This is a genomic window from Bacillus sp. FSL L8-0193 (assembly GCF_037976065.1).
Classification (GTDB): Bacteria; Bacillota; Bacilli; order Bacillales; family Bacillaceae; genus Bacillus; species Bacillus paralicheniformis.
On record NZ_CP150261.1, the window covers coordinates 3,752,724 to 3,810,394 of the forward strand.

The 57,671-nt window shown below is 42.4% G+C and carries 46 protein-coding genes (2 of these 46 cut by a window edge); 20 read left to right on the forward strand and 26 right to left on the reverse strand.

The genetic code is table 11. The annotated features are described in order from the left end of the window. Positions 1 to 50, reverse strand: partial view of a hypothetical protein gene (locus MHH76_RS18940; RefSeq protein WP_075213841.1) — the beginning only. Its footprint begins 244 nt before the window's first position; the window shows 50 of its 294 coding nt (coding positions 1-50); the start codon lies at positions 48 to 50; its stop codon lies off the left edge, out of view. 161 nt (positions 51 to 211) lie between these two features. On the opposite strand from MHH76_RS18940, the gene galU reads away from it, so the two are divergent. Then, entirely contained in the window at positions 212 to 1,090 is an 879-nt protein-coding gene (galU, locus tag MHH76_RS18945; protein WP_023857186.1) for a UTP--glucose-1-phosphate uridylyltransferase GalU, read from the forward strand. Positions 1,091 to 1,159: 69 nt separating this feature from the next. Here the strand turns inward: galU and MHH76_RS18950 are convergent, their stop codons facing one another. Together MHH76_RS18950 and MHH76_RS18955 are read right to left on the reverse strand one after the other, a co-directional pair. Then, a complete protein-coding gene (locus tag MHH76_RS18950; RefSeq protein WP_023857185.1) occupies positions 1,160 to 2,296 on the reverse strand; it encodes a CDP-glycerol--glycerophosphate glycerophosphotransferase in 1,137 nt (378 codons plus the stop codon). Between the two features lie 19 nt (positions 2,297 to 2,315). After that, positions 2,316 to 3,095, reverse strand: coding sequence for a WecB/TagA/CpsF family glycosyltransferase (locus tag MHH76_RS18955; protein ID WP_025810693.1), 780 nt, complete (start codon positions 3,093 to 3,095; stop codon positions 2,316 to 2,318). Between the two features lie 399 nt (positions 3,096 to 3,494). On the opposite strand from MHH76_RS18955, the gene tagD reads away from it, so the two are divergent. The 6 genes from tagD (at position 3,495) to tagH (ending at position 15,076) form a co-directional block, all read left to right on the forward strand. Then, positions 3,495 to 3,884, forward strand: a complete 390-nt coding sequence (gene tagD / locus MHH76_RS18960) for a glycerol-3-phosphate cytidylyltransferase (protein WP_023857183.1) — start codon at positions 3,495 to 3,497, stop codon at positions 3,882 to 3,884. A 133-nt stretch (positions 3,885 to 4,017) separates the two neighbouring features. Further along, positions 4,018 to 6,060 (forward strand): alpha-glucosyltransferase N-terminal domain-containing protein, encoded by a 2,043-nt coding sequence (locus tag MHH76_RS18965; RefSeq protein ID WP_023857182.1) that lies wholly within the window; start codon positions 4,018 to 4,020, stop codon positions 6,058 to 6,060. Positions 6,061 to 6,171: 111 nt separating this feature from the next. Next, complete coding sequence (locus tag MHH76_RS18970) at positions 6,172 to 8,292, forward strand: CDP-glycerol--glycerophosphate glycerophosphotransferase (RefSeq protein ID WP_023857181.1); 2,121 nt, start codon at positions 6,172 to 6,174, stop codon at positions 8,290 to 8,292. A gap of 465 nt (positions 8,293 to 8,757) precedes the next feature. Then, positions 8,758 to 12,384 carry a CDP-glycerol glycerophosphotransferase family protein gene (locus MHH76_RS18975; RefSeq protein WP_023857180.1) on the forward strand — a complete coding sequence of 1,209 codons (3,627 nt, stop codon included), beginning with the start codon at positions 8,758 to 8,760 and terminating at the stop codon, positions 12,382 to 12,384. Positions 12,385 to 12,641: 257 nt separating this feature from the next. Next, positions 12,642 to 13,457, forward strand: coding sequence for an ABC transporter permease (locus MHH76_RS18980; RefSeq protein WP_023857179.1), 816 nt, complete (start codon positions 12,642 to 12,644; stop codon positions 13,455 to 13,457). 20 nt (positions 13,458 to 13,477) lie between these two features. Next, positions 13,478 to 15,076, forward strand: a complete 1,599-nt coding sequence (gene tagH / locus MHH76_RS18985; protein WP_023857178.1) for a teichoic acids export ABC transporter ATP-binding subunit TagH — start codon at positions 13,478 to 13,480, stop codon at positions 15,074 to 15,076. 89 nt (positions 15,077 to 15,165) lie between these two features. Here tagH and MHH76_RS18990 read toward each other — a convergent pair whose 3' ends face one another. After that, positions 15,166 to 17,799 carry an N-acetylglucosaminidase gene (locus MHH76_RS18990; RefSeq protein WP_339223660.1) on the reverse strand — a complete coding sequence of 878 codons (2,634 nt, stop codon included), beginning with the start codon at positions 17,797 to 17,799 and terminating at the stop codon, positions 15,166 to 15,168. Between the two features lie 269 nt (positions 17,800 to 18,068). On the opposite strand from MHH76_RS18990, the gene MHH76_RS18995 reads away from it, so the two are divergent. Beyond that, positions 18,069 to 18,893 (forward strand): hypothetical protein, encoded by an 825-nt coding sequence (locus MHH76_RS18995; RefSeq protein WP_023857176.1) that lies wholly within the window; start codon positions 18,069 to 18,071, stop codon positions 18,891 to 18,893. Between the two features lie 29 nt (positions 18,894 to 18,922). Here MHH76_RS18995 and MHH76_RS19000 read toward each other — a convergent pair whose 3' ends face one another. The 14 genes from MHH76_RS19000 to MHH76_RS19065 all read right to left on the reverse strand — a co-directional run bounded on the left by MHH76_RS19000 (position 18,923) and on the right by MHH76_RS19065 (position 38,110). Next, positions 18,923 to 21,622: a glycosyltransferase gene (locus tag MHH76_RS19000; RefSeq protein ID WP_023857175.1), complete on the reverse strand. Its 2,700-nt coding sequence runs from the start codon at positions 21,620 to 21,622 to the stop codon at positions 18,923 to 18,925. Beyond that, a complete protein-coding gene (locus tag MHH76_RS19005; protein WP_023857174.1) occupies positions 21,622 to 22,392 on the reverse strand; it encodes a hypothetical protein in 771 nt (256 codons plus the stop codon). Before MHH76_RS19005 ends, MHH76_RS19000 begins: the two co-directional genes overlap by 1 nt. Before the next feature lie 95 nt (positions 22,393 to 22,487). Beyond that, entirely contained in the window at positions 22,488 to 23,597 is a 1,110-nt protein-coding gene (gene wecB / locus MHH76_RS19010; RefSeq protein WP_023857173.1) for a UDP-N-acetylglucosamine 2-epimerase (non-hydrolyzing), read from the reverse strand. 65 nt (positions 23,598 to 23,662) lie between these two features. Then, entirely contained in the window at positions 23,663 to 24,940 is a 1,278-nt protein-coding gene (locus tag MHH76_RS19015) for a nucleotide sugar dehydrogenase (protein WP_023857172.1), read from the reverse strand. 54 nt (positions 24,941 to 24,994) lie between these two features. Next, positions 24,995 to 26,302 (reverse strand): glycosyltransferase, encoded by a 1,308-nt coding sequence (locus MHH76_RS19020; protein WP_023857171.1) that lies wholly within the window; start codon positions 26,300 to 26,302, stop codon positions 24,995 to 24,997. A 2-nt stretch (positions 26,303 to 26,304) separates the two neighbouring features. Continuing rightward, positions 26,305 to 27,510 (reverse strand): glycosyltransferase family 4 protein, encoded by a 1,206-nt coding sequence (locus tag MHH76_RS19025; protein ID WP_025810688.1) that lies wholly within the window; start codon positions 27,508 to 27,510, stop codon positions 26,305 to 26,307. A 255-nt stretch (positions 27,511 to 27,765) separates the two neighbouring features. Continuing rightward, on the reverse strand, positions 27,766 to 30,396 hold the full coding sequence (locus MHH76_RS19030) for an N-acetylglucosaminidase (protein WP_268441440.1): 2,631 nt from the start codon (positions 30,394 to 30,396) through the stop codon (positions 27,766 to 27,768). Between the two features lie 130 nt (positions 30,397 to 30,526). Beyond that, entirely contained in the window at positions 30,527 to 31,477 is a 951-nt protein-coding gene (manA, locus tag MHH76_RS19035; protein WP_043054494.1) for a mannose-6-phosphate isomerase, class I, read from the reverse strand. A 375-nt stretch (positions 31,478 to 31,852) separates the two neighbouring features. Then, entirely contained in the window at positions 31,853 to 32,299 is a 447-nt protein-coding gene (gene nrdG, locus MHH76_RS19040; RefSeq protein WP_020453157.1) for an anaerobic ribonucleoside-triphosphate reductase activating protein, read from the reverse strand. Then, positions 32,296 to 34,164, reverse strand: coding sequence for an anaerobic ribonucleoside triphosphate reductase (locus MHH76_RS19045; RefSeq protein ID WP_020453158.1), 1,869 nt, complete (start codon positions 34,162 to 34,164; stop codon positions 32,296 to 32,298). The genes nrdG and MHH76_RS19045 overlap by 4 nt, the downstream gene beginning before the upstream one ends. Positions 34,165 to 34,336: 172 nt before the next feature. Next, positions 34,337 to 35,320 (reverse strand): 2-keto-3-deoxygluconate transporter, encoded by a 984-nt coding sequence (gene kdgT / locus MHH76_RS19050; protein WP_041817338.1) that lies wholly within the window; start codon positions 35,318 to 35,320, stop codon positions 34,337 to 34,339. An 85-nt stretch (positions 35,321 to 35,405) separates the two neighbouring features. Beyond that, positions 35,406 to 36,020 (reverse strand): bifunctional 4-hydroxy-2-oxoglutarate aldolase/2-dehydro-3-deoxy-phosphogluconate aldolase, encoded by a 615-nt coding sequence (locus MHH76_RS19055; protein WP_020453160.1) that lies wholly within the window; start codon positions 36,018 to 36,020, stop codon positions 35,406 to 35,408. A 5-nt stretch (positions 36,021 to 36,025) separates the two neighbouring features. Further along, entirely contained in the window at positions 36,026 to 36,991 is a 966-nt protein-coding gene (locus MHH76_RS19060) for a sugar kinase (protein WP_020453161.1), read from the reverse strand. Between the two features lie 102 nt (positions 36,992 to 37,093). Then, entirely contained in the window at positions 37,094 to 38,110 is a 1,017-nt protein-coding gene (locus MHH76_RS19065; protein WP_020453162.1) for a LacI family DNA-binding transcriptional regulator, read from the reverse strand. 255 nt (positions 38,111 to 38,365) lie between these two features. Here MHH76_RS19065 and kduI point away from each other — a divergent pair, with 255 nt between their 5' ends. Continuing rightward, positions 38,366 to 39,193 carry a 5-dehydro-4-deoxy-D-glucuronate isomerase gene (gene kduI / locus MHH76_RS19070; protein WP_020453163.1) on the forward strand — a complete coding sequence of 276 codons (828 nt, stop codon included), beginning with the start codon at positions 38,366 to 38,368 and terminating at the stop codon, positions 39,191 to 39,193. 15 nt (positions 39,194 to 39,208) lie between these two features. Beyond that, a complete protein-coding gene (gene kduD, locus MHH76_RS19075) occupies positions 39,209 to 39,973 on the forward strand; it encodes a 2-dehydro-3-deoxy-D-gluconate 5-dehydrogenase KduD (protein WP_020453164.1) in 765 nt (254 codons plus the stop codon). A 43-nt stretch (positions 39,974 to 40,016) separates the two neighbouring features. Here kduD and MHH76_RS19080 read toward each other — a convergent pair whose 3' ends face one another. Further along, positions 40,017 to 41,150 (reverse strand): zinc-dependent alcohol dehydrogenase, encoded by a 1,134-nt coding sequence (locus MHH76_RS19080; protein ID WP_020453165.1) that lies wholly within the window; start codon positions 41,148 to 41,150, stop codon positions 40,017 to 40,019. 141 nt (positions 41,151 to 41,291) lie between these two features. Here MHH76_RS19080 and MHH76_RS19085 point away from each other — a divergent pair, with 141 nt between their 5' ends. Continuing rightward, the gene (locus tag MHH76_RS19085) at positions 41,292 to 41,429 is read left to right on the forward strand and encodes a hypothetical protein (RefSeq protein ID WP_023857161.1); all 138 of its coding nucleotides are present in this window, start codon (positions 41,292 to 41,294) and stop codon (positions 41,427 to 41,429) included. Between the two features lie 56 nt (positions 41,430 to 41,485). On the opposite strand, the gene MHH76_RS19090 is transcribed toward MHH76_RS19085, so the two are convergent. Beyond that, complete coding sequence (locus tag MHH76_RS19090) at positions 41,486 to 42,859, reverse strand: sugar porter family MFS transporter (RefSeq protein ID WP_020453166.1); 1,374 nt, start codon at positions 42,857 to 42,859, stop codon at positions 41,486 to 41,488. A gap of 297 nt (positions 42,860 to 43,156) precedes the next feature. Here MHH76_RS19090 and MHH76_RS19095 point away from each other — a divergent pair, with 297 nt between their 5' ends. Together MHH76_RS19095 and MHH76_RS19100 are read left to right on the forward strand one after the other, a co-directional pair. Continuing rightward, on the forward strand, positions 43,157 to 44,113 hold the full coding sequence (locus MHH76_RS19095; protein ID WP_020453167.1) for an LCP family protein: 957 nt from the start codon (positions 43,157 to 43,159) through the stop codon (positions 44,111 to 44,113). Between the two features lie 188 nt (positions 44,114 to 44,301). Then, the gene (locus tag MHH76_RS19100; protein WP_020453168.1) at positions 44,302 to 45,162 is read left to right on the forward strand and encodes a Cof-type HAD-IIB family hydrolase; all 861 of its coding nucleotides are present in this window, start codon (positions 44,302 to 44,304) and stop codon (positions 45,160 to 45,162) included. 38 nt (positions 45,163 to 45,200) lie between these two features. Here the strand turns inward: MHH76_RS19100 and MHH76_RS19105 are convergent, their stop codons facing one another. From MHH76_RS19105 to pgsB, 5 genes are all read right to left on the reverse strand, one after another. Beyond that, the gene (locus MHH76_RS19105; RefSeq protein ID WP_020453169.1) at positions 45,201 to 46,445 is read right to left on the reverse strand and encodes a C40 family peptidase; all 1,245 of its coding nucleotides are present in this window, start codon (positions 46,443 to 46,445) and stop codon (positions 45,201 to 45,203) included. A gap of 454 nt (positions 46,446 to 46,899) precedes the next feature. Then, on the reverse strand, positions 46,900 to 47,067 hold the full coding sequence (locus MHH76_RS19110; protein WP_020453170.1) for a hypothetical protein: 168 nt from the start codon (positions 47,065 to 47,067) through the stop codon (positions 46,900 to 46,902). Continuing rightward, positions 47,064 to 48,233: a CapA family protein gene (locus tag MHH76_RS19115; RefSeq protein WP_020453171.1), complete on the reverse strand. Its 1,170-nt coding sequence runs from the start codon at positions 48,231 to 48,233 to the stop codon at positions 47,064 to 47,066. The genes MHH76_RS19110 and MHH76_RS19115 overlap by 4 nt, the downstream gene beginning before the upstream one ends. Before the next feature lie 19 nt (positions 48,234 to 48,252). Next, on the reverse strand, positions 48,253 to 48,702 hold the full coding sequence (pgsC, locus tag MHH76_RS19120) for a poly-gamma-glutamate biosynthesis protein PgsC (protein ID WP_003185831.1): 450 nt from the start codon (positions 48,700 to 48,702) through the stop codon (positions 48,253 to 48,255). Positions 48,703 to 48,717: 15 nt separating this feature from the next. Further along, on the reverse strand, positions 48,718 to 49,899 hold the full coding sequence (pgsB, locus tag MHH76_RS19125; RefSeq protein WP_003185833.1) for a poly-gamma-glutamate synthase PgsB: 1,182 nt from the start codon (positions 49,897 to 49,899) through the stop codon (positions 48,718 to 48,720). 819 nt (positions 49,900 to 50,718) lie between these two features. Here pgsB and MHH76_RS19130 point away from each other — a divergent pair. From MHH76_RS19130 to rbsB, 6 genes are read left to right on the forward strand one after another with little or no spacing between them, the layout of a single operon-like run. Beyond that, positions 50,719 to 51,699, forward strand: coding sequence for a LacI family DNA-binding transcriptional regulator (locus MHH76_RS19130; RefSeq protein ID WP_268441322.1), 981 nt, complete (start codon positions 50,719 to 50,721; stop codon positions 51,697 to 51,699). A 2-nt stretch (positions 51,700 to 51,701) separates the two neighbouring features. Further along, positions 51,702 to 52,583 carry a ribokinase gene (gene rbsK / locus MHH76_RS19135; protein WP_026080750.1) on the forward strand — a complete coding sequence of 294 codons (882 nt, stop codon included), beginning with the start codon at positions 51,702 to 51,704 and terminating at the stop codon, positions 52,581 to 52,583. Further along, positions 52,580 to 52,975, forward strand: coding sequence for a D-ribose pyranase (rbsD, locus tag MHH76_RS19140; RefSeq protein WP_020453173.1), 396 nt, complete (start codon positions 52,580 to 52,582; stop codon positions 52,973 to 52,975). Before rbsK ends, rbsD begins: the two co-directional genes overlap by 4 nt. A 37-nt stretch (positions 52,976 to 53,012) precedes the next feature. Next, positions 53,013 to 54,494, forward strand: a complete 1,482-nt coding sequence (locus MHH76_RS19145) for a sugar ABC transporter ATP-binding protein (RefSeq protein WP_020453174.1) — start codon at positions 53,013 to 53,015, stop codon at positions 54,492 to 54,494. A gap of 1 nt (position 54,495) precedes the next feature. Next, positions 54,496 to 55,458: a ribose ABC transporter permease RbsC gene (gene rbsC, locus MHH76_RS19150; RefSeq protein WP_020453175.1), complete on the forward strand. Its 963-nt coding sequence runs from the start codon at positions 54,496 to 54,498 to the stop codon at positions 55,456 to 55,458. A gap of 14 nt (positions 55,459 to 55,472) precedes the next feature. Next, positions 55,473 to 56,387, forward strand: a complete 915-nt coding sequence (rbsB, locus tag MHH76_RS19155) for a ribose ABC transporter substrate-binding protein RbsB (RefSeq protein ID WP_020453176.1) — start codon at positions 55,473 to 55,475, stop codon at positions 56,385 to 56,387. 8 nt (positions 56,388 to 56,395) lie between these two features. Here the strand turns inward: rbsB and MHH76_RS19160 are convergent, their stop codons facing one another. Next, positions 56,396 to 57,337 carry a LysR family transcriptional regulator gene (locus MHH76_RS19160; RefSeq protein WP_043054608.1) on the reverse strand — a complete coding sequence of 314 codons (942 nt, stop codon included), beginning with the start codon at positions 57,335 to 57,337 and terminating at the stop codon, positions 56,396 to 56,398. Positions 57,338 to 57,447: 110 nt separating this feature from the next. Between MHH76_RS19160 and MHH76_RS19165 the strand changes: the two genes are divergently transcribed. Beyond that, a protein-coding gene (locus MHH76_RS19165; protein ID WP_020453178.1) for a class I SAM-dependent methyltransferase crosses the window boundary here: on the forward strand, positions 57,448 to 57,671 show its 5' portion. It continues 544 nt past the right edge of the window; the window shows 224 of its 768 coding nt (coding positions 1-224); the start codon lies at positions 57,448 to 57,450; its stop codon lies off the right edge, out of view.

A 57,671-nucleotide genomic window follows, 5' to 3' on the forward strand; every position in this document is an offset into this window, starting at 1 on the left:
AAAACAAAATCAGGTCCAGTTTGAAACTCATCAAGCACCTTATCAAGCAATTACCTGTGCCGGGACCTTATAACAACATAAACCATTTAATCAACGTTTTTTTTCTAAACAAACATAATAACTGCTTTGTTCTATGATACGTGTGAAAATGCTCGAATTGTGGTAAAGTTTATTGTATGATCACATCCACTTTAAGGAAGGTGCTTTATTAATGAAAAAAGTAAGAAAAGCCATTATACCTGCGGCAGGTCTTGGAACCCGCTTTTTACCGGCGACAAAAGCAATGCCAAAAGAGATACTCCCCATTGTCGACAAACCGACGATCCAGTACATAGTTGAGGAAGCAATCGACTCCGGTATTGAAGATATCATTATCGTAACCGGTAAAGGAAAGCGCGCCATCGAAGACCATTTTGATCACGCGCCTGAACTGGAACGTAATCTTGAGGAAAAAGGAAAAAAAGAGCTACTTGAAAAGGTTCAAAAAGCCTCCAATATGGCGGACATTCATTACATTAGACAAAAAGAACCAAAAGGACTCGGACATGCCGTATGGTGTGCTCGCAACTTCATCGGCAATGAGCCTTTCGCCGTTTTGCTCGGAGACGACATCGTTCAGGCCGAAACGCCGGGGCTTCGCCAGCTCATGGATGAATATGAGAAAACCCTTTCTTCCATCATCGGTGTTCAGCAGGTACCTGAAGACGAAACACACCGATACGGAATCATCGATCCTCTCACAAAAGAAGGACGCCGGTACCAAGTGAAGAACTTTGTTGAAAAACCAACATCGGGAACTGCCCCTTCCAACTTGGCAATCCTGGGCCGCTATATCTTCACTCCTGAAATCTTCATGTATCTAGAAAAGCAGGAAGTTGGAGCAGGTGGAGAAATCCAATTGACGGACGCGATTCAAAAATTAAATGAAATTCAGCGCGTTTTTGCATATGACTTTGAGGGCAGGCGGTATGACGTCGGTGAAAAGCTTGGTTTTATTCAAACGACCCTTGAATTCGCCATGCAGGATCCTGAACTTAAAACTAAACTTGTTCCTTTTATAGAAAATCTTTTAAATAAAGAAGAAATATAATAAACGCAAAAAAACTGGCACACTCTTATGCCAGTTTTTTAATGCATTCTAAACACTTCGGTTTAATTCTTATCTGCACAATTCATTAATAAAATTCAACAGCTTCCTGCTGGAATCACCACTTGAATACTCATTCCACTCATTTGAAAACCGTTTAACCTCTTCATACGTATGGTGAATGTTCTTTAATTCGTTAAGAAGCATGTCGCGGTTGCGGCAGGCCTTTCCCGGAATTACCGCTTCATAGTCGTCGATCAAACCGCGTTTTTTATCGTACTCTTCAAGATCATAGGTGTAAAACAGCATCGGTTTATCGAGCAGGGCGTACTCGAAAGGGATCGAGGAATAGTCCGATATCAGCACGTCGCTTACATGTAGCAGATCCTTTAACGGAAGGTCTGAAACGTCTTTTATCATACCTTCATATTCTTCAAGTCTGATATTCTCACGGACAGCAGGATGCAGCTTAACCAAAAGCAAAAATTCTCCCTTTAAATCTTCAGAGAGCTGCTCTTTTGAAAAAGGGAGTTTCACTCTTGTCATATTATAGTCTCTATATGTCGGGGCATAAAGGATGGCTTTTTGGTCCAAAGATTCATAAGGACGTGCCTCATCTTTAAAATATTGATCTGTCAAGGGAACTCCCGTCCGCAATATGTGCTCATCCTTAACGCCGAATGAACGCTTGAAAATGTCCGCCATCTTTTCCGATCCGACAGTGATATAGTCAAATGAGGCGTATACTTTTTTAAACCTCTTGATATCTGCGGATGTTCTGCGGTAATTTCCGATATCCTCCAGCCCGAACTTCTTCAGCGCGCCGTTCGCATGCCAAACCTGGATGCACTTTGTCTGCGGCCGTTTACGAAGCACACTTGTCAGCAAAAAATAATTATCCGTAATTACACATTTGCTTTTGAACATGCTATAAACGGCCCGCATCAAATGAAAAGGATTTTTTTCATTGATGAAACATGATGACACAGACGGATATTCATTTGCAAGGGAAACCGCATGCCGTGTATAAAGCATTTCCAGTTCAAACGGACAGGCCGTTTCCTCATATTCATTTAGGAGCGCTCTTGCGTTATCAGGGAAGGAAACGAGAAGAACAACTCTGTTTTGGGGCCTTACCCATGTCAGCATAAAGCTGACCATCGAAAGAACACCCGAATAAAACATGACAAACAAAGAACGTATCTTCATGATTCAACCTAATCTCTTTCTATGCATCGATTTGTTTTGACTGCTCTTTTACCTGTTCAGGATAGTAGCTCTGTTTTTGAACCCTTTCTTCTTTCAGAACCGTAAAAGCATATTTCGGTATATTCAGCATCCGCTTCCATCTTGAGGGATTTGTCACGAGTCGGTACAGCCATTCAAGGTTCAGACGGATCAGCAAGTTCGGCGCACGTTTTACCGTGCCGCTGAAAACATCGAAGCTTCCGCCAAGCCCGATTGCAATGGCCTTTGGAAACAGATGCTTATATTTACAAATAAACCTTTCCTGATGCGGGTAACCAAGGGCTACGAACACCATATCAGGTTTAGCTTTCGCAATGCGTTTAGCTATCGCTTCTTTGTCCTTTGCATAGCCGTCTGAACAACCGGCAATAGTGATGTCCGGGTATTCAGATGAAATACGGTCCACGACGGCTTGATTGACCTCTTTCTTCGCGCCGTACAAAAAGATACTTTTCTTTTTGTCGTTGGCGATCTTCAGCAGGTTGATAAACACATCATAGCCTGCAATTCTTGATTTTAATCGCTTATTCGTCAGCTTTGACATCATCACGACGCCAATTCCGTCGGGCAGAATAAAATCCGCTGCTGACAACACGTCGCAGTAGCTGCTGTCTTTTGCTGCTGCATATCCGATTTCAGGATTGACGGTGGCGATATAAGCTCCAACCCGTCGATTAATGTATGACTTCTCAAGATGATGCAAAAAGCCGGATAAATCGGCGTTTACATATGACAGGTTATAAATACGTTCCGTTTGCAACATCAACTCCTCCTCCCGATTTAAAAGTTCAAATTTATGTTTAAACGAAATGAAAATGTCTTAGGAAAGTGGTTCAGCCCAAAAATCCCATCGGTCTAACGTATATTTTAACATAGATGATTCATAAAAGCTTAACAATAACTTTACAACAGATTAAGATTTTTTACGCTGTCTTCAGAAATCAGATGAAAAGAGATAAATTTTAAAACAAAATTTGGAATTTCATTTGCTTTTTACAATGCTTAACGTTTAATAGGCAATGTGCTATAATAAGTGATCAGTGAAGACATGAGGAAAAATTTTTTAGTGAAGAGTATACGTGTTTTTCGGATAGAGCAATTTTGAAAGTTAATCATAGTGGTTTGTGGAGTTATAGATTAGGAAGGAGAGTAATTTAACATGAAGAAAGTCATCACATACGGAACGTTTGATTTATTGCATTGGGGACATATCAAATTATTGGAGCGCGCCAAACAGTTAGGCGATTATCTTGTCGTAGCGATTTCAACGGACGAATTCAACCTTCAAAAACAGAAAAAAGCTTACCATAGCTATGAGCACCGCAAACTTATCCTGGAAACCATCCGTTACGTCGATGAAGTCATCCCGGAAAAAAGCTGGGATCAGAAAGTCCAGGATGTCATCGACCATGATATTGACGTTTTTGTCATGGGGGATGACTGGGAAGGAAAATTTGATTTCTTAAAAGAACACTGTGAAGTCGTCTACCTGCCAAGAACTGAAGGAATTTCGACAACGAAAATCAAAGAGGAAATCGCCGGCCTATAAATTCTGGCATTTTGCCACTGTAAGTTATATAATTCTTTCGAAAAGTACTTCTTATCTTTTTTTAAGAAGTACTTTTTGTTGAATTAAAATGAGAAGTTCGAATTGCCAGCTTACAGTGAAAGGGAGAAAAAAATTGGGCGAAAAACAAAGTGATCCCTTGAAGAATGAGGGAATAGCTATTCCTAATATGACCTATTATTTTATTTCAGGAAACCTTCCTCACGATTATGGAGGATTGACAAAGTCGCTACTGCTACGTTCCAAGTTGTTCGGAAAATTATCTCAGACGCCTACAACCTTTTTAACATTTGGATTTGACAAAGATTTTTCAACTAAAAAAAAACAGCTTTATGAAAATGAGAAAGTCCACCCGAAATTCACTCGAATTTTAAATATGTATAATGACTTTCTTAGCAAAAATACTAATGGCCGCTTATTTTCTGAAAAAACCAGTTTAAACGAAATAAAAAATCACAATAAAAATCGTTTTTTTGCTAAATTCAGCAAAATTTTCCGAAGACAAAAAAGCAACCTTAACTATAACTTTTACGAAGATGGAAAATCAATTTGTAGTATAGATTACTTGAATAATGAAAAAAAACGATTTAAAAGAGAAGAGTATACGAGACAAGGGTTATTGTGCCGTGTATCTTATTTTAATACAGAGACCGGCCGATTGTACTGCCAGGAATTTATTAATGATAATCATAATGTTTATCTGGATAAACATTATGATTTTATCGAAGGTCAAAACGAGCTTCAACTGAAAAGTATTAACTGGTATTCAGAAAATGGAGTATTGAAGTTTTCCGATGAATCAGAATTGCGGCGGCATTGGATTGAAGTTCTTGAATTAGAGACAGATCACCCAAAGCTTTTCCTGGTTGATAGCAGACGGCAAGATAAACATGTATTTAGAGTCAAGAAAGCAGATTCCTCTTATTACGCTGCAATTATACACAGCAAACATTATGGAGATAATCCACTTCATGTAAAGCCGCGTTACCGAGAATTATTTAGTCATTTATATAATCTTGATGCCGTGTTTTTTATCACTGAAGAGCAGAAAGAAGATTTCCAGAGGATAGTCGGAGAGCATAAAACATTCTTCTATACTCCACATACCATGGACAAATCGCTTGATAAAAAGGTTTTAAAAACCCAAAGTGAAAAGAATAAAGCGGTTATCATTTCAAGATTAGTTGAATCGAAAAATCTGACTCATGCTATTAAAGCTTTTAAGCTTGTTGTAGATGAAATTCCTGAAGCCAGATTGGAAATTTTCGGTTCAGGCGGAGCGGAAAATAAAATAAAAGCGGAAATTGAAAGTTGCAATTTGCAGAAAAACGTCTTTTTGAAAGGTTATACCAATAACCCAGATAACGAGTTTCAAAAGGCGTGGCTTACAATTTCAACATCTCATTTTGAAGGGTTCGGCCTTTCTAATATGGAAGCTCTAGGTAACGGTTGCCCTGTTATTACTTACGACTATGACTACGGTGCAAGAAGCCTTGTTAAGGATAATGAAAACGGCTTCGTCGTCGAGAAATATAATATTGAACAGCTTGCGGAAAAAATAGTTTTGCTTATGAAAAACGAAAAACTTCATGAAAAATTTTCGAAGTGTGCATTTGAGACAGCAGATAAGTATACGACAAAACATTATATGAAGCGTTGGTCTGACGCGCTTCAAAAAATGATTGAGGTCAAAAAAGAAAAACAAGAATTAAAAGGGATTTTTCCAGGCAAACAAGCGTTCTCTGTGAGAGAGCATAAAATAGATGAATCAAATTTGATCATTGAATTCAAGGCTCAGGTTCAGGTTGATGAAGGCTACAATTTAAAGCTTGTCGGGCTTGACAGAAGAAACAATGCGGTTGTTATATGCGCTTCTTCTCCTGAGAAACCCGTTTCAAGGTCAGATGTCTACCGATTTAATATTGATCTTGATCAACATTTTCATGTTAAAACAGTCAGAGCAAATAACACTAAAACAATTGATTTTTATTTGGCTATCAGCAACCGTGAACAAGTTACAATATTAAAACGGCTGTCTGTTGACCAAACAGAGATGCCCTCTCCTTTCTTAGTGGCAAAATATAAAGTTGAACCTTATATTACCGTAAAAGGCAACTATTCATGGACTTTGCAAACAGATTCGGAGATGCCCTCCTAAGGTAATCCCTGACAACTGTTTGCTACGGGATGAATATTCAGTTCATCTTATGTATAATAATCAGAAGATTATCTGTCGATGATTTTGAAAAAAGAGGAGTAGACTTATTTTATGGTTAAGGAAGTTCCAATAGAATTCAAATTAGTAAACCTGAAAATTGAGGGTTGGCAGCTTCTCCTCGATTTCTCTTTAGATTATTCAGTATCCGCCGATAATATCAGTCTGTTGGCAGTGAACCGCAAAACAAAAGCGGAGCTGCCGGCTTTTTGTGAAAGGATAGACAAAGAAAAAGCAATATATCGTGCGGAACTTCGTTTAGATGCTCTTTCTAAACACGTCGAAGACAAAGGATGCATCGACTTCTACGTAGGAATCCGTGAAGCGGAAGCTGACCTTTTAAAGAAAAGAATACAGACGAAGTTTCAGCCAATTGAACTATCTTGGAAATGGGATGAGCAAAAGCAGGTATTTTTTCTTCCTTATACAACCAAGAAAGGAAATCTCTCGTTAAAAGTTCTGCCCAAAAAAACAGTTGCTGAAATAACTGATATCGATTTAAACACTGATGGAGAACTCACCCTTGAAGGATACGCTTTTTTGCTAAATGAGGATGGAAAGGCAACTGCCAAGCAAAGATGCCTTATTCTAAAAGAGGTCGGTGACGCCGAAGAGAAAAAGGTTTTCGAATACCCATTAGAGGATAATGAAACAGCAAACTTTAAGGTGCACATTAATCTCAAAAAGCTTTATGAAGAAAACGCTATGCCTGTCATGTTCCAGTTTCACATCGAATTTATCGGTGAAGACCCTGAAACGGGCGAAAAAGCTATCAAGAGAACAAAACCGCTAATGCTGAAAAACAAAGCGAACCCGCAAAATAGCCAGTTTACAGTCATTGAAACGGAAAAAGGTCCGGCGCGTTTTCATGTCTACCCGCAAAAGAAAAAGAGATGTATGCGCTTAAGAATGAATGATTATACATTTAAAACAAGGGCTGTTTATTTCGTTGTTGGGAAAAAGAACCGGACTGTTTCCTTTTTCCGCAGAAGAAAAAACAAGCTAAAGAAAAAGATAGGCAACGGCTTGAAAAAAGCGTATTATTTCACCTTTGGACTGGCTGGAAAATTGCCAGTGAAAAAGAAGACCGTTATCTTTGAAAGTTTCGCCGGAAAGCAGTACAGCTGTAATCCGCGCGCAATTTACGAATATATGACAGAGAACAAACCGGATTACGAAATGTATTGGAGCGTAAATCGGGATTACACGGATATCTTTGAGGAAAAAGGCATTCCTTACATCAAAAGGTTTACCCTGAAGTGGCTGTTTGCCATGGCAAGAGCCGAATATTGGGTTGTAAACAGCCGAATGCCTTTATGGATTCCAAAGCCGAAGCACACCACATATCTTCAAACATGGCACGGCACACCGCTGAAACGTCTTGCTGTCGATATGGATGAAGTGCATATGCCTGGCACCAACACGGAAAATTACAAAAAGAATTTCACTATGGAAGCAGCAAAATGGGATTATTTGATCTCACCGAACGCATATTCTACAGAAATCTTTGCCCGTGCATTCCAATTCAATAAAACGATGATTGAATCAGGCTATCCGAGAAACGATTTTCTCCACACGGACAACAATGCCGAAACGGTTCGTTCATTAAAAGAGAAAATGAAGCTGCCGGCTGACAAAAAAGTGATCATTTATGCGCCGACATGGCGTGATGATCAGTTTTATAAAAAAGGAAAATACAAATTTGACCTTGATTTGGATTTGGCGAAAATGAGACAGGAAATTGGCGATGACTATGTAATCGTCCTCAGGATGCACTACTTAGTTGCCGAAAACTTCGACCTTGAGCCATACCAAGGTTTTGCATACGATTTCTCATCCTATGAGGACATCCGCGAGCTTTACATGGTGTCTGATTTGCTGATCACGGACTATTCTTCCGTCTTCTTTGATTTTGCGAATTTGAAGCGTCCGATGATTTTCTTTGTTCCCGACATTGAAACGTATCGCGACAAGCTGCGCGGCTTTTACTTTGACTTTGAAAAAGAAGCTCCAGGCCCGCTCGTCAAAACGACGGATGCCGTCCTTGAAAAGATCAAGGAAACGGAAGCACCCGGCTATCACCTGCCTGATGTATTTGAGCCTTTTTATCAGAAGTTTTGCTACTTGGAAGAGGGCAGATCGTCTGAAAAAGTAGTAGAGAAGATTTTTAAGTAGTAAAAAAAGCCACTGTATAATACAGTGGCTTTCAACCTGAATGTTAATAAAAAAATAATGGAACATTCATAAACTGATCAGTTAGCCTTTGAATAACTGTCGGGAAAATAAATAGTCTTAACTTTTAAACAATCTTATGCTATTATAAGTTCTACCATAAAGATCTTCAATAGTCAAAAAATCCGGCTTCAAAATAGCGAAATACTAACTATGTGCTTTACATTGAATTTAAAAGTTGCAGTTTTTTATTAGAAGTGATGTTTGTTACTTCTTTTTTTCTTGCCAATCATCATCATATGCAAATTTCATTCTATACTGAGATGTTTTTATAGATCAATATAAGGGTTGGAGGGCACATAAATGCTTAAGGTGTGAAAAATTACAGCAAATGCTTAATTTAATGACATGAAGATTATATAAAGAATACCTCTGTAATTTTGAAGAAGCAAGGAGATACGAGAACGAATGAATAAAAAAATTTTGAAAAGAAAAGTCAAATTTATTAAAGATCCTCTCGAAAACTATATGAAGAAAACAAATCATAGAAGAAATAATCAGTATGCTAAATTTTACGAAAAGCTGAATGTTATTGATAACACAATATTATACGAAAGCCGTGATGGAAAGAGCATTACTGACAGCCCTTTTGCAATTTTTAAATACTTAACAAAAAATCCGGAATTTAAGCATTACAAGCATATTTGGTCAGTAGAAGACTTTCATGCACTTGAACCTGTTATTTCGAAGTATAAAGATATGCCGAATGTTGAATTTGTTAAAAGAAATTCAACACAATATTTAAAGTACTTAGCCTCAGTAAAATATTTGATTAACAACTCAACTTTTCAGTCATTTTTCACATGTAAAAAAGAACAAGTATATATCAATACATGGCATGGAACACCGCTCAAAAGCATGGGTTTTGATATTCCGGGGAATCCCGCGCATTCGCAAAATGTTGTAAGGAATTTTATCAGTACAGATTATTTATTAAGTCCCAATAAACATACTACAAATATGTTTGTCAACAGTTATAAACTAAAAGGGTTGTACACAGGCGAGATTATTGAAGAAGGCTATCCAAGAATTGATTTGACACTTAATACAGTTCCTGAAAACTTCAAAAAGTTTCTGAAGGAATTGGATTTACAGATTGAGACTGAAAAGAAAACAATTTTATACGCACCTACCTGGAAAGGGACAAGTGTTTCAAAAGTAAAAAATGATGTATTTCAAATCGTAGCAGACATGAATTATCTGGAAGACAAAATTGGTGCTGAATACAATATTCTTATAAAAGTTCATCCTTTCTTATATAGTACGGCTGTCAAATCAGAAGAACTTAAAGGAAAACTTGTTCCAGATTTTGTGGATACAAATCAGCTGTTAAGTACTATTGATATACTGATAACAGATTATTCCAGCATATTTTTTGATTTTCTCGTTACCAACCGACCAATTTTGTTTTACATGTGGGATGCAGATGATTACAACGAACAAAGAGGAAAGTATATAAAAAATGAAGACCTTCCGGGTCCGGTTTTATATAACGTTAGGGAACTAACAGAGGCAATCGAAGATATAAATAAAGTGAGTTCGGAATTTGAAAAAAAATATCAGGAAAGTAAAGCCAAATTTACAAATTATGACGACGGAAATGTTACAAAAAGAGTTGTTGATAAGATTTTCAAAAATAGCGGGCAAGTAAATGTGATAAAAGATCTGAATAAAGGAAAAGAAAAGATTCTCATATACCCCGGCGGAATGAAGAATAACGGTATTACGACTTCTTTCATTAACTTAATGAGTAACATCGATTTTGAAAAATATGATGTGAGCTGTTTTATGGCAACACCCCATCAGAAAGAAGTGCTCAATAATATCGACAAGGTGAATAAAAATGTCAGATTCATATTTAAACCTGGTTTGCCTGTCTATACATTATCAGAGGTATACAAAGACAAACTGATTCATAATAGGGGTGCAAAGGGAAGACTTAAAGAGCTGTATCCAAATGATGCTTATGTAAGAGAGCACCAAAGACTGTTTGGAAAATCTAAATTTGATTATGTCATCGATTTTAGTGGTTACAGTTTATATTGGGCCAAATTCTTAGTTTGCGCAGATGCAAAAAAGAAAATTTGCTATATGCACAATGATCTTCTATCGGATAGTGAGAGATTAGTTAACGGGCGTCGACCGCATAGAATCAATTTAAGAGGGCTATTCTCGATCTATAACAAATTTGACAAATTGGTAAGTGTTTCAAAAGGAACAATGGAACTAAATAAAAAAAATCTGTCCATTTATGCTGATGAGGATCATTTTGATTATATTATGAACTCTATTAATCCCGAAAGAATTCTAGGGATTGAGCATACTGAATCAGATTCTGTGACGTCGGTGAACCCCCATGAGAATGGATCTAAGAATCATGTTGACATCGTGGATAATAAAAGGTTTAAAGCAAGAGCAAAGATTGTAAACGCCGATGGCTTCTTTGTTGTAAATACCTTAATTGATAAGGCAAATACCAGACTCACTCCAGCTAAGGAATTTGAAAATGAGGAAGTCTTGATATTAAGAGAAGCCCATACAAATGACGGAAGAATACTATATAAATTGAGTATCAACGGCAGTACCATCGGGTGGCTGGAAGAAGGTGCTCTTGAAATATTGCCGGACAGTATATTGACTGAAAAAGAAGTGAATAGACTGGCGATTATTCAGCACCCCAAAGGAAACGACATCTGGAATAAGCCATACAAAGTTTTGGATGTTGAAAAAGTAAGTTCGAGCAAAGAATATAAAGGAATTATTGTTGAGGTAGACAAAGAGGTTAGAACACAGCACTCTTTCTATAGCAGAATATACATTAATGATGTTTTGATAGGATGGATTGACAGTTCAGCATTGAAAATTGTAAAAGAGTATGAATTGGATAGTGAATGTGCGGATGAACAGCAGTCCATTATAAATAAGGAAAAGAATAAGATTAAACAAAAAAACTACAAAAAACATTCTGATATCATCCAAGGGCTGGACAACAGAACATTAGAGGAAAAAGCGTTGAACTTGTTAGCAAAGATAACAAGTGGAGAAGACTACATGATTTGGTCTAAGGCGTATCCCAATAATGGCTGCCAAAAAATATCGACTGCTGAAGAGTTCAACGGTTTAATTGCAAAAGTCATCAAGAGTCATAAAACAAAAGAAGGCACGTACTATCTTTTCTCAATAGATGAAAAAGTCATCGGGTGGCTGGACTGTAATGCCTTTAAAACTATAGACGAGACAGTCATTATAGAGGAGAAGCCAGTAGAATATGAGGCACAAATCAATTTAGGTGACACGGAATATATTTTTAACAAGCCATATGATGTAAAAGGTTGCAGTATAATAGATGATTATAAAAAATTCAATCATGAAGAAGTAAAAGTCGTTGAAGAGGCAACAACACAGCACGGTACCTATTGCAAAGTTATTTACCATGATAGAGAGCTAGGGTGGATAGAGCGCAATGCTTTAGAGAAAATTGAACCTCTCGGCTTAAAGGTTGGAAAAACTTTAATTCCTTATCCATCAGAAAGCGACTTTAATTTTGTCAATATGGGGAGACTCTCTCCAGAAAAGGCTCAGGATAACCTTATCAAGGCTTTCCATACACATGTTCAAACTTATCCAAACAGTAAGTTATATATTTTAGGCGAAGGCCCTTTAAAAAAAGATCTTCAACAATTAATAACCGATTTGGATCTGGAAGAGCATGCATATCTAGTTGGCCAGCTAGACAACCCATTCGGCTTTTTGAAGATGTGCGATTGCTTTGTTCTGTCTTCCCATTATGAAGGACAGCCGATGGTATTACTAGAAGCGATGACGCTAGGAATGAAAATTTTGGCGACTGATATTGTTGCAAATAGAACGGTATTAGAAAACGGAAAATACGGAACTTTAGTTGAAGACAGCGTTACCGGACTTGAACAAGGGTTAGTTAAAGTACGAACCGAACCTGTTGATAGCTCGCAGTCTTTTGATTACATTGAATATAATAAAACAGCTATGAATTCCTTCTATAAAGTTTTGAGTTAACGAATGTTGAGGCGAACGCCTCAACATTTTAATTATTATAGTAGATATTGTGAAACAGCAATTGCTAAAAAGAATTAGCAAATTGTATAGAAAGATGATAATGGTTGACAAAAAAATTTTTCGAATCGGTTTAATCTGGATATACTGGAAAATGCGATTTTGAGTCGATGTCAAAAGTGAAAAAAGGCGCGTGATCTGTTACAATAATGAGCGGTGCTATAAAAAAAGACAAAACTTTAACTCTAAGGAAGATTAGAATGAATGCTATGGTAAAAGTTCTTAAAGAAGTATTTTCTTCGCTTCCGCTGATTATGCGGCTGGCGGTTTATGAAACAAAGTCAAAGTATCAAATGAATTATTTAGGGGTTGTTTGGCAGTTTTTAAATCCGTTAATACAGATTTTAGCTTATTGGTTTGTTTTTGGAACTGGAATAAAAGGCACCAGGGCAGATATCGACCACTATCCATTTATTATTTGGATGCTTGCCGGCATCATCCCATGGTTTTTTATCAGCCCGACAATTCTTGATGGATCAAACAGTGTTTTTAGAAGAATCAATCTTGTGTCTAAGATGAATTTCCCAGTCAGCTCACTACCAGCGGTTGTGATTACTTCCAATTTATTCAGCTATTTTGGAATGACGTTAATCTATGTTTTGATTCTTATTGGAACTGGACATTTTCCGACACTTCATTGGTTGCAATATTTTTATTATTTGTTCTGTATGATTGCGTTTATGTTTTCATTCAGTTTGTTCAATTCTACAATCAGTGTGTTAGTAAGAGATTATCAATTTCTGCTTCAAGCTGGTACAAGGCTGCTGTTTTTCTTGATGCCAATCTTTTGGGATGTGGCGCACAGCTTGGCCAACAGGCCGCATATTTTGGCCGTTTTGAAATTAAATCCGCTTTTTTATATTATAGACGGCTTCAGAAACAGCTTTTTAAACGGCAATTGGTTTTTTAGCGATATAAAATACACCTTGTATTTCTGGATATTCACACTGCTGTTATTGTTAGTGGGGTCAATCCTCCATATGAAATTCAGGGACAAGTTTGTTGACTTTCTTTAATAAAGTAAGGAGATAATACGATGAAACTAAAAGTTTCGTTTCGAAATGTTTCAAAACAGTATCAACTGTACGAGAGACAGTCTGAAAAGATAAAAGCATTGTTCTTGCCGAACAAAACTGATAAAGGCTTCTATGCCGTTCGAAACGTCTCCTTTGATGTTTATGAAGGAGAGACTATCGGTTTTGTAGGAATCAATGGTTCCGGAAAATCGACGATGTCGAATCTGCTGGCAAAGGTGATTCCTCCGACAACCGGGGAAATTGAAATGAATGGTCAGCCTTCTCTGATTGCGATTTCCGCGGGATTGAACAACCAGCTGAGCGGGAAGGATAACATCAGGCTTAAATGCTTGATGATGGGGCTGACCAACAAGGAGATTGATGAGCTTTACGATAAAATCGTCGAGTTTGCCGATATTGGGGATTTCATCAATCAGCCAGTCAAAAGCTATTCAAGTGGAATGAAATCGCGCCTTGGTTTTGCGATATCAGCTCATATTGATCCCGATATTTTAATTATTGATGAAGCCTTGTCTGTAGGTGACCAAACCTTCTACAAAAAATGTATTGATCGAATTACTGAGTTTAAAAAGCGTGGGAAAACGATTTTCTTTGTCAGTCATTCCATCACCCAAATAGAAAAGCTCTGCGACCGCGTTGCTTGGATGCATTACGGCGAAATGCGGATGTTTGGTGAAACCGAGCAGGTTGTTGAGGAATATAAAGAGTTTGTTGACTGGTTTAATAAGTTGTCCAAAAAAGAAAAGAAAAAATATCAACAGGAACAAATTGAGCTTCGTAAAAAAGATCAGGCAGAAGAGCGAACAAGCCGTTATTTACAACATAATAAAAACCCGCAAACGATAGCGAATGCGGTGCAAATCACTTTTCTGTCAATTTTGCTGATTGCGTTAGCAGCAACAATGTTTGTGAGTACACCACTGCGAACAATCGCTTCCTTTGGGGCTATTCCGGGAAACGATGTTAAAAAATCGGAGGATCGCCAAACTGTATCAGAAACAGAACATTTAACAAAGGTGAATCAACCGGCATATGTCAAATCAACGCAGCTTTCAACATACAGTGATCAAGCATTAAAACAAAAAACAGCCACTTCTTTGCCATTTGGAACTGAAGTTACGCTTTCATCACAAAATGCCAAAGTGGCGCAAATTCATTTTAGCGGAAAAAGCTATTTTGTGAAAAAAAGCAGTCTTTCCTTAGCTAAAGACCAGAAAAATGTTTCATTGAGTGCCAATGCTTTTTCGCCTTACTTTCCCGAGAAAGCAAAGTCTTCTTACCAATACTTTCTTTCTTTTTTAGGGGAGAGTGAACAAACGCTAGAACAGACTTTGCAGGGAATCAAACAAGTAAAACACGATGACGGGAGTACAGGCCTTCGTCTCGATTATGAAAAAGTCGACTATGTAATTGAAAAACAAAAAGCATCAGCAATCGTTTTCCATGACATTCAAGTCGTCGAACCGGCTACAATATCTCTGCCTGAGGAGAAAGCTGTATTTGACAAAGATCATAAACGATACTTTTTCAAAACAAAAAAGCAGTTGTTTGTAGTGGATAACGAGAAGCATACTTTGATGATAAGAAATGAAAATTAAAGAAAAAAGCCATTGTGTATGATGAAACATCACAATGGCTTTTTCAATTTAAAAAAGATCTGACGCAACAATGCGTCAGATCTTTTAGCCTATTTATATTTTGGAACGTCATAATACAACGTATAATTGTCCAGCAGTGTGTATAAGCTGTACATCCGATTTACTTGTTTATAAGCCCAGCCGATATCTGTTGCATATTGGTGACTGGCCGTTGGGGCCCACCTCATTTTAAACAGTGTATCTTGCTGAAAGCCGCTTCTGTGAATATAGTTTTTGCCGATCAGTTCGGCTCCGCCGATGATGGCCTTTTCAGGAGTATCCCACCCCTGCTCATAGGCAGTTCTTGATCCGCATTCCAACGGACAAGAATCATATGCACCATATCCGTACACATTGTAAACCGTTTTTCCGTTATATTTGACACCTTTGGCTAATTGGGAAGTTCCATTTCCGGTTTCCAAAAGAGCATGAGAGATCAAATACAATTCATTAATGCTGTATTTTTTGGATGCCTCAACAAAAGCTGCTCCTTTTCCTTCAAGAATTCCCTTACCTTTTAATATTTTGCTGTTAATTTCACTGGCTGATAGACCTGCATATTGAGACAGTTTCAAAAACTGGAAGTAATACTTGCTGTCCATTGAAAAGTTATTCGGATTAATATAATACGCGGTCTCAACTTCACTTGCATTTCTCCAGCCCATGTTAATTTTTGCCCAATTCCCTTCAGTGCCGACAATACTGACTCTATCACCTTTATTTAGCATACCTATAATGTTGTTGCTAGCCACTTGCGGAGAAGATCTAACATTTAGGTAGTCTGCCGTTACGGTACTGTTGCCCGTATTGATATAAGAAAGCGATACATAGCCCGGAGAGTCTGTCTGCGGGTTAACACTCATTTGCTTTTTCAACATTTCACCAAGGGTGAGGCCGTAATCTGTATACATGATTTGGGGACCGTCTTTTGTTTTGACAATGTTGACAGTCCACCCATAATTACTTTTTATTTGGTTGGCTGTTGCAGATGCATTGTTGTATCCCTGGATATTATCAATGACAATTTTATAAAGGTATTGTCGCTCGCTTGTATAACTATTCCACCAGCCTTTTTCCTTAAAGAAGGCTTGAGCTTTCAGCAAGTCATCATACAGCAATGTCATTCCGGTTTCAATTCTATAGCTGGAATATCCGGTTTCTCCAGTGTTAACAATTGTAGCCCACCAATTATTAGCCTTGAAGAATTCCAGTCCTTTTTGGGCTTGCTCCTTGCCGAAAACCTGATCAGATACTACCCGATATGATGAATACCCGGTTTCACCGGTCTTCTGGTAGCCCGCATACCATGAGTTCTTTTTGAAAAAGTCCAATCCTTTATTAACCTGACCCGTTCCCAACACCGGATTGGAATATATTTTAAAGCGAGTATATCCTGTTTTCCCGGTATCCTGATAGCCCGCATACCAATTGTTTGATTTAAAGAAATCTAATCCTTTGGCAAGCAGAGTATCACCAAGAATCGGTTCAGAATAGATTTTGAATTTTGTATATGCCTGTTCTCCTGTTTCTTTATAAGACACATACCATGAATTCTTTTGAAAGAACTCCACACCCTTATTTACTGCACCCATTCCGAGCACGGGATCGGAAACGATTTTATAGCGGTCATACGTTTGTTTATCACTTTTCTGTGTTGAAAACCACCAGTTTTTCTTCGTCAAATACTGTTCTGCTTTTTCCCGATCTGAAGAATTGAGATCATGAAATAAAATTCTAAATGATGTTGAATTTGGCAGCTGCTCATATTCAGCAGTTAAGTTGATAGCCTCTTTGATCTCTTGAATATGTTTTTTAACAAGAGACTCACTTCCAAATCCGCCGGTTCTGATGTTGAAGTACTCGACAGGATCTCCCACTGGCTGTACGCGGCCTTTAATACCTGTCTCAGTTTCAAATTTTTCAAGATTGGCTGTTGCAGCAGACTCACTGTTAAATCCGCCACTGGTCAGAATATAATACTTTTCGGGATCACCAACAGGCTTATATGTCCCCTTGATTCCGGTTTTCTGTTCAAAATCACTCAAAATATTCTTCACTTTTAATTCGCCGCTAAATCCGCCGCTTATCAAAGTGTAATACTTTTCAGGATCGCCGATCGGTTTATATGTACCATCGATGCCTGTTTCCTTCTTGAAAGCACTTAAAATATCTTTCACTTTAGATTCCCCGACAAACCCGCCGCTGACTATCTGATAATAATAATCCTTGGTCGTACTTATCGGTTCAACTGATGCGGAAATCCCGGTTTTCTTTGTAAAAGACTGAGCGACTGATTCCGTTTTAGATTTCCCTGAAAAGCCGCCGCTTGATACATAGTAATAATAATCTTTCGATCCGATCCCCACGTAATTGGCATTTATACCAGTGCTATCTTCAAACTCTTGCAGGTTTAATTTGACTCGCGACTCTGTAGGAAATCCACCGGAATATAGATTATAAACATTTTTATAATCATTTGTTTTTTGATACACTGCATTCCAGCCAGTATTTGCTTTCAGTTTTTGCAAATTCTTTTCAGCGTCTTCCTGTCCGAGAAACGCAGCAGACGTCTCTACTTTATATGTAGAAGTATCCGTATATCCTGAAGATTTATTGACGAGGATTGAACTCAACATTCCGATAAAAAGTACAGAAACTGCAAATTTTAAAGATATTTTTCTCATTAGACTCCCCCCTTCTATTGTTCTATTTATCTCTCAGTTTTCTGTATCGGCTTACAAAGAGATATGTTTAACCGACATTTATGAGTATATCAAAATTTCAAGCAAAGACTATTATTTTTTTGGAACAATACAAAAAATGTGAAAAAAACCATGACTCTTGTCATAAAAAACACTTTTCATCATGTCATTTCATATATAAATCAGACTATCTTGACAAAAATAAAGAAATACGGATATCTTTAATTAAAAACTAATCACAAGGGGACTTTATGGACATTAAAAAAACAATTACTTCATTGGAAAATTTATCACAGGAGTCTCTTGCCTTTGGTGAGAAATTCATATTAATAGTAGAACATAAACAAATTAATTTTGAATTTTTTCTGAATATAAAATCGACCTCTGACGCTTTGTTGGTCCTTGGATCCGGAGCGATCGATCCGAAAAAACACTCACTTCCTGTTTTCCACAGACATTCGTGGGCAGATGAAATCGCTTGCTCCAGCATATTTTATAATGACCCGACCCTTTATTTAGGAAATATAAATATCGGATGGGGACAGGGGGATGAAGAACATTTTTATTTAGAAACCATTTCAAACATCGTTATCAAAATCGCTGACATATTGAAAATAAAGCCGGAGAAAACAACTTTCTATGGAAGCTCAGCCGGGGGATACACCTCTCTATTCCTCAGCGGACTGTTCAAAGGCTCGACCGCCCTGGTCAACAATCCACAAACTATCGTGTACAACTATTATCAAAGCCATGTCTTGAAAATGTTTGAGGTATCATATAAAAAAAAGGGATTAGAAGATTTTCCACAACATTTAAGGTACAGGATGAATATTCCGGAATTATATAAAAAAATAAATTATATTCCCAATATCATTTATTACCAAAATCTAGCCTGCGAACATGATATTAACCGTCATTTTAATCCTTTTATTAATGATATTTTTGAACTCACAAAACAAAAACCGTATGTAAAAAAAGTTGAATGTCACTTCTATTATGATGAGGAAAAAGGGCATAATCCTATGAGTAAAGAAGAGACTTTGGCTATTCTAAATGAAAGAACCGGAAAATATTAAGGGGAAGGGGGATGTCCCCCCCTCCTTACCTAAACTTCTGATTTTAATAAATTTAAAATATCTTGATCTTTCCACTTCATTCCTTCATATAACCTCAATATTTGCACTAAAAGATTTCTTGCTTCATCTTTCTCCTCTTCATTTACCATGGTCAATTTAACCATATACCAATTCTTCACATAGTTCTCAAGGCGAATATCCTGATAATCTTCCAACAGTCCTTCTTTTTTCAACCAAGCAATTCGCCCTTTTTCAAGCATCACATATCGCTCAAAAAATCTTTTGTTTATATTGTTGACTGAAGAGTTTTCAACCATTGCATAGTAAATATGAATAGGTAAATCAATGACTTTAAAAGCCCTTGATGAGAGGATCATTTCATGAAAGACGAGAGTATCCTCCCCTATTGCACCTTCAACCATCTTAATGCCGGAATTCATTAGCCATTTTCTGTTAGCAACAAGAGCCTGGATACTCATTGCCTTAAAATAAGTTTTCTTAAGAAATTCCCCATGTGGTCCCTTCCGAGATGCTCTGCCATTATTGAACCCCATCATGGTTTTATAATAGGAAAACAGCTGCTCTTGATCCGATAATCTAACCATATCGCCGATTACCATATCATATGAAGATCCTTTAGCCTCCTCTAAAAGAGCGGCATAACCATCATTAATCGCTTCATTATCCGGGTCAAGATATGTTACCCATTCTGAAGTTGACAGATCCAATCCTTTATTTCTCGGCCTTGACGCACTTCCGCTCCCCCCTTGAGGATAGAAATGCGTTTTTACATTAGGGTATTTTTCCTGCAGCCTTTTAACGATATAAGGTGTATACCCATCTGTAGATCCGTCGTCAACGATTATAATCTCCATATCCTCAAAAATACTGCTTCTGGAAAGACTCTGAAAACATTTATACCTTAAATGCTCGCCATTGTTATATGTCGGTATAATCACCGAGAGTTTATAAGTTTTGATTTCATTCTCCTGTTTATTCTCCAGGGCAGTCAAAATCTCTAAAGGGTCAATACTATATCCTTTCAAAAGCTCGCCAGGCTGTATATCTTTCAACGATTTCCAATCAAATGACTCTCTCCAGAACAATGTCCGGTATCGATCCTTCATTTCATTTACATACTGATGTTCGACCCCAGGCACATATTCTTGCGGCGACCGGTAGTAAGCATCTTTTGTAATATAGTCTGAATCTGTATATTTAAAACCGTTGATCATATCCTCGAGATAATATTCTCCATAACAGTAGTCCTCACCGAAAAATGCAACCATATCATGCTCGGCATAAACTTGTTCAGTCACATCTTTTTCTTCCATAAATGTTTTGTATGGATAAGATTGACGGTTAAATTGTTCTCTCATTTCAGGTGTATCTTTTTTGGTGACTACAAGCACTTTTTTATTGAATTTATGCTTTTTAAGCCCTGTGATTTCCGCAATTTTATTGACTCTGTCAAATGCGGTTTCACCATTCAATACCTTTCTGACACCTTGCATCTGCAGCTCGTATATTTCTTTTGCAGATAATGAGTTTAAGTAATCAGTCAATTCTCCTTTAGAGGGAGCCAAAAATACGTTTGGATATTTGCTATTTATTCCGATGCTGTAGTTGGACAACACCACCGTACCCATTGCCTGTAATTCATACACCCTGTTGGCAAACATTGTGTTGCTGTCTTTTACAGAGTTTAAATTTAATGTAAAATCATACATTTTATGAATTTTTTGCAAAGTTTCATGATCTGTTGACGGCACCACATAAGGAACATATTCCTTTGGATAAAAATGAGCAGGAAGCTGTAATGAAAAATTGCGGTCAATGATGGTTAATTCACGGCCTGCATTTAATACTCCATCAAAGAGAATTCGGCTGTCATGCTGTCTGTTTGGATATTTATGATACCATGAGCCTGCAAATAGTATATCCTGCCTTCTGAACATTCTCGTCCCAATCGGGTTATGATAAATTGGGTTAACGCCAAACTCCAATACGTCAAACGTTTTTGCTGAAGGACAGTCCCTTCGATAATCGTCAAGAACTTCTTGGCACGTCGTAAAAATATGGTCCGCTTGCTGAGCTAAGTCGATATAAAACTCATAATTAACCGGATCTTCTTTTGAATAAAAGACAATAGGAATATCCTTGCTTCTGTAAAATTCAATAATGCTGCTGATACGATCCCTTATTTTCTTTATTTTCGGATTACCAAGGCCTTTCCATGATCCATCAAGCCCTCTCCAAGCAGTAGCAAGAACAAAAACATCAATTTTGTCACCAAAATTTCTATAGTTTTCATAATTAATATAATGAAAACCCGCAGCGTCTTCCAAGCTTTTAAATAAGAATTCATCTGCAATAATTCCAACTTCTAAATCAAGTTTCTTATAATACTTTGAACCATTGCTGTCGGGAAGTTGTTTGATTTGCTCCTGAATTTCCTCATAGTATCCTTTTTTGTGATTTTTCTTTAAAAACTGCAAGTATGCTTCTTTTTCAGCCGGTGTCATAATATTGTTTTGACGAGATGCTGGTGAACTTTTAGCGGTTTGACTATTTCTTAAGTCCGCAAGCTTCTTTTTCCTGTTATTTAAAACCGATAGACTCTTATTTTGATTAAACTCACTTATAGTGGCTTTATCAACGGCAATTTCCTTTGTCAACCTAGCTATTTTTTGTTTAATAGTCGTTAGACGCTGATCAATATTCGACATCAACGATTACCTCTTCTTTTTCTAAATTTCCAATAAAAAAGGGTCAAACGTCCTAATTTTGATGAAGAGAGTGCTTGATAACGCCTCTCCAGATACTTCATTTGCTTGTCCATTTTCTTTTGTTGCTGTAATAATTTTTCTTCTTTCTTATATGCATCAACCAGATCTTTTTTTAGCACAGTCACTTCATTCAGCAACGAAGATATCTGCTTCTCATACGGCTGAACTTCTTTCCTGTCATGAAGATTAAGGGTATCGATCATACTGCAGATTATCTCTGATAAGCTGTTAACAGCTGTGTCATTAGTTCGTTGCAATTTTAACCCGATCCATTTGTTGCCGCTGTAAACTTTAACATTAAATCCGAGTTGAAAAGATGCTATGACTAAATTCAGGAGATTATTGAGATTCAGATCTTTTATAAATGTCCAAAGAACAAAGCTTCCTTTCGATGATAGATATGGAGCTAACCGTTCAATATACCTTTCAGAATCAAATACGGTCTTTAGAAGATCTCCCAAAAGGATGGTGTCAAACGTCTCAATATTCATGTCTGCCTCTTCTTCAAGGTCATGCCTTAAATACACAACTTTTTTTCCGACAGCAGTCAAATATGCGTCACCAAGATTACTTGATTTAACAGCGACTAAAATATGATCCCCCACAGCCGAGGTATATTCCCATTTTATTGGATTATTATCGTCTAAACCCAAAAATTCGTTGTTTTTTTCGTTTACGTTTGGAGCTGTTTCTGAGAAAACAGGTTTCAAATGTATCTTCCTCCTTCTCTGAATATGTGAGGGAATAAAAACTAAGTCTAATCAATGAGGATAGTCTGCCAAATGGCAGACTATCCGTGTGTTGGTCATGAAAAATAGCTGAGAAGAGCTTCCACAATACGTTTGGATGCATGACCATCTCCATATGGATTGGAAGCCCTTGACATTTTTTTGTATTCTTCCTCATCTGTTAGTAACTGTTTCGTCAGCGTGTAAATCACATTTTCTTTTATACCAGCTAGCTTTAATGTCCCTGCTTCGATTCCTTCAGGTCTTTCCGTTGTATCCCGCAAAACAAGAACAGGCTTCCCTAGTGAAGGAGCCTCTTCCTGTACACCCCCTGAATCGGTTAAAATCAAATATGATTTTGACGCGAAATTGTGGAAGTCAATCACTTCTAAAGGCTCAATTAAATGAACACGGTCCAAGCTTCCCAATATTTTTTCAGCTGTTTCCCTTACAACGGGATTTAAGTGGACAGGATAAACAACTTGAACATCATTGTGCTCCTCAACGATTCTTTTGATCGCGCGAAACATGTTTTCCATAGGTTCGCCTATGTTCTCTCTTCGATGAGCAGTCAAAAGAATCATCCGGTCATTCCCTAATTGATCAAGAACTTCATGATGATAATCATCCCGGACAGTCGTTTTTAGAGCATCTATTGCCGTGTTTCCTGTAACATAGATTTGTGCAGGATCTTTGTTTTCCTCTAATAGGTTTTGTTTAGATTTTTCTGTAGGGGCAAAGTGCAAATCAGCAATTACACCCGTAATCTGACGGTTAATTTCCTCTGGAAAGGGAGAATATTTGTTTCTCGTTCTCAATCCTGCTTCTACATGCCCGACAGAAATTTGATTATAAAATGCAGCTAGGCTGCCGACAAAAGTCGTTGTTGTATCACCATGTACAAGCACAATATCGGGTTTTTGTTCTATTAACAATTCATTTAATTTCGACAATGCGCGTGTGGTAATATCAGCAAGTGTCTGCCGGTCTTTCATGATATTCAAATCAAAATCAGGTTGAATGTCAAAAGCACTTAGAACTTGGTCAAGCATCTGCCTATGCTGAGCAGTAACAGTTACCAAAGATTCGATGTGATCAGGATATTTTTTAAGTTCAAGGACAAGCGGAGCCATTTTGATTGCCTCCGGCCGGGTCCCGAATATGGTCATGACTTTTATTTTTTTCAACGCTTTGCCTCCTAGTTGTTGCAATTCACTTTATTTCTATCGATTCGGAACAATGCTTTGATGACCTATACCAGTATCTTCTCTTTATTTGTTGACTCATGAAGGTTCCCAAAATTGATATATTTAAAATCATTTGAACGATTTTTTACGATGTTTTTCGTATCAAAAATCTGCTTAGTTGACATTTTAGTCAAGTGAGACCAATCCAATTCTTTAAATTCATCGTGATCGGATAAAATTAATATTAAATCTGAATGATCTACAGCTTCCTCGATGTCAGCGAAAACAAAGTCCTTTTTAACATGCGGATCATAAGCTCTGACTTCATATTCCCCTTGTTCCTTTAAGATTTCTAAAATTTCCATAGCCGGGCTTTCCCTGATATCATCTACATTTCCTTTATAAGTGAGGCCAAAAACGGTAATTATTTTCCCTTTCGCCTTTTCCATCAATGTATTAACGCTTTCTACTACATAGTAAGGCATTGAAGTATTAATGGAACGTGAAAGGTCAATTAATCTAGCAGTTTCCGGAGCCTTGGCGACAATAAAGTAAGGATCAACAGCCAGACAATGGCCTCCCACACCCGGTCCCGGTGTGTGTAAATTGACTCTTGGATGTTTATTTGCCATTTCAATAACATCAAGCGTGTCTATCTCAAGTTCGTTACATACTTTTGTAAGTTCATTTGCTAAAGCGATATTTACATCCCTGAACGTATTCTCCATTAGCTTGGACATTTCTGCTGTTTTAGCATTTGTTTTGATAATCTCGCCTTTTACGAAAGTGCTGTATACTTTTGCTCCGGCTTCTGTACAAGCTCGTGTAATTCCGCCTACAATACGATTATTATATACTAATTCGTGAAGAATCTGCCCAGGAAGCACCCTTTCAGGACAGTGAACCAAATATACATCTTCACCAATGACAAAACCGGCTTCCTCCACAAGAGGTTTTACATAATCATCCATGCTTCTTGGTCCAATCGTTGATTCAACAATAATAACGTTGCCCTTTTTGACGAATGGAAGGACCGTCTTAACTGCATCCAGAACATAAGTTAAATCGCAGGACCTATGTTCATCATTACGGTTAGGGGTTGGAACTGAAATAATAAACGCATCAGATTCCTCCGGCATCAGTGAAGCTTTAAAGGTTCCATTTCGAATGACCTCATTTAAGGCTTCTTGCAGCCCCGGCTCCTCGATATGAATGAGCCCCGCATTTAAAGAGTTTATAACTTCCTGTTTTATATCAACCCCTACGACTTCAACGTTGTGTTTAGCAAACATAATAGATGTCGGTAGACCAATATAACCAAGTCCCATTGTGCAAATTTTCATCATTTTTACGCCCCTTTTCAAAAATAAATCATTAATAATAGTAAATAGTACCTATTAAAGAGCCAAATCATTGACCTCTAGGTTTTTATAAACTCTTAAAAAAGCAACCTTTTCATGTTCCCAGTTGTATAAATCCCTGGCTCTGAGACTATTTCGACTTAAAACCTCTCTGAAATCCGGAGCGCTCAACAGTTTATTAACGCCCTCAGCAATAGAATCTGGGTCATGAGAATCAACGATTATTCCTGTCTTCTCTCCTTCTATCACTCTCCTGATTTCCGGAAAATCGCAAGCAACCACCGGAACCCCGGCCATCATATATTCGAACAATTTGTTTGAAGAAGCTGAATAGTGATTGAAGCACACATTATTTAATACTTGAAAACCTAAATATGCATTTCTTGTATATTTAGGGAGTTCAGCTAACGGAACCTTCGGCAAAAATCTAACCTTGTCTTCGATTCCCATTTCATCAACCATTTTTTCCAAATCGGGTTTTATACGGCCATCTCCAATAAACACTATTGTTCCTTCGATAAATTTCGGAGCCGCTTTAACGAGATTTTCAAGTCCCCTTCCCGTTTGTATACCCCCTTGATACAAAAGAATTTTTTCCTTTTCCGGAAGGTTCAACAGGCTGTGGAGATCGATTTTTTCACTGTTTTCTTCTATTTGCTTAAATGGATAGTTGTGTACTACATGCGGATAAAAACCGTAAAGATCCTCATTATACTTCGCTCTCGTATGGTTTTCGACAATCATTGCATCAATTTTTTCAATCAAAAAAGCTTCCATTTTTCCGTAAAAGCTGCTGTCGTAGCCCGTTCTGCTTGTTTGTACTTCATGAGAATCATAGATTAGCTTTTTTTTCTTCAAGCGGAACTTTGAACATATATAACCTTGCGGAAGGGTGTTTAAATCATTTGAATGATAGATGTCATACTTCCGCTTCGCCCCTTTTAAAATCATTCTTAAAATGATGCTTCCTCTAACAATCGCTGTCTTCAGTTTCGTTTTGAGAACAATTAAAGCAAAAAGAGTACAGATGATGACAGGAATTGGCATCATATATACGAAAAACAGCCATAAGAGAGCAGCCAGCAGCAACAAAAATTTATTCTGCCTTAACTTCTTCATGATCATTTGGAAAAACTGAAGACTTACCGGATATCTCTTTACACGATGCACCCTAAAATGTTCATTGTATTCTTCAAAAGTTTTAAGATTAGGATCTTTTGGATCGTGGATACAAATTAAATCAACATCATAGGTATCTTCAGACAGTGCTGTACATTCCCTCATAACCCTTGCGTCATTTGTAAAATGGTTCCAAACAAACATACAAACTTTTGTTCTCATCATAATCAACCTTTAGCCATTTGATCTAACAAATTCGTTAATTTGTTAATATTGTTTTCCCACAAGAATTTTTTTTCGATAAATTCTCTGCAATTTGACTGCATCTCCTCTAATAGTTCTGGATCATTGTAAAGCTTTAAAATATAACTTACCATTTCATCAACTGATTGCCGGCTTGTCACAAAGCCGATTTTTTCACTTTCAATCAGCTGTTTGGAATATCCAGACAATGAAGCGACAACGGGAAGTCTGCATGTTAAATAGTCAATAATTTTACCGGGAAGTACTGTTTCAAAAACCCTAGAATTATTCAGTGTTGCTATTCCCACATCACAGCGTGACATCCGGTTTAAACAATCTTGTCTTCCCATCGGCTTTATAAGCTTTACATTTTTAAGGTTATGACGCCGGACAAAATCTGTAAAAGTCTGTTTCTGCACTCCATAGCCAATCACGTTTAATGAAATATGATGTTCATTCAGCTTTTTTGCGAGCTGCATTAAAATTGTGACATCTTGAGCCAGTCCAATATTACCTGCATAAACAACATTAAACATTGAGCCCCCCTCTCGTTTTTCCAGCATCGTTTCTTTTTTTCTTGCAGCATTCGGCAGGAATATCAACTTTTTTGTTAAACCATCACATTTATTTTTAAAATGGTCTATAAATCCCTCGCTGTTGATGATGATATGGTCGGCTTTTTTGTATAATGTAGATTCCATTTTTTCAAACATCCAAATAATATAAGAACGATTAAATACACCAACGCCTTTTAGTGATTCCGGCCATAAATCCCTGACATCCAACAGCAACTTCGCATTGTAACGATATTTAGCGACTAAGCCGACAAAGGCTACAAAAATAGGCGGAGAAGTTACAAACACAATATCATATTGATTTTTATCCTTCTGAACGTAAAAAAACATTTTCAACATTATCTCAAGATAATAGAAAAGTCGGCTAAAAAAGTTGGAGGAATATTTTTTATTCTGAATTGACAATCGAGTAACTTGGTTTCGGTCTACATCGATATCTTGTTCGTTCCAAAAATCTTCTTGAGAATAAATGTCTCTGGAAGGATACGTCGGCTCCGTGGTCAAAACGTCTACATGATAACCTTTTTGCTTCAACATGAGGAAAATGGTTTTCATCCGGTTACCTGCACTGCCGATTTCAGGATAAAAATTTTGTGTGATCATTAAAATTTTCAAATAAACTCCCCGCACTTCCACAAATATTTAAAAAGAATCACTACGTATGAATCAGTTTCCTTAAAATGTAAAAAATGAAAACGAATCACCAAATGAAACAGATTCATATAATTCTGTCAGTCTATTTACGATTATAATATTTACAAAACACCAATTGCAACAGCAGTTCGTGAATTTCGACACAATTCTCCTTCCTTTATTAGGTATTTCGTTGCATAATGCCCCCCAAACAAATAGGAAGCAGGTCCCTGCTTCCTAATGATAAACTGGTATATCATAATACACTGTGTAATCATCGAGCAATGTATAAAGACTGTACATTCTCCCCACCTGCTTATAAGCCCAGCCGACATCTGTCGCATATTGGTGAAGGGCGTTCGGAGACCATCTCATTTTATAGAGGGTATCCTGTTTGTAAGTCGGGTGGTGAATGTATTTTTCACCGATGAATTTGGCTCCGCCCATAATGGCTGCCTCAGGTGTGAACCACCCTTGTTCATAGGCGTATTTTGCACCGTAGTAAAGCGGATTGCTGTCGTAAGCCCCGACGCCGTACATATTGTAAACCTTTTTGCCGTTGAACATCGTTCCTTTTGCCAACTCGGAAGTTCCGTTGCCCGTCTCAAGGAGCGAGTGCGAAATGAGGTACAGTTCATTGATGCTGTATGCTCTTGCCGCGTCGATGAACGCTTGGCCTTTGCCTGTCAAAATCCCTTTATTATAAAGGATTTTCGCATTGACTTCGGCGGCATTCAAGCCAGCCGTTTGCGAGAGTTTTAAAAATTGGAAGTATGCCGAGCTGTCTTGTGTAAAGTTTTGCGGGTTGACATATTTTTCGACTTCTTCTCTGCTGGCATTACGCCAATTCATTCTGATTTTTGCCCAGCCGTTTTCCTGGGAGATGATATTGACTTTATCCCCTTTTTGCAGCTGTCCAATGATGTTCCCGCTTGTCACAAGGGGGCTTGACCTGATATTCAGCAGATCAGCCGTAACGGTTTGGTTCGCCGTATTGATGTAGCTTAATGAAACATAAGCCGGCGCATCCGTTTGCGGGCTGACTTTCATCTGTTTGTCGACCATCTGACTGAGCGTGATTCCGTAGTCAGTCGTTGTGATTTGGGGGCCGTTTTTCACTTTGATGACATTCACCGGCCAGCCGTAATTCGTTTTGATCCGATTGGCGGCAGCATCCGCACGGTCTTTCCCTGTAAATAGTTCATTGATTGAGATGTGAAACAGGCTGACCGACTTTGTTTGGTAAGTTGCGCTGACATTGTTCTTCTTAAAGACATTCAATCCCTTGTCGAGATCTGCTTTACTTGTGATCTGACCTGTCGTCACCCGGTACTGCCTATAGCCGTACTCACCCGTTTGTTCAATCTTGCCCGGTATATTCTGCTTGCTGAAAAATCCGAGCGCTTGCTGTAATTTCTCCGTTCCGATCAGAGCTTCCGAACTCAATTTGTACCGGCTGTAATATTGGCCGGTCTTCACGGCCTCTGCGTGAATGCCTGCTTCTTTAAAGAAATTGAGCGCCTTCGTCACTTTGTCCTGTTCGTATACGGATTCCGTCGTCAGCTGATAATGGCTGTACACTTTTTTTCCTGTTGGTCCGGCCGTTCCCGCCGCACCGTTTTTCTTAAAGAATTCCAGTCCTTTATTGATTCGCGCTTGGACGGCTGTTTCGCCGGACGCGAGCCGGAAGCGGCTGACGGTCGTGCTGCCGGCGCTTTGAGCAGAAGCCTGAATGTTTTTGTTTTTGAAAAACCGGATGCCGTCGTTTGCTTTCTTTTGATCTGAAAGCGGGACGGAAACGATTCTGAAGGATGTCTGCTTTTTTCCCGTCTTTGCAGCAGTATAACGCCACGTTTTCTTTTTGAAAAAGGCGTCGATTTTTTTGAGGTTTTGACTGTCTACGCTTTTCATGCTTACGATCCAGAAGCGCGCACCTTTTACTTTTTCCGTGCTTGAGGTGAGACCGGTATTCTTTTTAATTTGTCCGGCGGCATTTTTCGCGCTCTTTTCGTCATTAAAATATCCCGATTTCACATTGTAAAGCTGTGCCGGCTGACCGGCAGCTTCATATGCCCCTTTGACCTTGAGTTCTTTTTCAAACTGCTTCAGCAGATTTTTTGCGTTTGTTTCGCCTTGTATCGAACCTGTCGCAATTTTATATCTGGGCTGTTGTTTCTTTACTGTTTCTATCGTTCCTTTAAGGGCAGTTTCTTTTTCAAATCGGACAAGCAGGCTTTTCGCTTTGCTCTCATCTGCGATTTCTCCTGAATAAAGCTTGACGAGCGCTTGCCCCGCTCCGTATGGTGCGTACGACGCTTTGAGGCCTGTCTCTTTTTGAAAACGGTCGAGGATGGCTTTCGTATTGTCTTCGCCTTCGATTCCTCCCGTGACGACCTTCACGTAAGCTTCCCTGTTTCCTGCAATTGTATAGGTCGCTTTCAGACCGGTTTCTTTTTCAAATTGGAGCGCCCATTCTTTGGCTTTTGCTTCACCGGCAAATTCCTTTGATACCGCTTTGGAAAACGGTTCTTTCTGTCCAACCGGACCATAGGACGCCTTCAAGCCGGTTTCTTTTTCAAACTGCAAAAGCAGATTTTTTGCTCTGCTCTCCCCTTCGACACCTTCTGATGTCAAAACGTATGTTGTGCCGTTTTTTCCTGAAGGTTTGACCTCGGCTTTCCATCCCGTGTCCTTTTTCAGTTGTTCTGCCGCTTTGAGCGCTGCGCTTTCGCTATTAAACTCTTTTGTTGTTTCAATTTTGTAGACGGAAGTATCGGTATACGCTGCTAAAGCAGGGATTGCCGGGACTGCCATATGTATGAGCAAAATGATTGCAGCAAAAATAACGGTTTTTCTAATGTTTTTCACATTCTCTACTCCCCTCGCCTATAAGCCTCTCAATTTCAAAAACTTGCTTTCTCTTTTTATCGGCGAGCCGGAATATTTTTTCATACAATAAAAAAGCTTAACGGCCTTCTTTTGCAGACCGTCAAGCTTTTTATATGTGTGACACGATAAGTTCGCATGTTCCTTCTATTGTAAAATCATTGGTTTCGGCCGGAAGGATAAAATTTGTTCCTTTGCTGATCGGAAATAATTCGCCGCCCTGAGTGAGCTTTCCTTCTCCTTCAATCACGCTGCATAGCAGGAAAGGGGCATCCTGGGTCAGCTCAGTGGCACCGTTGATCTCCCATTTGTATACGGAGAAGTATTCGGCTTCAACAAATGTCTTAATGGTAATACCTTTTTGAGTTTCTGTCGATTCGTCAACATAGCTGTCAACGTGCGGTACTGTTGTGACATTGATCGCCTGTGTCAGGTGAAGCTCGCGCTTTTCTCCATTTTGATCGGTCCGGTCATAATCGTATACCCTGTACGTCGTATCAGAGCTCTGCTGTGTCTCCAAAACGACCGTCCCTTCGCAAAGAGCGTGAATCGTGCCGCTTGGCACATAATAAAAATCGCCCGGCTTGATTTTGATCCGCCTTAACAGGTTGTCCCAATCACCGCTGTTGATCATGGTGACCAGCTCTGTCCGCGTTCTCGCCGTATGGCCGTAAACGATCTCGGCACCTTCTTTGCAATCGATGATATACCAGCATTCCGTCTTACCGAGTTCCCCGTTTTCGTGTTCGCCCGCATAATAGTCATCGGGGTGGACTTGAACGGAAAGATCTTGATTGGCATCAAGTATTTTCGTTAACAGCGGGAAACGGTCTCCCTCTGCACCGCCGAACAATTCGCGGTGCTCGTCCCAAAGCTCGGCAAGCGTTTTTCCTTTGTAAGGACCCGAAGCAACGAGGTTCGGCCCGTTTGGATGGGCGGAAATGGCCCAGCATTCACCTGTCAAATCAGAGGGAATGTCATAGCCGAATGTCTCGCGCAAAGCCGTTCCCCCCCAGATCCTCTCTTTAAACTCAGGCTGCAGAAATATCGGTGATTGAGTCATGTTGCCATCTCCTCCCTTAATTCACGATTTTCTTATGTAAATAAAACGCTTTCTTTTATTGATAGACATGTATGATAAAATATAAACCTTTTCATATTTATTATGACGTTATCTCGATAGAAGTCAATGCCGGAAAGGAAAAACAGAAGCCCCAGAGGCTTCTGTTTTAGATTGTTGACAAAATCCCAAAACGGCTTTTTGTTTTGGGATTTTGTCATCCTTTCAGCGTGATTGAAAACCCTTGCAGTCTAGGAAGGCCGAGCATCGGAGCGGAGCGAATGTTGGAATTCGTGAGCACCGACGCGCAGGCCTGACAACGAATGCGAGGGTTTGTCGACACGCTGAAACAGAAGCCCCGGAGGCTTCTGTTTCAGATTATGCCAGCTCGATAATGCGCTGGTTTGAGCTTCCTCTGTAAAGGAGCGTCAAGTCCCTTTTTTTGATTTCGAACGGGCCGTCTACCAGGACATCGCAATAGGCCAGCAAGGCGCTGTGCTTTTCATTTTTCAAGATTTGTTCGTACGTATAGCCGCTGTAAAGCCAGATGTCTTTTTCGGATTGCTGCTTAATTCTCTCAGACAGTTCGATCAGTTCGCCCGCATGCAAAAGCGGCTCTCCTCCTGAATAGGTGACGTTTGTAAGCGGATTTTTCATAATTTCCTCAAATACTTCGTCTACACTCATATCAAATCCGTTATTGATATTCCAGCTTTGTTTATTATGGCAGCCTTCACACATATGCGGGCAGCCCGCTAAAAACACGACTGTTCTCAGTCCTTCTCCGTCTACGATGCTGTCATGGATAATATTCATCACTTTCATAGGTGCTTCACTCTGTCCTTTTCTTCTTGTCTTTTCGCCGAATTCCACTTTGACATATCTCCGACTAAATATCCCGTAATCCGTCTGATCCGTTCAATCAAAGCCTCATCGCGATTTTTGCACTGCGGGCACTCGTTATCGATGATTCCGGTAAATCCGCACGCCTTGCAGTGGTCGACAGGATGGTTGATCGAGGCGTAGCCCATGCCTGACCGGCGCATGGCGGTCACAATCATGTCCATCGCTTTAATGTTTTTTTTCGGGTCTCCGTCCAGCTCGATATAGCTGATATGCCCGCCATTGCACATCAAATGGAACGGCGCTTCTTTTCTGATCTTTTCAACCGCAGTCAGCTTATAGTGAACAGGGATGTGAAACGAGTTCGTATAGTAGATCCGGTCTGTGACATTGTGGATCGAACCGAACTCCAATTTATCTTTTTTGACAAATTTCCCTGAAAGTCCTTCTGCCGGTGTGGCGATCAAGGAAAAGTTCAGCTTGTGTTTTTCTGTGGCTGCATCGGCCTTATCTCTCATCGACTGGACGATTTTTTTGCCGAGTTCAAACGACTCCTCGCTTTCTCCGTGATGTTTTCCGGTCAATGCAGTCAAAGCTTCAGCCAGTCCGATAAATCCGATGCTCAATGTTCCGTGCTTTAGCACATCCTCGAGCGTGTCCTCAGGATCAAGCTTCTCGCTTTCATGCCAGATGCCTTGCGAATACAGGAACTTAAAGTCTTTTGCTCTTTTTTTGCATTGAAAGGCGTACCGTTCAAGCAGCTGTTGAATCGTTAATTCCATGTAGCGGTTTAACAAAGCAAAAAACTGTTCAACGTTTTCGCTGAGCAGCGCTATTTTGACAATGTTGATCGAGGTGAATGACAAATTCCCTCTGCCGATGCTGTTTTCTTTCCCATGAATATTGGACATGACGCGCGTTCTGCATCCCATATAAGCGATTTCGCTTTCCGGTGTTCCGTCATAAAAAGGTTTATTCACGGGCGAATCGATAAAGCTGAAGTTCGGAAACAGCCTTTCAGCGCTTGTTTCCAATGCAAGCCGGTACAAGTCATAGTTAGGGTCTGTTTGATCGACGTTGACGCCTTCTTTCATTTTGAAGATCTGAATCGGAAAAATCGGCGTCTCCCCCTTGCCGAGACCTGCTTTTGTCGCCTTCAGAATATTTTTGATCAAAAGGCGGCCTTCCCTTGACGTATCCGTGCCGTAATTAATTGAAACAAACGGAACCTGTCCGCCGCCCCGCGAATGCATGCTGTTGGCATTATGTATAAAGGCTTCGCACGCTTGGTAAGTTGTGTTGTCCGTTTCTTCCCACGCTCTTTCCCTTATCTCTTCTTCTGTCAAAGTTGTCGGGTATTGTTTGATTTTCGCGAGATGCTTTTCGTACGTTTTGCGGACGTAAGGCGCCAGGTCGTAATCGAACATCGGAAATGACTGGCCGCCGTGCTGCATATTTTGATTCGATTGAAAAATGATGGATGCGAGTGACAATGCGCTCATAATGTCCTTCGGTTCCCTGAGGGAGCCGTGGCCTGTATGGAATCCGTCTTTTAACAGCCGGCCCAAAGGTATCTGGCAGCAAGTCGTTGTCCCGCTCGGCATATAGTCTAAATCGTGCGGATATATCAAGTTGTCATCGACTGCTTTCTTGATTTCCGGCGACATTAAGTAATGGAGCGCATAATGTCTGGAACTTTCGGATGCAAACCGGCTCATTTGCCCCATCGGGGAGCGGCCGTCTACGTTGGCATTTTCCTGCATAATATCGTGATCTCCATACCCGACGATATCATGAAATGTTTCTGTCAATTGTAATAATCCCTGTTCTTTAAAGCCTGTTGTCATCCTAATCTCTCCTAAAAAGTAGCATATATAGTGTCCATCTTTTCATGAGACACTATATATTGATATTAGCACAAATGATACCCGTTAAATTTAGCAATTTGGTGACGTTATTTAAAAACGGTCAAAAAAAAAAACGCCCCGGACAACATGTCCCGGTGCGTCAGCAACGAAATTACTTGTAATCGATCGTCATTTGTTTCGGAGGTTTTCTTTGTCTTGTCCGTTTTTCGATCCAGACGGTTGCAAGCGGCGTCAGAAGCGAGGTGACAATGACGCTTGTCGCGATGATCGCGGTCGCTGAATCAGCCACCGGCGCAAACACGGGGTTTGCATCGGCAAGCGCATACGGCACGGCTACCGCAGCCCCGGCCGTTGACGATGCTGCGACGCCCGCGACGCCGTCTCCTCTTGCGACAAAGCGGTCCAGCAGGTAAAGAGAAGCACCCGAGAGAACGACGACTGATACGCCGACAACAATGCCTAAAAGGCCGGATTGGATCAACATTTTAAAATCGAGCGTGTTTCCTAGTGAAAATGCGAAGAACGGAATGATCGCCGGTACGACTTTTCCGAACAAATCGCGCAATTCAGGGTCAAGGTTTCCGAGAATGCAGCCGAGTAAAAACGGGATGACGGTTGCAGCCAGCGTCTCCCAGGGAAATGCCGCGAGCCCTGTCACACCGAAAGTGACCATCGTCATAAACGGGCCCGATTCCGTGCTGATAAAGGCGAAAGCACCGGCGTCTTCCTTTCTTCCCATATGGTTCATTAACGCCAAATACAGACCGCCGTTCGTTTCATTCATAACGGCTACAATAGCAAGCACTGACAGCCCGGCAAAAAAACCGCTTTGAATGCCTTCGTCTGGAATGAACTGCGCTGCGATCAAACCCAATAATGCGGCAATGCCGACTTTGCCGATCAGAAGTGTCAGTCCCTTCCTCGCAATATATCCTGAAGAACGAAAATCTATTGTTGCACCAACGCAAAAGATAAATACTCCTAAAATCGGCAGCGTTCCAGTAATCAGGGCGCCTGTAAATCCGCCGAAAAACTCCGCGGTTCCCGGAGCAAACGTATTCAGCGTTGCGCCCAGAAAGAGCGGAATGATCATCATGCCGCCCGGCACACGTTCAATCGTTGCTTTAATTTTCATCATTTTTTCTCCCATTCTAGAAATTAATGAAAAAGCAAAGCTGTCGATCTTGCAAAACCTGAAGTCTTTTCACGCTGCGCACGCTTTAATTCTGCCGAATCCGACGCTGAAAGATACGCTGGATATCCGCTTCTGACACTTTGTTCAGCTGGCTTCCCACTCCAACTGCCAATGCTCCGGCATCGAGCCATTTCTCCACATCGCCCGGATGGATCCCGCCTGTTGGTATGAATCGAACCTTCGGAAAGGGGCCGGCGAGGTTTTTCATGTAAGGAATCCCGGAAGTCCCCCCTGGAAACAGCTTAAGAACCCGAAAACCCTTTGAGACCGCTTCCATAATTTCGCTCGGTGTTAATACGCCGGGAATAAAAAATGTATGCAATGAGGCGGCTTCCTCAGCCAATTTTTCCGAAAAACCCGGACTGACGATGAATTTTGCCCCCGCTGCCGCGGCTTCCCTCGCCTGTTCGCTCTCAACCACCGTTCCGGCTCCGACAAGAAGGCCGTCTTTTCCTGCAAATTTTTCAATCAGCTCAGACGCTCCCGGCGTCGTATATGTGATTTCAATCGCAGTAATTCCTTTGTCGATCAATCTGTGAATGCTTTCCTCAGCAGCTTCCTTATCGCCTGCGCGGACGACCGCGATCAGCCCGGCCTCGGCCAGCTGTTCTTGCACTTTTCCGATCATAGACATTTCCATTACGGTCAACCTCCTGTTTTTTGGTTGTTTGCCTCTATAGCCATAAAAGCTTTCAATTGATCCCTTGACGGCAGACCGTCCATATCACCCGGAGCCATGACGGCCAGCGCTCCGATCGCATTTGCCCTCTGAACTGCTTCTTCCAGCGGCAATCCGTCTAATAGACCGCTGATCATGCCGACGGCAAAACCATCACCAGCGCCAACGGTATCAACAACCTTCTCCACCTGATAACCCGGTACATAACCCTCTTTGTCATGTGTCCGGTAATAAGCCCCCTCTTTTCCAAGCTTGATGACAATTACCTTGACCCCCTGCATCACATAATATTTAGCGATATCCTCGGGAGAATTGCTGCCTGTCAGGAGTTTTCCTTCATTGATCCCAGGCAGAAACCAGTCTGCCTGCGCGGCGATCTCATTAATCGTGTGAACCATTGTCTGCTGGTCCGGCCAAAGCTGGAAGCGGAGATTCGGGTCAAACGAAATCGTCTTCCCGTCTTTTTTCATCTGGTGAACGGCGTGGCGGGCGAAGCCCCGCATTTCTCTTGAAAGGGCAGGAGGTATGCCTGTTACATGCATATGTTTGGCTTGCTTGAAATACTCTGCCGGGTAGTCATCAATGCTCATCGTGCTTGCGGCTGATCCGCTGCGGTAATACGTGACATCAGGGTCTCCGCTTTCAACCTTTGACTTGAGCAGGATGCCTGTCTGCCGGTCTGCACTGCGTTTGACTTCAGAGATGTCGACGCCTTCTTTTTTCAATTCATTTAAAATAAAGGTTCCGAGCGAATCGGCACCAACTTTGCTCATCCAGCCGACCCGAAAGCCCAGGCGCGACAGTCCGACGGCAACGTTTGTTTCCGCTCCGGCAAGAGCCTTGGAAAACGAAGCAGCCTCATGCAATCCGCCTGTTTCATTTGCGTAAAACATAGCCATCGATTCTCCGAAGGTCATCACATCAAGCGACATGATTTCACTCTCCTTTCGAAATGGTACCGGTTTCAAAAATAGTTGCGGAAAAACACTCTCCCCTAAGCTATCGGGTATATGAGTGTCTCCATTTGACGAGTTCTACAGCGACTGTCTGAGAACAAGCTCCGCCTCAAGCTGAATCGTCTGCGGTGCACTTTCATCTCCTTCAATCCGTTTGATGATCCGCTCCATGGCGGCCCTGCCCATTTCATGCGACGGCTGGGCGATGGTGGTAATGCCCGGACCGATCAATTTATACCATTCCGTATCATCAAATCCGGCAATTCCGACGTCTTCCGGAATCGAAATGCCAAGCTCATAAAGGCAGCTGATGATTTTCAGCATCAGAAGCCCGTTGTTTCCAAGAATGGCTTTTTTCCCTTCTTTCATTTCCAAAAAGCTTTTGACGGACTGTAACAGAGATTCTTTGTCTTTGACATCTGCCTCATATACAAGGGGATTGCCGCCGGCATTGCGTTTAAGCGCGATTTCTGTATAGGCGGAAACCCTTTCCTCCCTTGGACTGATCCCTTTAATCGGCTCGGTAAACAGACCGACCTGGGCATAGCCTTTGTCATACATGAGATTGACGATTTGACTTGTCACTTCGCGGTTGTTCGTTGTAACTGCATCGATCTTGAGCCCGGGCACTTTCCGGTCAACGAGCACAATCGACACATCCTGGCTGATTAAATCCATGAGCACATCGTTGTTTCTTCCCGTCGTATTAATAATCAGCCCTTCAATGTAATGCGCGTTCAGCTTGTGCAGCATCTCCCGTTCCTTTTCAGGACTGTTGTCCGTGTTGCAGACCATGATGCTGTACCCGTACTGATCGCAAACCTCTTCCACCCCTCTCAAGGTGGCAACTGAAAACGGGTTTGTAATATCGGCGACCAAAAATCCGATAACCTTGCTTTTTTTCACCTTCAGCCCCTGTGCCATCTGACTGGGGCGGTAATTAAGCTCCTCGATCGCTTTTTTGATGCTTTTCACCTTTTTCGGTGAGATGGCATCAATCTTCCCGTTGATATAACGGGAAACCGTTGATTTTGATACACCTGCATATGCGGCTACTTCGTTGATGGTTACTTTCGCTGTTTGCTTATCCCTCATTCAAGTACTCCTATGACCTTATGATTTGAAACCGATTTCAAAAACTTTATACCATCAGCATATCACATCATTTAAAATTTGGAAGAGTATTTTTAAATATTTCAAGATTGACCTTGACAATATTCAGAAAAAAAAGAAAAGACTGTTGACGCTTTCCATTATTTACTTTAAAATTCATGTTTGAAACCGTTACCAAAAACTTTGGCCCTTTCATTCAAGTCAGTCTAAAAACGTCCAATTCAAGGAGGAGAAGGTATGGAAAATCGTTATTCTGTTCATCCAGAACAAGCGAAACGCTTCACAACCGCAGAGCTTCGCGAGCATTTTTTAATAGAGTCATTGTTTGTTGAAAACAAACTGAACATGGTGTATTCGCATGAAGACAGAGTCGTGATCGGCGGGGCTGTTCCAGTGAAGGAGTCCATCGCGCTCGATGCCGGCGATTTTTTAAAAACGGACTATTTCCTGGAACGGCGCGAAATCGGAATTGTGAATGTCGGGAAACCCGGTGCGGTCAAAGTCGGTGATGAAGAATACGTACTGGAGCACAAAGATTTTCTGTATATCGGCCTGGGAAATAAAGACGTTTCTTTCTCAAGCTTGAATGAAGGCGGAGCCAAATTTTATTTCATCTCGGCGACGGCACATCAAAAGTATCCGGTGCAAAAAGCCTCGCTTTCAGAGCTTCCATACGATCATTTAGGAGAAGAAGCCTCTTCAAATGTCCGCAATCTATACAAAGTGATTCACGCAGACGGCATCCAAAGCTGCCAGCTGATGATGGGCATTACGTTTCTTGAACCCAATAACACATGGAACACGATGCCGGCGCATGTTCATGACCGGCGGATGGAGGCTTATCTGTATCTTGACCTTGCTGAAGATGCAAAGGTGTTTCATTTCATGGGCGAACCGACGGAGACAAGGCATCTTGTCGTCGGCAACGAACAGGCAGTCATTTCACCCGCGTGGTCTGTCCACTCGGGCTCAGGCACATCCAACTACTGCTTTATATGGGCGATGGCCGGAGAAAACTACACATTTAAGGACATGGATGCTGTCCCGATGAATGTCATACGGTAAGGGCGTGAACGTGAGATGGGATATCTTGAATCGTATTTTTCACTTGAAGGCAAAACGGCGCTTGTCACAGGCCCGGGAACGGGAATCGGCAAAGGAATTGCCGAAGCGCTGGCAAATGCGGGAGCGGATATCATCGGCACTTCACATACGAGCGGACTTGATGAAACAAAGCGGCTGATCGAAGAAGCCGGCAGAGCGTTTACATCTTATCAGCTTGATATGGGCAGCCTTGACGAGGTGGAGGCTTTTGCAAAAGAGGTGCTTGACCGCCATCAGATTGATATTCTCGTCAATAATGCCGGGACGATCCGCAGAGAAAAAGCGGCTGATTTTTCCCGGGAGAACTGGGAAGCGGTGATCAATGTCAATTTAAACAGCTTATTTTTGCTGACGCAGGCTGTCGGCCGGCAGATGATTGAGCGAAAGCAGGGGAAAATCATCAATATTGCCTCGCTTCTTTCATTTCAAGGAGGCATTCTCGTCCCTGCATATACGGCAAGCAAGCATGCAGTAGCCGGATTGACGAAGTCTTTTGCCAATGAATGGGCGGCGCACAATGTCCAGGTCAATGCAATTGCGCCGGGCTATATCGCAACGAACAATACAAAGCAGATCCGCGAGGACCAAAACCGCAATGCCGAAATCTTAAAACGGATTCCGGCCGAGCGCTGGGGTCAGCCGGATGACATTGCCGGCGCCGCCGTATTCCTTTCGGCGCCGGCGTCCGATTATGTGAATGGACATGTGCTGGCGGTCGATGGCGGATGGCTGGCAAGATAATGCGCCGAAAAGGCTGCCGGTAGCTCGGCAGCCTTTATCATCGCTATGGCTTCAAAATCACTTTAATGCAATCATCTTCATGGCCGTTGAACAATTGGTAAGCGTGGCCGGCTTCTTCAAGCGGAAGCTGATGCGTAATGATTTCCTTCGGATCAAATTGATTCTCTTCGATCTTCTTGTAAATCTTAGGCATCAAATGGATGACCGGGGCCTGCCCCATTTTCAGCGTAACATTTCTGGAAAAGAACGCGCCGAGCGGAAACATATTATAATTGCTTCCATATACCCCCGTAATCTGTACGGTCCCGCACTTTCTGACTGCCTTTGTAGAAATTTGAATCGGTCCGAGCGTGCCGCCCTGAAGCTTCAGTTTTTGCTCCAGATACTCAAGCGGAGATTTTTTGCCGTCCATCCCCACGCAGTCGATCACGACATCCGCCCCGCCTTTTGTAATCTCCTTTAAATGCTCGCCCATGTCAGGATATTTTGTAAAGTCAAATACTTCGACGCGGTTTAACGCTTCAGCCTGCCTTAGACGGTAGTCCAAGTAGTCTACTGCAATAACCCGCTTCGCCCCTTCCATCCAGGCAAACTTCTGCGCCATTAATCCGACCGGTCCGCAGCCGAGAACAATGACGGTGTCTCCCTTTTTAACGCCAGCGTGAAGCACGCTCCAATACGCGGTTGGCAGGACATCTGATAAAAACAGGAGCGACTCGTCCTCCATCTCGCATGATTCAGGGATGACAAACGGCGTGAAGTTGCCAAACGGCACTTTTAAATATTCGGCCTGTCCGCCAGGGTGGTTTCCGAACTTTTCCGAGTAGCCGAAATATCCGCCTGAATCATAATGGGGATTGGCATTATCACACTGGCTTTCCAGCTTGTTTTCGCAATAAAAGCAATGTCCGCATGCAACGGTAAACGGGATGACGACCCGGTCCCCTTTTTTCACTTTTGTTACATCAGGTCCTGCTTCTTCTACAATTCCCATCGGTTCATGGCCGAGCTGGAAGCCTTTCGGAAGAGGAAAATTCCCTTGATAAAGATGGAGGTCTGATCCGCAAATCGCCGTAGAAGTAATTCTGACAACGATATCATCGCTTCTTTCTATTTTGGCGTCCTCCACCTGGCTGACTTTAACATGCTGAGGCCCTTGAAACGTTACAGCTTTCAAATCGTCACACTCCCATTATCGTTCAGTTGACTTTAGTGTGAGATAAACCCGGGTTCTTATTCAGTTTTTTAAACAAACGTTTCATTAACCGTCATGCAGAGCGGTCATGATTCATACATAGAAGAAAACGGAGGTGTTGGGATGCTGCTGCAAATACTAGTCGGAGGGCTGGTTGTTTTCGTTATTTTCTTTCTCGTGTTTCGGGCGATCAGAACGGGTAATCTGCCGCGCCATGACGATTCGCAGCCAGAAGACGGAGAAAACAGAGATCAGCCATGATTGGCTTGGCTGGCCTCCTCACACAAAAAAGGATGGGGCCATGCCCATCCTTTTGCCTATCGTTCAACCGGCTGCGTGTCAGTTCCCGTGATTCCGCCGTGCCTGTCCCGTAAATCCTGCTCGATTTCTTCAAGGCTTTTGCCTTTTGTTTCTGTTACTTTAAAGAAAACGAACAGGAAGGCCGCGATTCCGATGGCCGCATAGCACAGGAACAGGTAACTGATGCCCATCGCTTCCATGAGGACCGGAAAACTTAATGTCACAATTAAGTTCCCTGCATGAAGCATTAAAGTCGATACTCCGGTTCCCACCCCTCTGACATGAAGGGGGAACAGCTCAGGCAGCACCACCCAGACGATCGGTCCCCAGCTGACGGCAAATACGACAATGAATACACCTAAACAGATGACAGTCGTCCATGCCGCACCAGTCGTATTGCCAAAAAAGATATTGGTGAAAGAAAGCACGATTAAACTGATGACCATGCCGGCATTTCCAAATAATAAAAGCGGCTTCCGGCCAATCCTGTCAATAAAGCGGATCGCCACAAGCGTCATCAGAACATTGATCATACCGATGCCGACTGTCCCCAAAATGGCCGCCGAATCTTCAAATCCGACATTCGTAAACGTTTTTGGGGCATAGTAAATAATCGTGTTGGTTCCGATAAATTGCTGGAGAAACGCCAGTCCGACCCCTGCGATTAACGCCGGGCGCACCCACGGTTCCAGCAGCTCTTTCAAGCCCCCCTGCTCCTGCTTTTCCGCTTCCTTAATTTCTTTGATTTCCTGATCGACCTGCTTTCCTCCCCTCATCTTGGACAAAACCCGTCGCGCTTTCTCTTCTTTTCCTTTTGTTAAGAGCCAGCGTGGGCTTTCCGGCATGAAAAAGATACCGATTAAAAGGCCGATTGACGGAATAAGAGCCAAGCCCAGCATCCAGCGCCATGCACCTGCATCACTAAATGCATAATTGATCAAATAAGAGACCAGAATCCCGATCGTAATCATCAGCTGATTTAATGAAGAAAGCGCGCCCCTAGATTCCTTCGGCGCAAGCTCTGAAAGGTACAAAGGAACAATGGTCGTTGAACAGCCAACCGCAAGGCCGAGCACGATCCTGAAAACCACCATATATTCCGTGCTTGGCGCCAGGGCCGTTCCGAGCCCCCCAATGCAATACAGCACTGCCGCTGACATAATCGCCCTTCTTCTCCCGAAGCGGTCTGTCAGCCTGCCGGACAAACCCGATCCGAAAATCGCCCCAATTAAAATTGCGCTGACAACCAGTCCTTCTGTAAAGGCATTGAGCCCAAGCTCATCTTTCATAAATAAAATCGCCCCGGAAATGACGCCCGTATCATAACCGTAGAGCACACCGCCCAAGGCTCCAAAAAAATAAAGCCAGGCATTCGATCTTTTTCCCTTCATCAGTATATCCTCCTAACAAGGCTTGTCTTTTATAATCTTTAACCTTGTCTCGCTTTCTTCAAACCTAAGAAACTCGGAGTACCATTAAAAGAATTTAAAAATATGAAACATTTTATCTGTTTCATCGTCTTATTTAAGGCGGCAAAATGATTAGATCCCGCGGAATTTCCAGAGAATCCCCATATGCAAAACAGCAAATATCTTGTAAAATCCAAGATTGGGAAATCATTTTTTTATCAAAATTTAGACTTATTCAACAATTGTACGTTTTAATATAAATAAAAGAGGAGCTTATACATGCTACGATCGCAACGAACGAAGAAAAAGAGACTAAGAAAATGGGTGAAATACTCATTGTTTTTCATTGCTTTAATCCTGACGGCGACTGCAGCCGCAGGCGGCTATGCGTACTACAAAGTGGCGAACGCCTCCAAAGATGCGCAAGTCACCCTTTCCAGAGGAGAACAGTCCGTCAAGCGGATTAAAGAGTTCAATCCTAAAAAAGATAACTTCTCCATCCTGTTGATGGGGATTGACGCCCGTCCCGGACAAAGCATGGACAAAGAACGAAGCGATGCGATGGTTCTCGCCACGTTCAACAGAAAAAACAAATCAGTGAAACTATTAAGCATCCCGCGGGATTCCTATGTTAACATCCCTGGACGCGGCTTTGATAAAATCACGCATGCCCACTCATTAGGCGGACGCGACCTCAGTACAGAAACCGTCGAAAACCTGCTCGACATTCCGGTTGATTACGTCATGGAAGCCAATTTTTCAGCTTTCAAAGAAGTAGTTGACGAGCTCGGCGGTGTACCGATCACAATCAAAGAAGACTATATTGTCCGGCAGATTAAAAAGGATACGAAAGGCAAAGTCAATCTCCAAACAGGTGAGCAAACGCTAAACGGAGAAGAGGCCCTTGCTTATGTAAGAACGAGAAAAGCCGATACGGATTTGAAGCGCGGCGATCGCCAGATGGAAGTCATCAAATCGATTATCAACAAATCCAAATCGCTTACTGCCATTCCGGCTTACGACGATATCCTTGATACAGTCGGAAAGAACGTATCAATGAACTTGTCGCTGAATGATGCAATCGGGCTGATCCCGTTTATGACGTCCATTCAAACGATCGATACCCTTCAATTGAAAGGGAGCGATTATCAACCGGGCAAAGTCTACTATTTCCAGCTTGACCAGGAAAATCTCAACGAAATCAAGCAGGAATTAAAACAGCAGCTGGATGTATAATTAGAAAAAGGATGAAGATGATTCATCCTTTTTCTCTTTAATGAAACTCAAGATTTACTATTGAAAAAATCTAAATTTAGGTTTAGCCTTTTACATAACATGTCCTTTTAGGGAATACTGCCGAAGAGAGCTGTTTTTCGCCTCCCGAAAAACGGCAAACTGCTCTTACAGGAGGTTATCTTTACATAATGAGGTTAATTGCGATCGATTTAGACGGGACTCTTTTAAATACAGAAAGCCAAATATCCGCAGAAAACCGGGCCGCTATCAAAAAGGCGCTCATCTCAGACTGCATCGTAACCATTTGCACGGGACGGGCCACATTTGACGTCAAAGCGCTTCTGAACGATTTGGATATTCCGATTATCGCCGCAAACGGGGGAACGGTTCACGATTTCAACTATAAACTCCTAAGCAGAACGTTAATGGACAAGGACGCCGGAAAAAAGGCCGCCCAATACTTAACAGATCATCAAATCTATTTTGAGGTTTATACGGACGATGCGCTGCTTTCTCCTTATGACGGAGAGCAGAAGCTTGAAGCAGAGCTCGATATCGTCACAAGCGCCAACCCTGATGAAGACAGGGATACGCTTTGGCAGGGCGCACTGACTCAGTTTAAACAATTCGGCATCAAACCGGTCCCCGACATTCGCGAGGTTTTTAACGGAGACGAACATATTTATAAGCTGTTGTGCTTCTCATTTGATATGGAAAAACTGAAAAAAGCAAAAGAAGACCTTGCAGCCTTTCCAAAATTGGGACTCACATCTTCCGGAAGACATATCATCGAAATTCTGCCTGATGAATCCGGCAAAGGCCGCGCTTTAAAAGAACTGGCCCGCCACTATGGAATCGAGAAAAAAGACATCTACGCGATCGGCGACAGCCCGAACGACCTGTCAATGTTTGAGGAAGCCGGCCATCGGATCGCGATGGGCAATGCAATCGATGAGCTGAAGCATATCAGCACGTTTATCACGAAAAGCAATGACGAAAACGGCGTCGCTTATTTCATTAATAAACTGCTGGAAAATGAATATCAATAATTAGAAAACCGCTCGAAGATGACTCGAGCGGTTTTCTGCTACTTAATTCTGACGCTTCCGGCGTATTTCTCTTTCCAATAGGCGCTCGTCTCCATATCTGCTGTCGTCACACCGGCAGACAAGGTGACAAGAACGACCTGGCCATTTCCGATATAGATGGCGGGATTCAGAACAGTGGTTCCTTTAAAGAACACGATGTCTCCAGGCTCCAGCTCCTTTTTTGTGATTTTCTTACCTGTACTGTATTGTTTATCAGCGTACCGCGGAAGTTCCACTCCTGCCGCCGTTTTATAGACATATTGGATAAAACCCGCCGTATCAAAGCCTTCTTTAGGCGATGTACCGCCTTTTTGATAACCGACTTCGCCGATATGCCTGATCGCTTCAGATACAATCGGATTTTTCGGGAGGGACATGTTGTCAAAACGTCTGACTCCTGTGAACTTCTTCTGCCAGTAGGAAGCCGACAAGTAAGAGATCGTCACTTTATTTGAACGGCTCGCATGGATAAACCGGCCGCCCCCGGCATAGATGGCGTTATGGGATATTCCCGGTTTGTACGTATTGCTGAAAAACAAAACATCACCCGGCCGGATATCTTCAAGCTTCACCTTTTGACCGACCGCCCATTGCTGTTCCGCCGATCTTGGCAAATAAACACCGAGCACCTCTCTGAAAACGTATTGGGTCAGTCCTGAACAGTCAAACCCGAGATCCGGAGAGTTGCCTCCAAATACATATGGAACACCGACATAGCTCTTCGCTTTTTGAACGACAGGGTCCATAGAAATCTCAGGTTCTTTTGTGATCCTTTTCGCTTTAAGATACCCCGAGCTCCAGTAAGAGCTGCCTTCAAGCTTTGTCACGACAACTCCGTTTGATTTTGTGCTGTGGATAATTTGATCATTTCCCATGTAGATGGCGACATGAGTCGGCCCGTCCGTTTCCAGTTCGGCATTTTTGAAAAAGACAAGATCCCCCTTTTCGAGCTGCTGACGGCCGACGCTGCTTCCAAGGGTCGATTGCTCTTTTACCGTTCTTGGAAGCGTTATATCGAGCGATTGAAACACATATTGTACAAAGCCGGACGAGTCAAACCCCGTTTTCGGCTTCTCTCCGCCGTAACTGTATTTCGCACCCTCAAGCTGTCTGGCGGTTTCTGCTATTTTCTCGCCGATCGTATCGGCGTGTACGTCATTGTGATTCGTTAAAAATAAAAACATCCAAAACACCGCAATTCCACAAAACAAAACCAATTTTTTGTTTGCCGCTTTTTTTATCAATTGTTCTGTTCCTCCTCTTCTTTCCTCTTTCATCGTCATTCAATTGGGATATTTAAAGGACTTTTTTTGCGTGTACAGCAGCGTCATAGCGAGAAGAAACGCGCAGCACAGCATGATCAGCTTTTTCACCTAAGCGCGGATTAAATGGATGAAGGGAAATATTCTAAAGAGGTCATGAACATGAGGTGCAGTTCCCATCCCGAATTGGTAAGGTGATGCATTTTTGAAGCTTAGTCGAAATTTGTCAGTTTTTATTCCCTTCAAAAGAATACAATAAACACGAACCCCAAAACCATGTATATATTCTCCTGATTTTCTATAAAACTTTATACACTGACCGGTTAAGAAAATTGTCGTGTTTCCTTTTCAAATCAGCCGCTTTTCACAGGTCTTTTATAACCGGAATCAGCACACGCAAAAAGAGAGTGCCGGCGGCACTCTCTTTTCTGCACTGTTATTGTTGGTTTTCCGTTGTGTGATCCTGCTGATTCACTTTTTGGATTTCCGTTGAGATTTTAGCTTTTTCATCGTTTGACAATTCATCAGAATACTTGAAAGCAGACATGAATGCAATGATCAACACTAAACCTACGAACGGCCAAATGGCTCTGACAAATTTCATTTGTTCACCACTCCGTTTTTGTTATTTTTCAGTTTGTCCGCATGATCGACTTCAAACGTCAATTTTCCGTTCTCTTCTTTCCAGTCGAGGTTTGTTCCTTTTGTCAATTGACGGAAGATCGCTTTTCGTTTCAAGAAATCGCTCTTGCCTAAAGGCGTCGGTGTTGCTTCGCGAATGTTGAGAGGCGTTATCTCAAAGCGCCCTTTGCCGTCATTCATTAAATGGTATTGTACAAGCGCGCTGTCCCGTGTTCTTGACCAGCCCTGATCAAACACAAAGTTTCCGAGGCTGTAGAAGATCACAGTGCCGTTATACACTTCGATCGGTTCGAGAACATGGGGGTGAGCGCCGATGATGACATCTGCTCCGGCATCCGCAATCGCTTTAGCCAGATCCTTCTGTCTGGCGTTCGGTTCATTGTCATATTCTTGTCCCCAGTGCACGTGGACAAGGACGATATCCGCTTTTTTGGATGCTTCCGCGATCATTGGAATAAAGATTTTCGGGCTGAGCGGCAGCACTCCGCCTCTGTTCTTTTTGGCTGTAAAGTTCTTCGTGTAGACGTCTGTAAAACCGAGCGTTGCGATTTTAACACCGTTCACATCCTGATAGGATACGTGCTGTTTCGCGTCTTCGAGATTATTCCCTGCTCCGACAAGCTCCAAATCCTCATTTGAGAATTTATTCAGCGTATCCTTCAAACCGTCTTCCCCGTAGTCCATCGCATGGTTGTTGGCAAAGTTCAGTACGCTGAAGTTCAGCTTTTTCAATGTTTCGACTGATTCTTGATTCGTTTGCAGATGGATGTTCTTTTCTGCCTCTTGATAGTCCTTTGCATTGGTTACAGGGTTTTCAAAGTTTCCTGTGATAAAATCTGACACATTAAAGTACGGCTTCACATTTTTGAAGACACTTTCCGAACCGTGCAAGTTTGTCACTTTTTCTACGTTTCTTCCCATCATCATATCGCCCACAAAAGTAGCTGTAAGCTTGGCATCTTCTTTTTTGTCCATTTGCGAAGGAGTTTTGGCGCTTCCGACCCAAGTAAAGACAAACATTAAACAGAAAATAACGGGCAATACGATAAAGACGTGCTTGTTTGTTTTCTTTTTCTCCTGCTTCGTCAGCTTCAGCAGTTTTTCCTGAAAGTTCAGTTGTTTTTTCATCGATTTGACACACCTAACTTTAGATTAGATAGTAAGCATACATAATGACGAATGTTGCTCCGCTCAATAAAAGCGTACTTCCAAGCGTAATCGTTAATCCCTGTCTTTGAATGGTATTCGCGATCAGCCCCGGCACGATAATTCCGATTCCCCTGAATTCGGCAATCTCAAACGGCATCACCGGATATATAAAATCAAAACCGATTTTCAAAAGAATTCCCGTAATCAGCATCGCTGCGAATTTTCTGCGTCCATATAGAATCATAATTTTGGAAAGTCCGAATTTCACGATGACATACGTCAGCAAACTGACAAAAAGAACGAGCAACATGAAAATCGGCTGATTGAACACAAGTCCCAAATAACCCGGTACGACGAGGCCGGCTGGTACAATTCCCGTTTTCTCTGCAAAAATCAAACTGAGTAAGACTCCTAAAATGAGGGCGATATATAAATCTGATCCAAACATTGTGTTTTCTTCCTCCTAGCTAACGAGCTGCTTAATCTTGTAATCTTGTATTTTTTCAATGAGAGGCTCCGCTGCTCCGTGGATATTTCCGACTCCGTAAATGACGCGGCCCTCAAGCTTGTTTTTCAGCATAAACATGATTTCTTCCGTTGATTTGTGCTCAAAATCAAACAGCTTGTCCGCAGGAATTTTGCCTGCTTCATATGCTTTGACGATCGGCTCTGTTGTTTCTCCAATCAGCACAAGTTCACTTGCTTCAATATAAGGAAGGACATCTTCCGCAAACTGCTGTGTTCTGTCTACCCTGTCGGCGCGGCAGTTCATAATGACGATCGGCTGATCCGTAGGATAGCCTATTTCTTTTACACGCTTCCATATGTTTAAAGTCGAAGCTGCGTCATTGGCCGCAAAACCGTTGACGAAATGTCCGGGGTTTTTGGCGTTCATCAGCGGCAGAATTCTCATGGCTCCCGGATCAGGCGGCGCATTCAGCATGCCTTTAAAAGCGGTTTCTTCGTCAATACCCAACGCTTGAGCCACACCGAGCGCAAGAGACGCATTATCAGGGAATACCATGTACTCAAACTGTCTGAGGTATTCATCTGTTATTTTAGAATTGTCTGCGACGATGACTTTTGTGTTCCTTTCTTTTGCAATCTGCTTAAAGAAATCGGTATACTCACTATCAGTGATAACTAAATGTCCATTATAAGGAATGGTTGCTGTGAAAGCTTCTGCAATTTCATCCAAAGTCGGTCCCATCACATCCATGTGATCCTCCAGCACGTTCACGATCACGCCGATATTAGCCTGAAGCAATTCTTCCTGAAAGATGATTTGGTAATCAGGGTTAACGGCCATGCACTCACTGACAATCGCATTGGCCCCTCTTTCCACCGTTTCTTTCATAACCTCTTTCTGTTCTCCGATATTCGGGCCTTGAGGTTTTCTTTTGATCGGTTTCTCTTCCGGTGTGTCCCAATAAATCATCCTTGCGTCTGTCCCGGTTGTTTTTCCTACTGTTTTGTAGCCTGCCTCGATTAATATCCCTGTTGTTAATCTTGTCACCGTGGACTTTCCGCGTATCCCGTTGATGTTCACTCGGACAGGCAGCGCATCGATGTTTTGCTGGTGGCGCCTTTTTTCATAAATGCCGATCCCAACAACGATCACACAGGCTAATAGCATTACCCACATTGTTTGTCTACATCTCCTTCTTGGAATCTGATATGTAAATTCATTCATCAGTATATAGGTTCACTATGAAATCACAATCGGCATTATGTAACAGAAGACGACGAAATTTTCCGTGACAAAGATCACCTAGTCCGAGTCAATAATGCCTATCTTTTTATTGATATTTTTGGTAATCGAAAGTTCTTAATTCCTATCAGTTTTTTGTCAGCGTTTTAAGTATGCGCTTTCAAAATTCGACATTATGATTTTTGTACTTTTCTCCCTATTTCTGATGAAAGATTGAAGGATGGATTCAGGGTCTCTTTTTCCCCCGGCTGAAATCCCCTAGAAATGGGCTGTCAACCGGGATATCCCCTTTCTTTTTGTATTTTCGCTCTTTTCCAACAGGTTAAAAAGTCACCAATGTTCCCTCTTCAAAACAAATGCGTCCTATGACAATCAGATCACCTATTAAAAAATGAAAATCTCTTTTAGCATAAAGCGGGATTCATTAACAAATCCAATTTTTTTGTGAGCCGTTCGATTCACCTTATTTCTTTAGATTTTAGGTTAAAATCCTAAGATTTAAAAAGCCATTAATTTTTTTCAACGATAATTCATCAAACTTTAACATTTTTAATTTTTCTTATTATTCTCATTGTTACTGTAGTCGCCAATTTATGCCGAATGAAGGTTATTTTCTATTCAACATACTTGTATATGTCTCTATATCCCAACCCGGCTAAAAATTTTAGCGCCCGGACTTTTTTATTGAGATTTTAAAAGGATCATGATAATCTTTATGTAAACGGTTACACAAATGGAGAGGAGAAGTCTTTTTTGGCTACGATTAAAGACGTCGCACTTGCTGCAAAAGTATCTGTCGCTACGGTTTCCCGGGTATTAAATGAGACGGGATACGTCCATGAAGACACGAGGACACGCGTGTTAAAAGCGATGGAAGAACTGAATTACCACCCGAATGAAGTGGCCAGGTCTCTCTATAAAAGGGAGTCCAGACTGATCGGACTGCTGCTGCCGGATATCACAAACCCGTTCTTTCCTCAGCTTGCGCGCGGCGTTGAAGATGAGATCCACCGCCTCGGCTTTCGGCTCATCTTCGGAAACAGCGATGAAAATTTGGAAAAAGAGCTTGATTATTTGCAGACGTTTAAACAAAATCATGTGGTCGGAGTCATTTCAGCGACCAATTATCCGGATGCGCCAAATTATCAAGACTTGTCCATGCCGATTGTCTTCCTTGACCGGACGGGCGAGAATGCGCCGGCTGTATTCGCGGACAGCCGCGAAGGCGGCAGAATCGCTGCGGCTGAAATGGTCAGGAGAAACGCGAAACGAATTACGCTGATTAAAGGACCGGCCCACCTTCAGACTGCAAGAGACCGTTTCAACGGAGCGCTGGAGATGCTAAGCGGTGCCGATATCGATTTTCATGTTATGAAAACCGAGACATTTTCATTTCCGGAAGCCCAAAAACGGGCAGCGGAGCTGTTTGCCTCCTATCCGGAAACAGACGGCGTAATCGCAAGCAATGACATTGTGGCGACAGCCGTTTTGCATGAAGCCTTAAAACGGAAGATCAAAGTTCCCGACGAACTGCAGATTATCGGCTTTGATGACATTCCGCAAAGCGAATTGCTTTTCCCCTCTTTATCAACGATCAGGCAGCCCGCCTATGAAATGGGAAAAGAAGCGGCAAAACTGCTGCTGAGATTAATGAATAATGAATATATTGAACAATCGGCAGTGCAGATGCCGGTTGCCTTTATTGAAAGACAAACGACAAGAAAGGCGGAATGACAATGAGTAAAATATGCGTGATTGGCAGCTCTTCGATGGATTTAGTTGTGACATCGCCTAAGCGGCCGGCTGCCGGAGAAACGGTGCTTGGCGAATCTTTTAAAACGGTTCCGGGCGGAAAAGGCGCCAACCAGGCAGTGGCTGCGGCCCGGCTTGGTGCAGAGGTCCATATGATCGGCTGCGTCGGCGATGATCATTACGGAAAAGCCATCCTCGACAATTTTCAAGCGAATGGTGTTTTGACAGACTATGTGGAACCGGTTACAGGTCAGGAAAGCGGCACCGCACATATCGTTCTCGCAGACGGCGACAACAGTATTATCGTCGTCAAAGGGGCAAATGACCATGTCACACCTGAATACGTTCAAAAAGCGCTGCCTGCGATTAAACAGGCAGACATCGTTCTGATTCAGCAGGAGATTCCGGAAGAAACCGTCGATTATGTCAGCGGACTGTGCAGCTCTCTCGGCATTCCTCTCCTGCTGAATCCGGCACCAGCTCGTCCGCTTCGCCCGGAAACGGTCGATCTTGCGGCCTACATTACGCCAAACGAGCATGAAGCTTCGGTACTGTTTCAGGGCATGTCCCGGGAGGAAGCGTTAAAGCGCTATCCGGAGAAGCTGTTCATCACAGAAGGAAAAAACGGGGTCCGCTATCACAATGGTCTGGAAGAAAGGATCGTCCCTTCATTCCCTGTCAATGCAATTGATACGACGGGAGCCGGAGACACCTTCAATGCGGGATTGGCCGTTGCGCTTTCCGAAGGACAAAGCATCGAATCTGCCTTGCGCTTTGCGAACCGGGCGGCTTCCCTCTCGGTTTTGAAATTCGGCGCGCAAGGCGGCATGCCGAAACGGGATGAAGTGGAGCGTGAATTGTCATGAAAAAACACGGGATTTTAAACAGCCATATCGCAAAATTACTGGCCGATCTCGGGCATACCGACACCGTCGTCATCGCGGACGCCGGCCTGCCCGTTCCTCCCGGCGTCCCCAAAATCGATCTTGCGCTGACATTGGGTACGCCTGGATTTCAAGAGGTCACAAAGCTCATCGCCGATGAAATGGCCGTCGAAAAAGTGTCGGCAGCCGAAGAAATAGAAAGCGTCAATCCCGGTCAAGCCGCATTTTTAAAAGCTGAATTTTCAAACCAAAAAATTGACTATATCCCGCACGAAGCATTCAAAAAAGCGACGAGCCACGCAAAAGCGGTCATTCGCACAGGGGAAGCAACACCTTATGCAAATTGCATCTTGCACGCGGGAGTGATCTTTTAGATGTTTACATTCTACATCTGGAAAGAAGGGATAGCCCATGCATATTAAAATGAAGGACATTTATAAAGCTTTTGGCCAAAACCAGGTGCTGTCCGGCGTTTCTTTCGAACTTCAGGAAGGTGAAGTCCACGCTTTAATGGGAGAAAACGGCGCCGGAAAGTCGACACTCATGAATCTGTTGACTGGACTTCACAAGCTGGACAGCGGAACGATCGAAATCGACGGAAAAGAAACGTATTTTTCAGATCCAAAGAAAGCCGAACAGAACGGCATTGCCTTTATCCATCAGGAGCTGAACATTTGGCCTGAAATGACCGTATTGGAAAATCTGTTTATCGGCAGAGAGCTTTCTTCCAAACTTGGATTTTTAAATAACAAGAAAATGAAAGCGCTAGCAAAAGAGCAGCTTGAAAGACTCGGAGTCTCGATTTCTCTTGAAAAAGAAGCCGGAGACTGTTCCGTCGGCCAGCAGCAAATGATCGAAATCGCAAAAGCCCTTATGACAGACGCGAAAGTGATCATCATGGATGAACCGACGGCAGCGTTGACAGAAAGAGAAATTGAAAAACTGTTCGGCGTCATTAGAGCATTAAAGAAAAACGGCGTCTCCATCGTCTATATATCCCACCGCATGGAAGAAATCTTCACGATTTGCGACCGGATCACGGTGATGCGCGACGGAAAAACGGTCGACACGAAACGGATTCCCGACACCAACTTTCATGAAGTGGTGAAAAAGATGGTCGGACGGGAGCTGACCGAACGCTATCCTGAAAGACAGCCAAATCCGGGACGCGTCGTTCTCGAAGTCAAGCAGGCATCCAAAAAAGGCGTCTTCCAAAATATCAGCTTTACCGTCCGCTCCGGCGAAATCGTCGGGATTTCAGGACTGATGGGTGCCGGGCGCACCGAGCTGATGAGGGCGATTTTCGGGCTCGATCCGCTTGATTCGGGAGACATTTTCATCGAAGGCAAAAAAGCGACGCTCAAAAAACCGAGCGATGCCGTTCAAAAAGGAATCGGTTTTATTACTGAGAACCGCAAGGATGAAGGACTTGTGCTCGACACGTCCATCAGGGAAAATATCGCCCTTCCGAATCTCGCCAGCTTTTCACCGAAAGGATGGATTGACAAAAAAAGCGAGCAGGAATTTGTCGACCTTCTGATCAAGCGGCTGACGATCAAAACGGAATCGCCGGAAACCCACGCGCTAAACCTTTCAGGAGGGAACCAGCAAAAAGTGGTCATCGCCAAATGGATCGGAATCGGTCCTAAAGTGCTGATTTTGGATGAGCCGACGCGAGGCGTCGATGTCGGCGCGAAAAGGGAGATTTATCAGCTGATGAACGAGCTGACAGACCGCGGCGTCGCGATCGTCATGGTCTCTTCAGAGCTCCCCGAGATTCTCGGGATGAGCGACCGCGTGCTTGTGATCCATGAAGGAACGCTAAGCGGTGAGCTATCAAGAAATGATGCCACGCAAGAACGAATTATGACACTCGCTACAGGAGGGCGGTAACATGAAAACTCAACCGGCTGTGAAAAAAAGCCTTAATGTCGATTCTGTAATGCAAAAGCTCGGTCCGTTTCTCGGCCTGATTATTCTCGTCGTCATCGTATCAGTATTAAACCCGAGCTTTTTAGAACCGTTAAATATTTTAAACTTGTTAAGACAAGTCGCCATTAATGCGCTGATCGCGTTCGGCATGACCTTTGTCATTTTGACCGGCGGCATCGACCTTTCCGTCGGAGCGATTTTGGCGCTGTCGAGCGCATTGATCGCCGGCATGATCGCCGGCGGCATCGATCCTGTTTTTGCCGTCATCATCGGCTGCCTGATTGGAGCCCTGCTCGGCTTGGTCAACGGGCTGTTAATCACGAAGGGCAAAATGGCCCCGTTCATCGCAACACTTGCGACAATGACGATTTTCCGCGGATTGACGATGGTTTACACAGACGGCAATCCGATTACAGGGCTCGGCAATCACTACGGCTTCCAGCTTTTCGGACGCGGCTACTTTTTAGGCATCCCCGTCCCTGCGATAACTATGGCGGCCGCCTTTATCATCCTCTGGGTGATCCTTCACAAAACGCCTTTCGGCCGCCGCACGTATGCAATCGGCGGAAATGAAAAAGCGGCCCTGATCTCGGGCATTAAAGTTCCGCGCGTCAAAATGATGATTTATTCTCTTGCCGGCCTATTATCCGCGTTGGCTGGAGCCATCTTGACGTCACGGCTAAACTCAGCCCAGCCGACGGCAGGCACTTCCTACGAACTCGACGCCATTGCCGCGGTCGTATTAGGCGGTACAAGCCTTGCCGGAGGAAGAGGACGAATTGCCGGCACACTCATCGGCGTCCTCATCATCGGAACGTTGAATAACGGCTTGAACCTGCTTGGCGTCTCTTCCTTTTTCCAAATGGTCGTCAAAGGTGTCGTCATTTTGATCGCAGTCCTGCTGGACCGCAAGAAATCCGCTTAAGGAGGGCTATACTGATGAAAAAAACATTAACGGTTTTCACCGCATTGGCGCTTCTGTTTCTGTCCGCCTGCTCGCTGGAGCCGCCGGAATGGGCAAAGCCAAATAAAGAAAAAGGAACCGATATCAAAATCGGTTTATCTGTCTCGACTTTGAAAAACCCGTTTTTCGTTTCATTAAAGAACGGAGTTGTCAAAGAAGCAAAAAAACAAGGGATTGAAGTGATTGTCGTCGATGCACAGGATGATTCAGCAAAGCAGACGAATGATGTCGAAGATCTTCTGCAGCAAGGCGTTGACGCTTTATTGATCAATCCGGCCGACTCCTCCGCCATCTCAACGGCAGTCCAATCGGCCAATTCGCTTGGCATTCCGGTCGTCACCCTTGACCGCTCCGCCGAAAACGGAAAAGTAGAAACGCTCGTCGCTTCAGATAACGTAAAAGGCGGGCAAATGGCAGCGGACTTTATCGTACAGCAGCTCGGCAAAGGCGCAAAAGTGGCTGAACTTGAAGGCGTCCCCGGTGCATCGGCAACAAGGGAACGGGGCTCAGGGTTTCATAAGACCGCTGATGACAAGCTGAATGTGATCGCCAAGCAAACAGCCGACTTTGACCGGACAAAAGGGTTGAACGTTATGGAGAACCTTCTTCAAGGAAATCCTGATATTCAAGCGGTTTTCGCCCATAATGACGAAATGGCGCTCGGCGCGATTGAAGCGATCAGAAGCTCAGGGAAAGAGATACTTGTCGTTGGCTTCGACGGCAATGAAGATGCGGTTAAAGCGGTTCAGGCCGGAGATATGTCGGCCACGATCGCCCAGCAGCCTGAATTGATCGGCAAGCTCGCCGTACAAGCGGCCCGCGATATTTTGAACGGCAAAAAAGTTGAAAAAACGATACCCGCACCGCTCAAACTGGAAACGAAAAAGTAACTACAAAATCAGACCTCTTCATACATGGAGGTCTGATTTTTTTTGGCCATCTCCATAAAAGCTTTTGCCGCCCGGCACAAATAGCATGTTTCCGGATAAGCAAACTCAAGCGTCCGGGACGGATCGGATTGCAAAGGAACATAGACGATTCTGTCAGACTCTTTCCGCATGACCATCCGGGGCACGACCGTGACCCCCATTCCGTGTTCAACGAGAGATTGGGCGGTTTCAATGCTGCTTGTTTTGAAGGTCACTTTCGGTTGAAACCCTTCCTCCGCACATAAATCAAGTACCATTCTACGGAAGCCGTAGCCTTCTTTTAATAAAATAAACGGCACATCCTCGGCCGTTTTCAAAGCAAGGGGGTTTTTTTCGGCATTCGACCGGACCGAAATGATGAGCTTCCGCAATTGGCCGGTCATCCAGCTCTCCCTTTCATTTGGAATCGCCAAAAAAAGCGGCTCGGTCAGTATCGGCCGGATCGCGAGCCTGTCATTTTCAATCGGCAAAGGGAGAATCGACAGGTCCACCGATCCGTTTTCCGTCATGTTTTCCAATGCCGCCGGCGAGTCTTCTATCAGCTGAACCTGTACGTTCGGATGCTTTTTCAGAAAGGCTTTCAGGAGCGGCGGAAGAAGATACCCTCCCGTGACAGCGGGAACGCCGATCGATAATTCCGTCCCCATTTCCTCGAGCTGATCGCGCATTTCACACAGCAGTTCATCTCTTGACCGCAAAATATCCTGCGCTTTTCGGATGAAGCGCATCCCTTGAGGAGTCGGCGAGACCCCCTCTCTGTTTCTGTAAAACAGCGGAAAGCCGAGCTCGCTTTCCAGCTTTTTTATTTGCTGGCTCAGTGAAGGCTGAGCGATATGCAGGCTGGCAGCCGCCTTTGTAAAACTGCCTTTTTTGAAAATCTCTGCCGCGTATTCAAAAAGTCTCATATCCAATTCCCGCACCCCCATAGTTTCCGCCTATCATTTTCAAACATTTTATATCTTAGACTGATGGCTGTCGACTCCCCTAATATAAATACATAGCCGATAGGAGGATGATACAAATGAAAACTAGCGCGCAACGGCAATTTTCAAAAAATCCGGAGCAATATCGAGATGAGCCGCTGTTCTCATCGGGAAAAGATCTTGATGCCATGGTCAGCTGCCGGAATCTGAACGGCGGTGAAACCCTGCTTGATATCGGAACCGGAGCGGGACATACGGCCATTGCCTTTTCGACTTTTGTCAAACATTGCACAGGAATCGATATTACAGAAAAAATGGTTCA

What these genes read in the sequence shown, in the direction of transcription:
- galU (WP_023857186.1), top strand. Translation starts at nt 212, where the DNA reads ATGAAAAAAGTAAGAAAAGCCATTATACCTGCGGCAGGTCTTGGAACC.
- MHH76_RS18950 (WP_023857185.1), bottom strand. Translation starts at nt 2,296, where the DNA reads ATGAAGATACGTTCTTTGTTTGTCATGTTTTATTCGGGTGTTCTTTCG.
- tagD (WP_023857183.1), top strand. Translation starts at nt 3,495, where the DNA reads ATGAAGAAAGTCATCACATACGGAACGTTTGATTTATTGCATTGGGGA.
- MHH76_RS18970 (WP_023857181.1), top strand. Translation starts at nt 6,172, where the DNA reads ATGGTTAAGGAAGTTCCAATAGAATTCAAATTAGTAAACCTGAAAATT.
- MHH76_RS18975 (WP_023857180.1), top strand. Translation starts at nt 8,758, where the DNA reads ATGAATAAAAAAATTTTGAAAAGAAAAGTCAAATTTATTAAAGATCCT.
- MHH76_RS18980 (WP_023857179.1), top strand. Translation starts at nt 12,642, where the DNA reads ATGAATGCTATGGTAAAAGTTCTTAAAGAAGTATTTTCTTCGCTTCCG.
- tagH (WP_023857178.1), top strand. Translation starts at nt 13,478, where the DNA reads ATGAAACTAAAAGTTTCGTTTCGAAATGTTTCAAAACAGTATCAACTG.
- MHH76_RS18990 (WP_339223660.1), bottom strand. Translation starts at nt 17,799, where the DNA reads ATGAGAAAAATATCTTTAAAATTTGCAGTTTCTGTACTTTTTATCGGA.
- MHH76_RS18995 (WP_023857176.1), top strand. Translation starts at nt 18,069, where the DNA reads ATGGACATTAAAAAAACAATTACTTCATTGGAAAATTTATCACAGGAG.
- MHH76_RS19000 (WP_023857175.1), bottom strand. Translation starts at nt 21,622, where the DNA reads ATGTCGAATATTGATCAGCGTCTAACGACTATTAAACAAAAAATAGCT.
- MHH76_RS19015 (WP_023857172.1), bottom strand. Translation starts at nt 24,940, where the DNA reads ATGAAAATTTGCACAATGGGACTTGGTTATATTGGTCTACCGACATCT.
- MHH76_RS19020 (WP_023857171.1), bottom strand. Translation starts at nt 26,302, where the DNA reads ATGATGAGAACAAAAGTTTGTATGTTTGTTTGGAACCATTTTACAAAT.
- manA (WP_043054494.1), bottom strand. Translation starts at nt 31,477, where the DNA reads ATGACTCAATCACCGATATTTCTGCAGCCTGAGTTTAAAGAGAGGATC.
- nrdG (WP_020453157.1), bottom strand. Translation starts at nt 32,299, where the DNA reads ATGAAAGTGATGAATATTATCCATGACAGCATCGTAGACGGAGAAGGA.
- MHH76_RS19045 (WP_020453158.1), bottom strand. Translation starts at nt 34,164, where the DNA reads ATGACAACAGGCTTTAAAGAACAGGGATTATTACAATTGACAGAAACA.
- kdgT (WP_041817338.1), bottom strand. Translation starts at nt 35,320, where the DNA reads ATGAAAATTAAAGCAACGATTGAACGTGTGCCGGGCGGCATGATGATC.
- MHH76_RS19055 (WP_020453160.1), bottom strand. Translation starts at nt 36,020, where the DNA reads ATGGAAATGTCTATGATCGGAAAAGTGCAAGAACAGCTGGCCGAGGCC.
- MHH76_RS19060 (WP_020453161.1), bottom strand. Translation starts at nt 36,991, where the DNA reads ATGTCGCTTGATGTGATGACCTTCGGAGAATCGATGGCTATGTTTTAC.
- MHH76_RS19065 (WP_020453162.1), bottom strand. Translation starts at nt 38,110, where the DNA reads ATGAGGGATAAGCAAACAGCGAAAGTAACCATCAACGAAGTAGCCGCA.
- kduI (WP_020453163.1), top strand. Translation starts at nt 38,366, where the DNA reads ATGGAAAATCGTTATTCTGTTCATCCAGAACAAGCGAAACGCTTCACA.
- kduD (WP_020453164.1), top strand. Translation starts at nt 39,209, where the DNA reads ATGGGATATCTTGAATCGTATTTTTCACTTGAAGGCAAAACGGCGCTT.
- MHH76_RS19085 (WP_023857161.1), top strand. Translation starts at nt 41,292, where the DNA reads ATGCTGCTGCAAATACTAGTCGGAGGGCTGGTTGTTTTCGTTATTTTC.
- MHH76_RS19090 (WP_020453166.1), bottom strand. Translation starts at nt 42,859, where the DNA reads ATGAAGGGAAAAAGATCGAATGCCTGGCTTTATTTTTTTGGAGCCTTG.
- MHH76_RS19095 (WP_020453167.1), top strand. Translation starts at nt 43,157, where the DNA reads ATGCTACGATCGCAACGAACGAAGAAAAAGAGACTAAGAAAATGGGTG.
- MHH76_RS19100 (WP_020453168.1), top strand. Translation starts at nt 44,302, where the DNA reads ATGAGGTTAATTGCGATCGATTTAGACGGGACTCTTTTAAATACAGAA.
- MHH76_RS19110 (WP_020453170.1), bottom strand. Translation starts at nt 47,067, where the DNA reads ATGAAATTTGTCAGAGCCATTTGGCCGTTCGTAGGTTTAGTGTTGATC.
- MHH76_RS19115 (WP_020453171.1), bottom strand. Translation starts at nt 48,233, where the DNA reads ATGAAAAAACAACTGAACTTTCAGGAAAAACTGCTGAAGCTGACGAAG.
- pgsC (WP_003185831.1), bottom strand. Translation starts at nt 48,702, where the DNA reads ATGTTTGGATCAGATTTATATATCGCCCTCATTTTAGGAGTCTTACTC.
- pgsB (WP_003185833.1), bottom strand. Translation starts at nt 49,899, where the DNA reads ATGTGGGTAATGCTATTAGCCTGTGTGATCGTTGTTGGGATCGGCATT.
- rbsK (WP_026080750.1), top strand. Translation starts at nt 51,702, where the DNA reads ATGAGTAAAATATGCGTGATTGGCAGCTCTTCGATGGATTTAGTTGTG.
- rbsD (WP_020453173.1), top strand. Translation starts at nt 52,580, where the DNA reads ATGAAAAAACACGGGATTTTAAACAGCCATATCGCAAAATTACTGGCC.
- MHH76_RS19145 (WP_020453174.1), top strand. Translation starts at nt 53,013, where the DNA reads ATGCATATTAAAATGAAGGACATTTATAAAGCTTTTGGCCAAAACCAG.
- rbsC (WP_020453175.1), top strand. Translation starts at nt 54,496, where the DNA reads ATGAAAACTCAACCGGCTGTGAAAAAAAGCCTTAATGTCGATTCTGTA.
- rbsB (WP_020453176.1), top strand. Translation starts at nt 55,473, where the DNA reads ATGAAAAAAACATTAACGGTTTTCACCGCATTGGCGCTTCTGTTTCTG.